The sequence below is a fragment of the Nostoc sp. genome (genome assembly GCF_036919575.1).
Taxonomy (GTDB): Bacteria; Cyanobacteriota; Cyanobacteriia; order Cyanobacteriales; family Nostocaceae; genus Nostoc.
Map to the genome: position 1 here is coordinate 1 of NZ_JBALBY010000063.1, position 55,637 is coordinate 55,637.

Annotated in this window: 65 protein-coding genes and 1 pseudogene (1 of these 66 running past the window's edge); 29 read left to right on the top strand and 37 right to left on the bottom strand. The window is 41.2% G+C overall.

The window, feature by feature from the left end; translation table 11 throughout:
• The first annotated feature begins 348 nt into the window (after window positions 1–348).
• From V7K27_RS16635 to V7K27_RS16650, 4 genes are all read left to right on the top strand, one after another.
• The gene (locus V7K27_RS16635) at window positions 349–2,241 is read left to right on the top strand and encodes a lipoxygenase family protein (RefSeq protein ID WP_334949054.1); all 1,893 of its coding nucleotides are present in this window, start codon (window positions 349–351) and stop codon (window positions 2,239–2,241) included.
• Between the two features lie 83 nt (window positions 2,242–2,324).
• Window positions 2,325–3,674: a cytochrome P450 gene (locus V7K27_RS16640; RefSeq protein WP_334949056.1), complete on the top strand. Its 1,350-nt coding sequence runs from the start codon at window positions 2,325–2,327 to the stop codon at window positions 3,672–3,674.
• A gap of 227 nt (window positions 3,675–3,901) precedes the next feature.
• On the top strand, window positions 3,902–4,504 hold the full coding sequence (locus V7K27_RS16645; RefSeq protein ID WP_334949058.1) for a hypothetical protein: 603 nt from the start codon (window positions 3,902–3,904) through the stop codon (window positions 4,502–4,504).
• Between the two features lie 210 nt (window positions 4,505–4,714).
• Entirely contained in the window at window positions 4,715–6,394 is a 1,680-nt protein-coding gene (locus V7K27_RS16650; protein ID WP_334949060.1) for an alpha/beta hydrolase, read from the top strand.
• Window positions 6,395–6,534: 140 nt separating this feature from the next.
• Here V7K27_RS16650 and V7K27_RS16655 read toward each other — a convergent pair whose 3' ends face one another.
• Complete coding sequence (locus V7K27_RS16655) at window positions 6,535–6,678, bottom strand: hypothetical protein (RefSeq protein WP_334949062.1); 144 nt, start codon at window positions 6,676–6,678, stop codon at window positions 6,535–6,537.
• Window positions 6,679–7,173: 495 nt separating this feature from the next.
• Between V7K27_RS16655 and V7K27_RS16660 the strand changes: the two genes are divergently transcribed.
• Window positions 7,174–7,401, top strand: coding sequence for a hypothetical protein (locus tag V7K27_RS16660; RefSeq protein WP_334949275.1), 228 nt, complete (start codon window positions 7,174–7,176; stop codon window positions 7,399–7,401).
• A 120-nt stretch (window positions 7,402–7,521) separates the two neighbouring features.
• Window positions 7,522–8,463 (top strand): extracellular catalytic domain type 1 short-chain-length polyhydroxyalkanoate depolymerase, encoded by a 942-nt coding sequence (locus tag V7K27_RS16665; RefSeq protein WP_334949064.1) that lies wholly within the window; start codon window positions 7,522–7,524, stop codon window positions 8,461–8,463.
• Between the two features lie 103 nt (window positions 8,464–8,566).
• Here V7K27_RS16665 and V7K27_RS16670 read toward each other — a convergent pair whose 3' ends face one another.
• The 6 genes from V7K27_RS16670 to V7K27_RS16695 form a co-directional block, all read right to left on the bottom strand.
• The gene (locus tag V7K27_RS16670) at window positions 8,567–9,169 is read right to left on the bottom strand and encodes a Uma2 family endonuclease (protein WP_334949066.1); all 603 of its coding nucleotides are present in this window, start codon (window positions 9,167–9,169) and stop codon (window positions 8,567–8,569) included.
• 67 nt (window positions 9,170–9,236) lie between these two features.
• Window positions 9,237–9,632 (bottom strand): type II toxin-antitoxin system VapC family toxin, encoded by a 396-nt coding sequence (locus V7K27_RS16675; protein ID WP_334949277.1) that lies wholly within the window; start codon window positions 9,630–9,632, stop codon window positions 9,237–9,239.
• Entirely contained in the window at window positions 9,620–9,850 is a 231-nt protein-coding gene (gene vapB / locus V7K27_RS16680; protein ID WP_334949068.1) for a type II toxin-antitoxin system VapB family antitoxin, read from the bottom strand. Before vapB ends, V7K27_RS16675 begins: the two co-directional genes overlap by 13 nt.
• Before the next feature lie 131 nt (window positions 9,851–9,981).
• Window positions 9,982–10,158: a hypothetical protein gene (locus V7K27_RS16685; RefSeq protein ID WP_334949070.1), complete on the bottom strand. Its 177-nt coding sequence runs from the start codon at window positions 10,156–10,158 to the stop codon at window positions 9,982–9,984.
• 121 nt (window positions 10,159–10,279) lie between these two features.
• Window positions 10,280–10,840 carry a Uma2 family endonuclease gene (locus tag V7K27_RS16690; RefSeq protein WP_334949072.1) on the bottom strand — a complete coding sequence of 187 codons (561 nt, stop codon included), beginning with the start codon at window positions 10,838–10,840 and terminating at the stop codon, window positions 10,280–10,282.
• A gap of 10 nt (window positions 10,841–10,850) precedes the next feature.
• Window positions 10,851–10,973 (bottom strand): hypothetical protein, encoded by a 123-nt coding sequence (locus V7K27_RS16695; protein WP_334949074.1) that lies wholly within the window; start codon window positions 10,971–10,973, stop codon window positions 10,851–10,853.
• Window positions 10,974–10,980: 7 nt separating this feature from the next.
• On the opposite strand from V7K27_RS16695, the gene V7K27_RS16700 reads away from it, so the two are divergent.
• Window positions 10,981–11,106 (top strand): hypothetical protein, encoded by a 126-nt coding sequence (locus V7K27_RS16700; protein WP_334949076.1) that lies wholly within the window; start codon window positions 10,981–10,983, stop codon window positions 11,104–11,106.
• A gap of 60 nt (window positions 11,107–11,166) precedes the next feature.
• Here the strand turns inward: V7K27_RS16700 and V7K27_RS16705 are convergent, their stop codons facing one another.
• The 7 genes from V7K27_RS16705 to uvrB form a co-directional block, all read right to left on the bottom strand.
• The gene (locus tag V7K27_RS16705; protein ID WP_334949078.1) at window positions 11,167–11,346 is read right to left on the bottom strand and encodes a hypothetical protein; all 180 of its coding nucleotides are present in this window, start codon (window positions 11,344–11,346) and stop codon (window positions 11,167–11,169) included.
• Window positions 11,343–11,573, bottom strand: coding sequence for a hypothetical protein (locus V7K27_RS16710; RefSeq protein WP_334949079.1), 231 nt, complete (start codon window positions 11,571–11,573; stop codon window positions 11,343–11,345). The genes V7K27_RS16705 and V7K27_RS16710 overlap by 4 nt, the downstream gene beginning before the upstream one ends.
• 256 nt (window positions 11,574–11,829) lie before the next feature.
• The gene (locus tag V7K27_RS16715; RefSeq protein WP_334949080.1) at window positions 11,830–12,237 is read right to left on the bottom strand and encodes a PIN domain-containing protein; all 408 of its coding nucleotides are present in this window, start codon (window positions 12,235–12,237) and stop codon (window positions 11,830–11,832) included.
• Window positions 12,224–12,466 (bottom strand): antitoxin family protein, encoded by a 243-nt coding sequence (locus V7K27_RS16720; RefSeq protein ID WP_334949082.1) that lies wholly within the window; start codon window positions 12,464–12,466, stop codon window positions 12,224–12,226. The genes V7K27_RS16715 and V7K27_RS16720 overlap by 14 nt, the downstream gene beginning before the upstream one ends.
• Before the next feature lie 310 nt (window positions 12,467–12,776).
• Window positions 12,777–13,202, bottom strand: a complete 426-nt coding sequence (locus V7K27_RS16725) for a type II toxin-antitoxin system VapC family toxin (protein ID WP_334949084.1) — start codon at window positions 13,200–13,202, stop codon at window positions 12,777–12,779.
• Window positions 13,203–13,219: 17 nt separating this feature from the next.
• Window positions 13,220–13,432: a hypothetical protein gene (locus V7K27_RS16730; RefSeq protein WP_334949086.1), complete on the bottom strand. Its 213-nt coding sequence runs from the start codon at window positions 13,430–13,432 to the stop codon at window positions 13,220–13,222.
• Between the two features lie 264 nt (window positions 13,433–13,696).
• A complete protein-coding gene (gene uvrB / locus V7K27_RS16735; RefSeq protein ID WP_334949088.1) occupies window positions 13,697–15,694 on the bottom strand; it encodes an excinuclease ABC subunit UvrB in 1,998 nt (665 codons plus the stop codon).
• 367 nt (window positions 15,695–16,061) lie between these two features.
• Here uvrB and V7K27_RS16740 point away from each other — a divergent pair, with 367 nt between their 5' ends.
• The 3 genes from V7K27_RS16740 to V7K27_RS16750 all read left to right on the top strand — a co-directional run bounded on the left by V7K27_RS16740 (window position 16,062) and on the right by V7K27_RS16750 (window position 18,437).
• A complete protein-coding gene (locus tag V7K27_RS16740; protein ID WP_334949090.1) occupies window positions 16,062–16,529 on the top strand; it encodes a hypothetical protein in 468 nt (155 codons plus the stop codon).
• Window positions 16,530–16,883: 354 nt separating this feature from the next.
• Window positions 16,884–17,063: a CsbD family protein gene (locus V7K27_RS16745; RefSeq protein WP_334949092.1), complete on the top strand. Its 180-nt coding sequence runs from the start codon at window positions 16,884–16,886 to the stop codon at window positions 17,061–17,063.
• Window positions 17,064–17,798: 735 nt separating this feature from the next.
• A complete protein-coding gene (locus tag V7K27_RS16750; RefSeq protein WP_334949094.1) occupies window positions 17,799–18,437 on the top strand; it encodes a histidine phosphatase family protein in 639 nt (212 codons plus the stop codon).
• Between the two features lie 84 nt (window positions 18,438–18,521).
• Here V7K27_RS16750 and trxA read toward each other — a convergent pair whose 3' ends face one another.
• Complete coding sequence (trxA, locus tag V7K27_RS16755) at window positions 18,522–18,860, bottom strand: thioredoxin (protein ID WP_334949096.1); 339 nt, start codon at window positions 18,858–18,860, stop codon at window positions 18,522–18,524.
• A 476-nt stretch (window positions 18,861–19,336) separates the two neighbouring features.
• Between trxA and V7K27_RS16760 the strand changes: the two genes are divergently transcribed.
• Window positions 19,337–20,467 carry a hypothetical protein gene (locus V7K27_RS16760; RefSeq protein ID WP_334949098.1) on the top strand — a complete coding sequence of 377 codons (1,131 nt, stop codon included), beginning with the start codon at window positions 19,337–19,339 and terminating at the stop codon, window positions 20,465–20,467.
• 235 nt (window positions 20,468–20,702) lie between these two features.
• Here the strand turns inward: V7K27_RS16760 and V7K27_RS16765 are convergent, their stop codons facing one another.
• Window positions 20,703–21,014 (bottom strand): hypothetical protein, encoded by a 312-nt coding sequence (locus tag V7K27_RS16765; protein WP_334949100.1) that lies wholly within the window; start codon window positions 21,012–21,014, stop codon window positions 20,703–20,705.
• Window positions 21,015–21,808: 794 nt separating this feature from the next.
• On the opposite strand from V7K27_RS16765, the gene V7K27_RS16770 reads away from it, so the two are divergent.
• Window positions 21,809–22,024 carry a hypothetical protein gene (locus V7K27_RS16770; RefSeq protein ID WP_334949102.1) on the top strand — a complete coding sequence of 72 codons (216 nt, stop codon included), beginning with the start codon at window positions 21,809–21,811 and terminating at the stop codon, window positions 22,022–22,024.
• 670 nt (window positions 22,025–22,694) lie between these two features.
• Here V7K27_RS16770 and V7K27_RS16775 read toward each other — a convergent pair.
• Entirely contained in the window at window positions 22,695–23,003 is a 309-nt protein-coding gene (locus tag V7K27_RS16775; RefSeq protein ID WP_334949104.1) for a hypothetical protein, read from the bottom strand.
• Window positions 23,004–23,530: 527 nt separating this feature from the next.
• Here V7K27_RS16775 and V7K27_RS16780 point away from each other — a divergent pair.
• On the top strand, window positions 23,531–25,201 hold the full coding sequence (locus V7K27_RS16780; RefSeq protein ID WP_334949106.1) for an ABC transporter ATP-binding protein: 1,671 nt from the start codon (window positions 23,531–23,533) through the stop codon (window positions 25,199–25,201).
• Between the two features lie 285 nt (window positions 25,202–25,486).
• Here the strand turns inward: V7K27_RS16780 and V7K27_RS16785 are convergent, their stop codons facing one another.
• Window positions 25,487–26,434, bottom strand: a complete 948-nt coding sequence (locus V7K27_RS16785; protein ID WP_334949108.1) for a hypothetical protein — start codon at window positions 26,432–26,434, stop codon at window positions 25,487–25,489.
• Between the two features lie 265 nt (window positions 26,435–26,699).
• On the opposite strand from V7K27_RS16785, the gene V7K27_RS16790 reads away from it, so the two are divergent.
• The 3 genes from V7K27_RS16790 (at window position 26,700) to V7K27_RS16800 (ending at window position 29,024) form a co-directional block, all read left to right on the top strand.
• Window positions 26,700–28,553, top strand: coding sequence for an FAD-dependent oxidoreductase (locus V7K27_RS16790; protein WP_334949110.1), 1,854 nt, complete (start codon window positions 26,700–26,702; stop codon window positions 28,551–28,553).
• A gap of 107 nt (window positions 28,554–28,660) precedes the next feature.
• Window positions 28,661–28,858, top strand: coding sequence for a heterocyst-inhibiting protein PatX (gene patX, locus V7K27_RS16795; protein ID WP_334949112.1), 198 nt, complete (start codon window positions 28,661–28,663; stop codon window positions 28,856–28,858).
• Between the two features lie 16 nt (window positions 28,859–28,874).
• Window positions 28,875–29,024 carry a hypothetical protein gene (locus tag V7K27_RS16800; RefSeq protein WP_334949114.1) on the top strand — a complete coding sequence of 50 codons (150 nt, stop codon included), beginning with the start codon at window positions 28,875–28,877 and terminating at the stop codon, window positions 29,022–29,024.
• A 788-nt stretch (window positions 29,025–29,812) separates the two neighbouring features.
• Here V7K27_RS16800 and V7K27_RS16805 read toward each other — a convergent pair.
• A pseudogene (locus V7K27_RS16805) lies at window positions 29,813–30,007 on the bottom strand (SAM-dependent methyltransferase); the annotation flags it as partial.
• A gap of 111 nt (window positions 30,008–30,118) precedes the next feature.
• Here V7K27_RS16805 and V7K27_RS16810 point away from each other — a divergent pair.
• Window positions 30,119–30,319, top strand: coding sequence for a hypothetical protein (locus V7K27_RS16810; RefSeq protein WP_292764189.1), 201 nt, complete (start codon window positions 30,119–30,121; stop codon window positions 30,317–30,319).
• Window positions 30,320–30,542: 223 nt separating this feature from the next.
• On the opposite strand, the gene glnA is transcribed toward V7K27_RS16810, so the two are convergent.
• Window positions 30,543–31,967 (bottom strand): type I glutamate--ammonia ligase, encoded by a 1,425-nt coding sequence (gene glnA, locus V7K27_RS16815; RefSeq protein WP_334949117.1) that lies wholly within the window; start codon window positions 31,965–31,967, stop codon window positions 30,543–30,545.
• A 358-nt stretch (window positions 31,968–32,325) separates the two neighbouring features.
• Between glnA and apcB the strand changes: the two genes are divergently transcribed.
• Together apcB and V7K27_RS16825 are read left to right on the top strand one after the other, a co-directional pair.
• A complete protein-coding gene (gene apcB / locus V7K27_RS16820; RefSeq protein WP_334949119.1) occupies window positions 32,326–32,835 on the top strand; it encodes an allophycocyanin subunit beta in 510 nt (169 codons plus the stop codon).
• Window positions 32,836–33,018: 183 nt separating this feature from the next.
• Window positions 33,019–33,354 carry a XisI protein gene (locus V7K27_RS16825; protein WP_334949121.1) on the top strand — a complete coding sequence of 112 codons (336 nt, stop codon included), beginning with the start codon at window positions 33,019–33,021 and terminating at the stop codon, window positions 33,352–33,354.
• A 150-nt stretch (window positions 33,355–33,504) separates the two neighbouring features.
• Here V7K27_RS16825 and V7K27_RS16830 read toward each other — a convergent pair.
• The 4 genes from V7K27_RS16830 to V7K27_RS16845 all read right to left on the bottom strand — a co-directional run bounded on the left by V7K27_RS16830 (window position 33,505) and on the right by V7K27_RS16845 (window position 35,778).
• A protein-coding gene (locus tag V7K27_RS16830; RefSeq protein ID WP_334949123.1) for an IS630 family transposase occupies window positions 33,505–34,375 on the bottom strand; the annotation gives its coding sequence in 2 pieces (ribosomal slippage) (window positions 33,505–34,065 and window positions 34,067–34,375; 870 coding nt in all).
• Between the two features lie 31 nt (window positions 34,376–34,406).
• Window positions 34,407–34,640: a type II toxin-antitoxin system RelE/ParE family toxin gene (locus V7K27_RS16835; protein WP_334949125.1), complete on the bottom strand. Its 234-nt coding sequence runs from the start codon at window positions 34,638–34,640 to the stop codon at window positions 34,407–34,409.
• Complete coding sequence (locus V7K27_RS16840) at window positions 34,628–34,972, bottom strand: hypothetical protein (RefSeq protein ID WP_334949126.1); 345 nt, start codon at window positions 34,970–34,972, stop codon at window positions 34,628–34,630. The genes V7K27_RS16835 and V7K27_RS16840 overlap by 13 nt, the downstream gene beginning before the upstream one ends.
• A 530-nt stretch (window positions 34,973–35,502) precedes the next feature.
• Entirely contained in the window at window positions 35,503–35,778 is a 276-nt protein-coding gene (locus V7K27_RS16845; protein WP_334949129.1) for a hypothetical protein, read from the bottom strand.
• Between the two features lie 177 nt (window positions 35,779–35,955).
• On the opposite strand from V7K27_RS16845, the gene V7K27_RS16850 reads away from it, so the two are divergent.
• Window positions 35,956–36,390, top strand: a complete 435-nt coding sequence (locus tag V7K27_RS16850) for a DUF29 family protein (protein ID WP_334949130.1) — start codon at window positions 35,956–35,958, stop codon at window positions 36,388–36,390.
• Window positions 36,391–37,209, top strand: a complete 819-nt coding sequence (locus V7K27_RS16855; RefSeq protein WP_334949132.1) for a TlyA family RNA methyltransferase — start codon at window positions 36,391–36,393, stop codon at window positions 37,207–37,209.
• A gap of 18 nt (window positions 37,210–37,227) precedes the next feature.
• Here the strand turns inward: V7K27_RS16855 and V7K27_RS16860 are convergent, their stop codons facing one another.
• From V7K27_RS16860 to V7K27_RS16875, 4 genes are read right to left on the bottom strand one after another with little or no spacing between them, the layout of a single operon-like run.
• Window positions 37,228–37,749 (bottom strand): hypothetical protein, encoded by a 522-nt coding sequence (locus tag V7K27_RS16860; RefSeq protein WP_334949134.1) that lies wholly within the window; start codon window positions 37,747–37,749, stop codon window positions 37,228–37,230.
• 8 nt (window positions 37,750–37,757) lie between these two features.
• Window positions 37,758–38,990: an AAA family ATPase gene (locus V7K27_RS16865; protein ID WP_334949136.1), complete on the bottom strand. Its 1,233-nt coding sequence runs from the start codon at window positions 38,988–38,990 to the stop codon at window positions 37,758–37,760.
• Window positions 38,991–39,007: 17 nt separating this feature from the next.
• On the bottom strand, window positions 39,008–39,202 hold the full coding sequence (locus tag V7K27_RS16870; protein ID WP_334949138.1) for a hypothetical protein: 195 nt from the start codon (window positions 39,200–39,202) through the stop codon (window positions 39,008–39,010).
• Between the two features lie 21 nt (window positions 39,203–39,223).
• Window positions 39,224–40,825 carry an alkaline phosphatase D family protein gene (locus V7K27_RS16875; RefSeq protein WP_334949140.1) on the bottom strand — a complete coding sequence of 534 codons (1,602 nt, stop codon included), beginning with the start codon at window positions 40,823–40,825 and terminating at the stop codon, window positions 39,224–39,226.
• 465 nt (window positions 40,826–41,290) lie between these two features.
• Between V7K27_RS16875 and V7K27_RS16880 the strand changes: the two genes are divergently transcribed.
• On the top strand, window positions 41,291–42,655 hold the full coding sequence (locus V7K27_RS16880) for an ATP-binding protein (protein WP_334949142.1): 1,365 nt from the start codon (window positions 41,291–41,293) through the stop codon (window positions 42,653–42,655).
• Here the strand turns inward: V7K27_RS16880 and V7K27_RS16885 are convergent.
• The 3 genes from V7K27_RS16885 to V7K27_RS16895 form a co-directional block, all read right to left on the bottom strand.
• The gene (locus V7K27_RS16885; RefSeq protein WP_334949144.1) at window positions 42,652–43,755 is read right to left on the bottom strand and encodes an AI-2E family transporter; all 1,104 of its coding nucleotides are present in this window, start codon (window positions 43,753–43,755) and stop codon (window positions 42,652–42,654) included. The two genes, V7K27_RS16880 and V7K27_RS16885, sit on opposite strands and share 4 nt — an antisense overlap.
• A gap of 429 nt (window positions 43,756–44,184) precedes the next feature.
• Window positions 44,185–44,622 carry an NUDIX hydrolase gene (locus tag V7K27_RS16890; RefSeq protein WP_334949145.1) on the bottom strand — a complete coding sequence of 146 codons (438 nt, stop codon included), beginning with the start codon at window positions 44,620–44,622 and terminating at the stop codon, window positions 44,185–44,187.
• 35 nt (window positions 44,623–44,657) lie between these two features.
• On the bottom strand, window positions 44,658–45,107 hold the full coding sequence (locus tag V7K27_RS16895; RefSeq protein WP_334949147.1) for a hypothetical protein: 450 nt from the start codon (window positions 45,105–45,107) through the stop codon (window positions 44,658–44,660).
• A 47-nt stretch (window positions 45,108–45,154) separates the two neighbouring features.
• Between V7K27_RS16895 and V7K27_RS16900 the strand changes: the two genes are divergently transcribed.
• Window positions 45,155–45,334, top strand: coding sequence for a hypothetical protein (locus V7K27_RS16900; RefSeq protein WP_334949149.1), 180 nt, complete (start codon window positions 45,155–45,157; stop codon window positions 45,332–45,334).
• 290 nt (window positions 45,335–45,624) lie between these two features.
• Window positions 45,625–46,314, top strand: coding sequence for a hypothetical protein (locus V7K27_RS16905; RefSeq protein WP_334949151.1), 690 nt, complete (start codon window positions 45,625–45,627; stop codon window positions 46,312–46,314).
• A 144-nt stretch (window positions 46,315–46,458) separates the two neighbouring features.
• Here V7K27_RS16905 and V7K27_RS16910 read toward each other — a convergent pair whose 3' ends face one another.
• The 3 genes from V7K27_RS16910 to folD all read right to left on the bottom strand — a co-directional run bounded on the left by V7K27_RS16910 (window position 46,459) and on the right by folD (window position 49,595).
• Window positions 46,459–46,914, bottom strand: a complete 456-nt coding sequence (locus V7K27_RS16910) for a divergent PAP2 family protein (protein ID WP_334949153.1) — start codon at window positions 46,912–46,914, stop codon at window positions 46,459–46,461.
• 511 nt (window positions 46,915–47,425) lie between these two features.
• The gene (gene crtE, locus V7K27_RS16915) at window positions 47,426–48,358 is read right to left on the bottom strand and encodes a geranylgeranyl diphosphate synthase CrtE (protein WP_334949155.1); all 933 of its coding nucleotides are present in this window, start codon (window positions 48,356–48,358) and stop codon (window positions 47,426–47,428) included.
• Window positions 48,359–48,707: 349 nt separating this feature from the next.
• On the bottom strand, window positions 48,708–49,595 hold the full coding sequence (folD, locus tag V7K27_RS16920; RefSeq protein ID WP_334949157.1) for a bifunctional methylenetetrahydrofolate dehydrogenase/methenyltetrahydrofolate cyclohydrolase FolD: 888 nt from the start codon (window positions 49,593–49,595) through the stop codon (window positions 48,708–48,710).
• A gap of 295 nt (window positions 49,596–49,890) precedes the next feature.
• Here folD and V7K27_RS16925 point away from each other — a divergent pair, with 295 nt between their 5' ends.
• The gene (locus tag V7K27_RS16925; protein ID WP_334949159.1) at window positions 49,891–50,547 is read left to right on the top strand and encodes a pentapeptide repeat-containing protein; all 657 of its coding nucleotides are present in this window, start codon (window positions 49,891–49,893) and stop codon (window positions 50,545–50,547) included.
• A gap of 38 nt (window positions 50,548–50,585) precedes the next feature.
• Here V7K27_RS16925 and V7K27_RS16930 read toward each other — a convergent pair whose 3' ends face one another.
• The 3 genes from V7K27_RS16930 to fraC all read right to left on the bottom strand — a co-directional run bounded on the left by V7K27_RS16930 (window position 50,586) and on the right by fraC (window position 53,114).
• Window positions 50,586–51,365, bottom strand: a complete 780-nt coding sequence (locus V7K27_RS16930; RefSeq protein WP_334949161.1) for an ABC transporter permease — start codon at window positions 51,363–51,365, stop codon at window positions 50,586–50,588.
• Between the two features lie 137 nt (window positions 51,366–51,502).
• Window positions 51,503–52,510 (bottom strand): septal junction protein FraD, encoded by a 1,008-nt coding sequence (gene fraD, locus V7K27_RS16935; protein ID WP_334949163.1) that lies wholly within the window; start codon window positions 52,508–52,510, stop codon window positions 51,503–51,505.
• A gap of 64 nt (window positions 52,511–52,574) precedes the next feature.
• Window positions 52,575–53,114, bottom strand: a complete 540-nt coding sequence (fraC, locus tag V7K27_RS16940) for a filament integrity protein FraC (RefSeq protein WP_334949165.1) — start codon at window positions 53,112–53,114, stop codon at window positions 52,575–52,577.
• Between the two features lie 221 nt (window positions 53,115–53,335).
• On the opposite strand from fraC, the gene V7K27_RS16945 reads away from it, so the two are divergent.
• From V7K27_RS16945 to V7K27_RS16960, 4 genes are all read left to right on the top strand, one after another.
• The gene (locus V7K27_RS16945; protein WP_334949167.1) at window positions 53,336–53,470 is read left to right on the top strand and encodes a hypothetical protein; all 135 of its coding nucleotides are present in this window, start codon (window positions 53,336–53,338) and stop codon (window positions 53,468–53,470) included.
• Between the two features lie 237 nt (window positions 53,471–53,707).
• A complete protein-coding gene (locus tag V7K27_RS16950) occupies window positions 53,708–54,844 on the top strand; it encodes a cob(I)yrinic acid a,c-diamide adenosyltransferase (protein WP_334949169.1) in 1,137 nt (378 codons plus the stop codon).
• A gap of 309 nt (window positions 54,845–55,153) precedes the next feature.
• Window positions 55,154–55,333, top strand: coding sequence for a hypothetical protein (locus V7K27_RS16955; RefSeq protein ID WP_334949171.1), 180 nt, complete (start codon window positions 55,154–55,156; stop codon window positions 55,331–55,333).
• Window positions 55,334–55,450: 117 nt separating this feature from the next.
• A protein-coding gene (locus V7K27_RS16960; protein WP_334949173.1) for a group II intron reverse transcriptase/maturase crosses the window boundary here: on the top strand, window positions 55,451–55,637 show its 5' portion. 1,394 nt of this gene lie beyond the right edge of the window; the window shows 187 of its 1,581 coding nt (coding positions 1–187); it begins with the start codon at window positions 55,451–55,453; the stop codon falls past the right edge of the window.

Consider the following 55,637-nt stretch of genomic DNA (forward strand, 5'->3'; position numbering starts at 1 on the left):
CGTAGTGGGAGCATCTTGCTCCCTGCTCGTAGTGGGAGCATCTTGCTCCCTGCTCGTAGTGGGAGCATCTTGCTCCCTGCTCGTAGTGGGAGCATTTTGCTCCCTGCTCGTAGTAGCGGGCAAGATGCCCGCACTACTCCTCTCTTTCAAAATGGACGAGGTTTCGCTGACTAAAATCTGTTTATTCTAAACTGTTAACAAAGTATGTGTTTTGTTTAATTCCCCAGCAAGACAGGCAGCGCGAATTGAAGCCTAAGCTAAATCCCCGTCACAAAACGTAATTACGAATTACGAATTACGAATTACGAATTATTTTAAAGTTCCCCATACTACAAGCGAGTAGGGTCAATGACTGCTTCATTACCAGATAATTCGATCAGTTCCTCAAGCACTCAAAATCTAGACATAGCTAGGCAAGAGTATCAATATAACTACACCCATATTCCATCTATTGCTATGGTGGATCAGCTTTCTGTTGCGGAAGAGTTCGCCACTAACTGGTATTTTTTATTAGCCCAGCAGTTACGAGTTGTTTTTGTCAATACCCTGATTGTCAACCGAGGCAATCAGGGTTCTAAATCGATTCGTGATGATGTCGAAAGGTTTATTTTAGAAGCCTTGATCAAGGGAGCAATACCACTTCGATTCAGCATTCTGGCGAGAATCCTGCAAATTATACCCCAGTTTTTACTTAAAGGGATATCCAAGGATCTTAGAGAACTCGACGAACTTTTCTTTCATATTCTTAAAGAAAACGGACTTGTGATCCTTAGAGATACTCTAAATCGAGTAATTACGCTTTTATATGAAGGACAGCCCACAGGACACGCAACCAGTCTCAAGGACTACGAAAATTTGTTTCCGGTGATTGGTGTACCAGCGATCGCCAAAACTTACGATAAAGATGAAGTATTTGCCTATATGCGAGTAGCTGGCTACAATCCCGTCATGATCGAGCGAGTCACTACTCTAGGCGATCGCTTCCCAGTCACAGACGAACATTACCAAGCAGTGATGGGAACTGACGATTCATTAGCAGCAGCCGGACTTGAAGGAAGGCTCTACTTAGCTGACTATAAAATTTTATCCGGCGCGATCAACGGTACATACCCACATGAGCAAAAATATGTCTATGCTCCCCTAGCACTATTTGCCTTACCCAGAGGCTCAGACCCCACCCGTCTATTGCGTCCGATCGCCATTCAATGCGGTCAAACCCCAGGATCAGATTACCCCATTATTACCCCTAACTCCGGTAAATACCCTTGGCTATTTGCCAAAACAATTGTCCAAATAGCAGATGCCAACTTCCACGAACCGATTACTCATTTAGGAAGAACTCATCTATTAATTGGTGCTTTTGCGATCGCCACCTATCGACAACTACCACTCACCCATCCCCTAAGAATTCTACTGCGCCCGCATTTTGACAGCACCTTAGCAATTAACGATGCCGCCCAACGGATTCTCATTGCTCCTGGTGGTGGCGTCGATAGATTACTCTCAGCATCAATCGATAACTCTCGCGTTTTAGCAGTGCTAGGACTGCAAAGCTATGGTTTCAATAGTGCCATCTTACCCAAGCAATTCCAACAGCGCGGTGTGGATGATCCCAACCTATTGCCTGTTTATCCTTACCGGGATGATGCACTACTAGTCTGGGATGCCATTAAACAATGGGTTTCAGACTACCTGAACCTTTACTACACCACCGATGAAGACATTCAGAAAGACACAGCCCTGCAAGCGTGGGCAGCCGAAATCTCAGCTTATGATGGTGGTCGCATCCGCGATTTTGGCGAAGATGGTGGCATCAAAACGCTCAATTACTTGATTGATGCCACTACGCTGATTATTTTCACCGCCAGCGCTCAACATGCAGCCGTTAACTTTCCGCAAAAAGATTTGATGAGTTATGCCGCAGCCATACCAACGGCAGGTTATTTACCAGCCTCAACTCTCAAAAGAGAAGTTACTGAGCAAGACTACCTGAATTTGCTCCCCCCTTTAGATCAGGCGCAACGGCAATACAATTTACTCACCTTGTTGGGGTCTGTATATTACAACAAGCTGGGCGAATATCAGCAAGGATACTTTACAGACCAGAAAGTAAAACCATTGTTACAGACATTCCATAGTAATCTTCAGCAGGTAGAAGATACCATCAAGCAACGTAATTTGCACCGTCCAAGTTATGAGTATCTGCTTCCTTCTAAAATTCCTCAGAGCATCAATATCTAAATTGGTGACAAGGGAAACTACTAAGCCTAATGACCAATGACAAATGACAAATGACAAATGACAAATGACAAAAAGTAAATATTATGACACTTAAAGATAAAGTCCTCAAAGGTCACGATCGCCAGCTATGGCTTGCACCTATACTAGCCAAAGTAGGTTATAACACTGCGATCGGCAAGTTTCTACGCTTGATTTTTTATTATACAGATGCATCAATCATGCTCAACGCATGGCGGGATTTTCTCTACATCCGTAAGGACAATATTGGAGACAAGTATTTTGCAGTAGACCAAGCAATTATGCATTCCTCTCACACCCAGGTGAGCGAACTAATGCAAACCCAACCACAACTGCGGGGAAATGATTTAGGCATCATCAGAATATTAGCTCCTAGCTACCTGCTCGATAATCCTCTGAGCTTGGGAACAAACGGTAACGAACACACAGGACTGCGTGCTGTGTTCTTACAAGCCTTACCAGAACCGTCAGGGCAGATAGACTTTTTCGGGTATCTAGTAGAGCAAAGCCTGTTAGAGGCTGCTAGACAGGGCAAATTACACATCGGCAACGATTTGCCAAAGATCATGCTGTCGATTTTGCACCAACTGGTTTTTCAGATATCTTTATCTGAGGAAGAAATCACAGCATCAAGTAGTTACATTAAAGGTTTGGTTCTCGCATCCTTGCCAAATTTTATTAGCAAGTATCTGCTGGCAATATTAACAGCGCCAAAAATTCGGCATCGTCAGTATTTAACCAAGAAATATCAACAATCTACCAAATGGGCATCTTACTTTGAAACAGGCGCTCAGTATCAGTTAAACGAACACCAAATCGCTAATAGCCTTTTCGATATGATTCATATTGCCGGTACTGCTGGCACGAGTGGGCTTTTGGGATCTGTTATTGGTGTTTTATGCTTGGATAATGCCCTCAGAAATAATGTAGTGTCAGAAGTCAATGCAGTTTGGAATGGCAAGGAAAGTTTAAACCCAGAGGCTCTAGAACAGTCAACACTTCTCAATCAAGTAATTCTGGAAACGGCTCGTCTCTATCCACCTGTGCGATTTGTTAGCCAACTTGCCACTGAAGCGGGTGAAGTTGAGATTGGAGAACAAAAATGCCCATTCCAAAAAGGTACTCGACTGCTTGGTTCTATTTTTACAGCTAATCGGGATACCAACAGATACCAAAATCCAGATGATTTTGACATAACACGAAATTTTTCCGATATCTTATCTTGGAACGGCGAAGGGCATGAGCGAGCCTGTCCTGGTAGATCCTTATCAATTGGCTTCATCAAGATTTTCTGTTTACATCTGTTCAAGAACTATCAATGGGACTCAATTACAGAAGTCAAATGGGATTTTGAAAAAGTGACTGCCGTTACTCCTAATAATTTAGTGCTACAAGGTTTTGCTCAACGACTGTGAGTACTAAGTTGGTAATTGTTATGGCTTTTTGAGTTTGTCTTAGTACAACATTTCATTAATTCGTAGCGAATTCTCTGCGTGCCTCTGCGCTTCCCTCTGCGCGACGGCAGTCGCTACAACGGGGGGAACCCCCGCAACGCGCTGCCTCTCCTTTGCGTTTAAATTTCAACCCTCAATTCGCCACGATTTTACGCAAGACTGTACTTAGTTACGAATTACAAATTAGTATGACTGAATTAATCGAGAAAAAGCAACTCAATAATATTGCAACCTGGATGATTCCAATCAAACAAACAAACTTACCATCTGTCCTTAAAGGTGTGTTTTTTTTGGATGGCAATCCACTGCCAGATACTTGCATCACTATGTACAATTTAGAATGGGATACACACAACAGAGCTTTGCTATTACCAGTCTTTGCACCGTTGCAGTGGACTTTTCATAACTCGATTCCTGGGTGGATATTACTACGTTTAGTTCAATGGTTTGAGGTAACTTACAAAATTCAGTTTGAAGATGAAACTTTGCAGCAAGCTCAAGTCATACCTATTTTGCTGGGAATACCAATTTCAACATCGATTGTAAATTTTACAATGTTCCAAGACAAAAATTCTCTCAATGGAGATATTTGGCACAGAAACAACCTTTGGTTCGGCGGACTTTCTCGGGCTGGTGAGTATACTCTCCGTAGGGTTGTTGATGAAGATGGTCGTTATACTCCTGCTTTTAACGATATGCTTCCCAGAGTTCCAAATGAGTGTTTAGTGATTGCAATAAACTCAAAAGATAACGCCTCTAGTAATATTAGTAATAGCCAGTTTGTCAGGTAAAAGAGTGAAGTAATAATCCTGAGAAAAATTGTGTTTACGACGACAGCAAAAAAATTGTAGGTTGGGTGGAGGCTTTGCGTAACCCAACATCCTGATAATCAGTTGGGTTGCGCTCCGCTCCACCCAACCTACGTCTACTTACCTTCGGAATGTGAGCAGATGCAGTCCCTAAGCGATATAGTTAACCATTCGTTGTAAAGGAAAATAGACATGACGAACTCTCCTGATAACAAGAATCTGGCAGACAATCAACCGTATCAAATTTACGAATTTAACAAAAATAACCAAGAAAAAATCTCTGGTTATTTCGTAGTTAGTACTGCCAAACTCAATGTTGAGACAGAAGAAAATAATCCTAACAACTATTTATCAACAGTTGTTAATCAAAACTTTTTTAATATCAATGATAGACAAGCTGAACCTTCAGCCAAAGAGATGATTGATAAAATTGCTGAAAGTTTACAATCAAGCCCAGAACCAGAAATTATTATAAATATTCATGGATATAGTTCTACACCATCTGATACAGAGACAGGCTGCAAAAAGATTTATGAATATGTTAATACACATATTCAGGAACCAAATAAGTATATTTTTATCGGATATAGATGGCCTTCTGAAAATCCTACAAAAACAGATGAGTCTGGTTCTTTTGGGCAAAAGCTAATCAACGCACTGTATTCTCTACCAACTTTACTAGCTATCAATTTAGTTGTGGGACTAACAATTAGTATATGGTCTGCCATAGCTTTGTTGTTCCTAGATATTTTGAGTAATAGCGCTGTCCACTTTTTCACGGTGTTGTTAATTTTATCTGGCATTGTATCTTCAGTTATTTTTACATTAATTGTTCTCAGAATATCTACTTATTTTCGTGATACTTATAGAGCGATTAATTATGGTGTCACAGACTTAGTTGAATTGATCAGACAGCTTGATGTTACAGTAAAGTTACCTCATAAAAAACGCATTAAATTGTCATTTATTAGTCATAGTATGGGTTGTTTTGTCGTTACAGATGTAATTCGTATCCTCTCTGATATTTTTGACGTTAAATCTATTAATAAAGAACCTGATTCAGATATAGGCAATGTATTTCGTTTAGGCAGACTTGTGCTAGTTGCACCTGATGTTCCTGTAGAAACTATCTTGCCAGGACGAGCTAATTTTCTTCGTTCTTCTTTACGTCGGTGCGAAGAAGCTTATATCTTTTGTAATGAGGGAGACTTAGCGTTACGACTTACCTCCACTGCTGCAAATTACTTTAGTTTCCCCGCACGAACTCGTATTAGTGGCTACAGGCTTGGTAATATAACAGTTAAGCATTTCAACAACAAAAATGATACAGTTGGTCACACACCCAGATATGGAGTTGTTAATTTACACAAACAAGACTATGATAAAGATTATACACTCGATAAACCTTATAACTATTTAGAAATTCGCTCTTCTAATAGCGAACATAGAAAACTTGAAGAGATAACTGAAATTTCGGAAAATGAGGTTCAGCCCGCAGATTTATTTACATATTTTGACTGTACAGATTATAAAGATGATCGGAGTGCCCAGATCGGAATTGTTAGTTCTGCCTTAGAAAAGCCAGCGATAAATTTTGGGAATTATATTTTACTAACTTTGGCATTTATTCGGAAGTCTATTAATAATAGAGATCCTCAAGGTGTTGATACTCACACTGGCTATTTTCAAGGTGTTTTTAGTCAAAAAGCTATCTACGAATTAGCTTTTTTAGGATTTCAGGGATTTTTGAAATCTTTGTCAATTGAGGGAGATGAGGAAGCTCAAATTCGCGCTTTTTCTCAAAAATGCCAGGAAAAGCAAATTCAAGTCATTCTTGCACCGCAAATTTATCAACAAAAGACTCAAGATTGAATGGCACTAAGAAAAGCCCAAAGGCTTGTGTCGCCTCGTTAAGAGCCTCTAGGCTGGGAATGTATTCTCATAGGCTCTGCCTCTGGTCAAGAAAGAGGAGGCGGCAGCCCTCACAGAATCGGTTAAGAGCCTGGAGGCTCTTAACCAGTCAGGGCAAGGGCTATATATTTTCTTAGTGCCATTCGACTCAAGATTAGACTGAGCAGCGATCGCACCTGATAACGTGAGAATGTTGGGTTTCGTTCCTCAACCGAACAAATTAAGCTTGCCACGCTACTACACATTTTTATTTTTTAGGCAAAACCTACGCAGTATTGGTCTGCTACCCCCATTCAACCATAGGCAATCCCCACACCACAAGGGCAGAAAGTAAACTCACGCTGCTCTCAAAACCCCTGGTCAGCGATCGCTGCACAGACTCAGCTAAACTTGCTGTAACTCTTGGGAGACGTGGAGATCATAATTCGGTGGGTATAGATGGGGAAAATAATCAGGTAGAAATACTCAGCTATTCTTGGTGGGATAGGGTGAACATTACGCGCGAACACCTTTTTTTGTCTAAAGTCCAAAATATGACTAAAGTCATACTGAAATTATGACTTTATTCCACTGTGTCTTTTTATTTACTATTTTAAACTGAGAACAATACAGCAAACCAATTAAGGCGTGTAACAGGTAAAACTTCCTATAATACTAAAGATTAGGTAAGAATATATGTTTACAAATTATTGAGGAATGCTGTAGAAAACTCAAGTAAATTAATTGATGGAGATTTGAACATGAAACGTATTTTATTAGGTACATTACTTGCACTACCATTTGTAATTTCCTCCTTACCCTCACAGGCATCGGCAGCAGAAATCATTGCCAGACCCAGTGTCCATAAACCTGTTATTGTTGCTCGAGTTCACCAGAAGTTCATTCCTACATATTACAAAACAGTACGACGCGGTCATAAGTTGGTTAAAGTTCGAGTTCCTGGTCATTATATAACTGTAAGAGGTTAATATTTTTAATAGAGAGTAACAACCCAAGTAGGGTTGTTACTCTCTATTAAGTATAACTTTGCTGGTAAATAAGACTTTTCAAGTGAACGAAAGTATCTTAATCGATTCAATTTAATTACTATGAATATATATCCTAATTCTCGATTTCTTAAAAATATTCTTATATTTATAGTTACAATTACTTTAGTAACAGCCTCCAATTCCATCCAGGCTGAAGAAAAAAATATAACTAAAGAAAAAATCGTCAGTGGTGATAATTATGGAAAGCTATATAACCAAGGAAAGTTACGTACTTACTATTTTTATACTCCAAAATCTTATAATCCAGACCGCCCGATGCCGTTAGTTTTAGTGTTTCATGGGGATGATGGTAGTGGTCGGTCTATAAGTAATGTAACTCGCTTCAATGAATTAGCAGATCAAAAAGGATTTATTGTTGTTTATCCAGATGGAATTGACCAAAAATGGAGCCTTAGAGGTAACGCTCAAGGAAGGGTAGATGATGTTTTATTTGTCAGTGCTTTGATTGATCATCTTCAGCAGCAAATTAATATTGATAGTCATAAAGTTTATGCCACCGGTTTTTCTAGAGGTGGAATACTTACCCAAGCACTGGCTTGTAAGTTACCTAATAAAATTGCTGGTTTTGCATCAGTAGCTGGTTCGCTCCCAGCTAGACTCAAACCTAATTGCCAGCCTCAAACTCCCATATCGATGTTAATGATCAATGGTACAAACGATCATGATGTACTTTATGAAGGTGATGATCACACTCAACGAGGAGCGCTGGTTTCTATCTCAGACATGGTAGATTTTTGGCGATCGCACGATCAATGTACCTCATCGAATGAATCTCCGCAGTTTTCTAAAGTTCAAGTAAAAACCTCTCTCTACAAAGGTTGTAGTGGTAACTCAGAAGTTTGGCAGCTAGCGGTAGTAAACGGTGGACATTTTTGGCCTGGTGGTTCTTCAACTGACGAGAGCCTAAATAAATTCAATGCTAAACTGGGGCTGAACGCCAGTGAAACAATTTGGAACTTTTTTCAACGTCACAGTCAGTAGACCGAAAACTTTTGCAAACACACTAAAGCTGAAGCCAATCTAATCATGAGTAGACGCTGTATACAAGCGGTTACGCGTCTAGGCATCCCGATCGAGGATCTATTCAATTTTCGGTGGCTTCGGTTTCAAACTGCACTTGTTGGTACAAATGGGCGATCGCTATTTCCACATCCACCGATTCCAGTCGCAATATCTCATCCAAATTATACTCCGACAGCACCCATTTTCCCTGTTCGTTGCGTCGAAAGACTTCCACACTCGGTTGAGCTACTTGTACTAAGACATATTCTTGCAAGGTTGGAGATTGGCGATATTTGGCAAACTTTTTTCCCCTATCGACTGCTTCTGTTGAGGGTGATAGGACTTCGATAATTAAGCAGGGAAATTGTATCAATTGTGGATCGCTATCCCGCTCATCGCAAGTCACCACTACATCAGGATAAAAATATTTTTGCCCCGGTTCTACTTGCACCTTCACATCTACAATGTATACTTCACAGGTGCCGCAGCTACGCCCGTCGTAGACATCGGCTAGGGCATCATCTAAGAGCTTCGAGAAATTGAGACAAACCCGATTATGGTTGCGTGTACCACCGCTCATCGCCACAACTTCGCCATCCCAATACTCGTAGCGTTGCTCTTGGGTGGGTTCCCAAACCAGATATTTTTCTGCATTCATCAAAATGCGATCGGGTAAAGCAACCATCGGCGCGATCTCTTAATGATTCACTTTATCTAGGATAGCGAAAAATGGACGTTTTCTTTTGGTATGACTATTCCCACATCCTCTGAACAGAATAAGCATCGAATTTTTTATCCCTGCTAATAATAATTAAGGAGTGATTGATAGCCTGTGCAATCAACATTCGGTCAAATGGATCACCATGATGTAGCGGGAGATTCCGAACTTGAACCGTATCGGCAAAAGATATCGAAAGTATGAGGATATCTGAAGCGTCGATCGCAGAACCTATTGTTGCATAGCTCTGTTGAAGCGATAATTTGCCAAGGTTCAACTTGATCGCAATTTCCCAAAGACTAGCGATACTGAGATAAACGATATCTGCGGTATTGATCATCATCTTCAGATTATCTGGAAGGCTGGAGTCATTTTCAGTTAGCCAGATAAAGGCATGAGTATCTAAAAGGAAAGCACTTATTCCATATATTCCTTAAAAACTTCGAGAGGTTCATCAAAGTCATCAGGCAAAGGTAAAACAAAAGTTCCTTTTAAGATGCCAGAACGATGCTTTTTTTGTAGTAAACTTTCCTGAGAAACAGCCTTTGAATAATTCTCAACTAAATATTTGGCATAATGCAAGAGTTCTTGTTTAAGTGGCTCTGGCATTTGATCTAGTGTTTGTAAAATTTCTGCATCAATAGCCATGATTTCTCCTGATAGTTTCTCCTGCTTGTAATTTTAGGGGAATTTCTGGAAGGGATTTTATTTTTCGGTAGATTCGGTTTCAAACTGCTTGCCAGTCCGCTCCAATCGGGTTGTTAGCTTGCTTCTTCCTACTATAGTTCATGTTGGTTTAAACCCATAGCCAAAGCCAGAGGATATGATATATCAGCCCAGTTAAAGTTCTGGAACATTCTTGAGCCAGAATTTTCTGAGTTCTGAAAAACAATTATTTCCACTCCTCTATCCTTTAAGTCTTGAAGATAAGGATTGTAACCAACATCGTCTGCCACTAAAAACACATACTCTACGTTAATAATACGCTCAAGTTGCTCTACTACCTTAAAAAGTATATTCTTACCAAACAGAAAAACGTTGGCTAGTCCACGAACGTTTTTATAAATTACGAATTATTTAGACTTTTCGCAATAATTCCCGAATACAGATCGCACAATCACCAAAAGCTAAAGGGGAAATTGTCACATCTTCTGCAAGTATGCTCTCACTGTGATATCCGTCTGGACTAGGGAGGCGATACATATACAACTTGCGTCTATTGATATCTAAAATCCAGTACTCAATAATACCTGACTTAGCATAAGCGATCGCTTTTACTTCTCGATCATACTTGAGACTGGAATCAGCTATTTCAATCAGTAAAAACACTTCGGAAGCATCGGGATGGTGATCCTCATAATCTAATGGATTCACCTTCACCACTGAAATATCTGGTTCTGGTTCCGAATAATCGTCAAGTTGCACTGGTGACTGAATTCTTAATAAAACTTTGTCACCCAAACGTTGACGTAATAACCTTTCTGTGCGGGTAATTGCTGATTCGTGAGCAGTTCCTTTTGCTGACATTCTGATGATTTGTCCCGCGATTAATTCTAAGCGTTCTTCAGGATGAAAAATTCCCGTTTCCGCCATTTGGTGATATTCTTGAACACTAATTAGGCGAATATTGGTGAGCATAAGATTCACGTTAACGTCCTAACATTTTATCTCGCAGATGTTTAATGCGATGTCTACGACGGGCGTAGCTGCGGCGCATGGAGAAGCTAACAGTTAGGCTGCTGGCGTTACAACCTCTGAAGCAACTCGTCATACTCTGCATGTCCGCCAATCCAGAACCAGTAAATGTGATCATCCTGCAACAAGCCAAGAACGCGGTAAGTAAGTCGGCGCAATTAAAGCTAACTGGTGAAGGCTGTCATTTGTCCTTTGTCATTGGTCATTAGTAAGGGCTTTAAGCCTATTTACGTTTCGTAACATACTTGGGTTTTTTCGCGCCAACTTACTTAGTCTAAACTAACACGAGCCGAATAGATTGGTTGGCGCTGGCTAACTCGTTTGAACTGAAGACTATTGTGGTAATGGTCTGAACGCCAAAGAGCATAGGATTTGGCAGCTTGCTCTTGAACTGATGGAGGAAGCTCATCAAGTTTCTTGCGAAATACCTTCGTAACACTTGACTTCATTGCTCAGAGGGAAAAACCTCTGCTAAAGGAGTAATGTCGCCAGCAGTAATTTCTTGCCTTACCATATCAGCTAGACGATCCCACTGAGCATCTGTTGTAGATTCAAACTGAGCCTTCCATCTTTGCTCATCCTCCATCTCAGCAAGGAGACGAGCAGCGATCGCATCCTGCTCATCAACAGGTAGAGTTTTCAGTTGGGCGATCGCACGCTCAAGTAACTCAGTCATGGCTACCACACTCTATAAAACGCAAATTGCATCTTATCTATTATCGCTTCTTGGTGGCAAGTTGAACGCTAATTAGGCGAATATTGGTGAGCATAAGATTCACGTTAATGTCCTAGCATTTTATCTCGCAGATGTTTAATTTAATGCGATCGCCGAAGCTTGTGATTAACGGCTCAAATCAACGGCGGCTAGAAGCCTAGAACTCAGCACCAGCGATCGCACTGGGAAGTCATAGGAATCTGCGGCAAGTAAGAGTTCAAGAAGCTTTAAATGGATTAACAATTCCTAGCCCATCAATACTTGAGTATCCAAAATCCTCTGTGTACAGCGTTTGAACGTTTGCTTCTAAACAAGCGGTAATAATCATTGAATCCCAGTGAGATAGACTAAAGCGGCTCATCAGGTTCTCTGCACGATCAATAACGCTCCATGTTGGGAGCGCAGTGTACCAAACCTGCTGTAAATCACGAACGTACTGATAGGCTTGCGCTCTGTTATATCCCAATGATTCCAATTTGCGACTGACTGCCAAATACTCACACGCAACCTGCCACAGCAAAACACTTTCTGTCAGAGCAGATATGAGAGAAACTGCAATTCCTTGTTTAACTGGATCGCGGGGATCATTGACGTAGATTAGAATGTTGGTGTCAACAGCGTTCATGCAGCATTTCCCGTGTGAACCGAGGAGCATTAAGCGGAATCGGATTTTGCTGCATCCGTTCGACTAGCGATCTGAGAAACCGTTGTTTAGCCTCTGTATTAGAAATTGGCGGTGACACAACATAAGGGGACTGAATCAACAATTCAACTTCAGTTCCTTCAGGCAACTCAAAAGCTGTTTGAAGGATGAATGCACCGTTACGATAAATTGCTTTCAGAGCTTGGGTCATGTGGAAGTCTATGCAGGTCGTTATCCCCTCAAGCGAATGGCACTAAGAAAAGCCCAAAGGCTTGTGTAACCTCGTTCCCAGTCTCAAGACTGGGAATGTATTCCCAGAGGCTCTGCCTCTGGTCAAGAAACAGGAGGCGGAGCCTCCCAGAGTGGTTTCCCAGCCTAGAGGCTGGGAACCATTCAGGGTAAGGGCTGTATCATAACTTAGTGCCATTCTCCCCTCAAGCATAGCCCATCGCCTTACCATCACACTCAAAACGTTGCCTCACAGACATCTCACGCTAACTGAATCATTGAATACCAACAGATTAGATTGTTGACCAGTCCTCTGTTCCTAATTCTATGATTTGCCCAAAATCTGACAAGTTACGGGTAAGTAAGATTGCATTGCTGGTTAGAGAAATCGCGGCAATTTTCAGATCCATATTTCCTAAACGAGGATAGGCTTTTCGCAAACGTTGATGTTCTAGAGCTGCTCTACGGCTAAACGGAACAATCACAATCGAACGATAATCTGTTGCGAGTTGCTGTAGCCCTCGATACGCTAAAACTTGCTCATCTGGAGTTTTCGCCTTAGATAGAACACTGAGCCGACCTCTAACTTGTTCTTCGTAGGTAATCACAGTCACGGCAATTTCACCCTCTTCAACGGCTGCCAGCCTTGTCAGGATTCGTTTTCCCTCTTGTCCATTGCGTTGGATGAGACTTAGATGGTCGGTGTCAAGAATATACATCTTGCAGTGTTAGCAACCTACTCAGCAGATTTCCGCCATTCTTCTCCAAAGCGAACTGCTTCCTCAAAAGTAGGATCGTTTTCAAAGCTACCGGCAACTTTTAACCACCAGGGGGTTTGCTTCTGGAGAAACCCAGACAGCATCTGTTTCATTTGTGCCAGTTCTGTCTCTAAAGTTGCGACTCGCGCTTCGAGTTGTTGAGAGCGTTCTTCAAGTTGCTGGGAGGTCATAGGAATCTGCGGCAAGTTAGAGTTCAAGAAGCATTATAGCGAGATATTTAGAGTCGCTGATTTTGAGGCTTCAAAATCAGAATCTTGCCATCAACATTTTAAACATTACGTTCCTGAATCTCCTCACCTCCAGCATCAGAAAAGAAGTAAAGAATAGCGGACTTGATATCACTTAGAAGCATATAATGCTCTACCTGTTCAACTCCACTATAATAGATTTACTCGGTGATGAATAATCGCCTCAGACGATACATATACTTCACGTTAACGTCCTAGCATTTTATCTCGCAGATGCTTAATGCGATCGCGCAATTTTGCCGCCTCTTCAAATTCCAGTTTCTTCGCCGCTTCTTTCATCTGAGTTTCTAACAGAGTAATCAATTGGGGAATCTGTTCTAATGGCAGTTCATCTAGATGTTCATCTACTACTTTCAAGTCAGTTGCATTCAACCGCCGAGATACATCTAAAAAAGACAAAATTGCATTACTTGATTTCTTCACAATCGGTTGTGGTGTAATCCCATGCAGTCGATTATGTGCCATTTGAATCCCCCGCCGCCTGTCTGTTTCATCAATGGCTTTAATCATGCTGCCTGTCATATTATCAGCATACATAATCGCTTGTCCCCGGATGTGACGCGCGGCTCTACCAATAGTTTGAATTAAGGAACGTTCGGTTCGCAAAAAACCTTCTTTATCCGCATCCATAATTGCTACTAGGGAAACTTCCGGTAAATCTAACCCTTCCCGCAGCAAATTCACACCAACCAATACATCAAATGTACCTTCGCGCAAGTTCTGCAAAATCTCAATGCGCTCAATTGAATTAATCTCCGAATGTAAATATCGCACCCGAATACTATGATCTTGCAAATACTCGGTTAAATCTTCCGCCATCCGCTTAGTTAATGTGGTAATTAACACTCGTTCATGGAGGTCGGCTCTATCTTTAATTTCTCCCAACAAATCATCAATTTGTCCTTCTGTAGGACGCACGGAGATTTCTGGATCAACCACCCCAGTTGGTCTAATCACTTGTTCAACTACATGGTCTTCAGAAATTTCTAATTCCCAATTTCCTGGAGTTGCTGAAACAAAAATACACTGATTCATTTTTTCCCAGAATTCCTCTGCTTTCAAAGGACGATTATCAGCAGCACTAGGAAGACGAAATCCATGTTCAATTAAAACTTTTTTTCTAGCTTGATCGCCGTTATACATACCGCGAATTTGGGGCACACTAACGTGAGATTCATCGATAACTAATAGCCAATCTTTAGGAAAATAATCAATTAAACATTCTGGCGATTCTCCGGCTTGTCTTCCTGCTAAGTGACGCGAATAGTTCTCAACGCCATTGCAGTAACCTACCTCGCGCAGCATTTCGAGATCATAGCGTGTACGTTGATCTATGCGTTGCGCTTCTAATAGTTTCCCAGCTTGTTCTAAGTCTAGTTTTTGCTGTTTTAACTCTGCGGCGATGTCGTGACAAGCTACTTCTAATCGTTCTTCTGGGGTGACAAAGTGACGTGCAGGGTAGATATTCACCGCTTCTAAACTTTTGAGAATTTCACCTGTCACCGGGTCAATATACCTAATCGCGTCAATTTCATCACCAAAGAATTCGACGCGAATAATCCGGTCTTCATAAGCTGGGCCAATTTCTAAGACATCACCACGGACGCGAAATTTTCCCCGACCCATTTCTATGTCGTTGCGGCTATATTGAACATTTGCCAAATCTCGTAAAATTTGGCGTTGATTTACTTCCATACCTATCTGAAGGGGGATGGCAGCTTTCAGATATTCTGCTGGCATTCCCAAACCGTAGATGCAGCTGATGGATGCAACGACAATCACATCACGACGTTCAAAAAGCGATCGCGTCGCTGAATGTCGCAACATATCGATCTCATCATTAATCGCTGCCGTTTTTTCAATATAAGTATCGGTAACGGGAATATACGCTTCTGGCTGATAGTAATCGTAGTAGCTGACAAAATACTCAACTGCGTTGTTGGGAAAGAAATCCCGCAACTCGTTACAAAGCTGTGCAGCCAGGGTTTTGTTATGCGCCAGAACTAAAGTAGGCTTGCCAATTTTCTCAATAACTGCTGCTACCGAAAACGTCTTGCCAGTTCCAGTGGCTCCTAGTAAAGTTTGGTAACGATTGCCTGATTGAATACTAGCAGTCAGTTGTGCGATCGCTTCTGGTTGATCGCCTGTAGGACTAAAGGGAGCTTGAAGACAAAATTCTGTCATACAGTTTTGCTGGAAATACCCGATCTCATGGTGACGATTTCACCCTATATTTATTGTAGCTGGCTGAGTTAGACCAAATAAATAGTAATAATTTTTTACAAAACTTAAGAATTTAATAAGTTTAGGGGTTTAAGTCCTAGCCTTTGAAGGGCAGCGCGAATTGAACGCCTAAATCTAAATCCCCGTCACAAAACTGTACCCTTCGACTTCCGACTTCCGACTTCTTTAATTTTACTTATGTATCAGTTTGAAAGATACTTATATCTATATGAGGTTTTTTAAGGTTAAACTCTAAGATATATGGGAAAAAATTTCACCTTTCCTTAATTATTGTAAAATTCAATTAACAAACCAGAGGTATTCGTTTATGACTATTAGCAACGCTGGCAAAGCAACCAGTTCTCGGCAAAACAATGCCAAGTCTCCAGGGGAAACTACAGAGGAAGTTGGAAATCAACTAGACCAGAGCTTGAATGCAGATAAAGTCGAGCAAGTTAGTGAACAGCCAGTGTCGGGATCTTCTGGGCCACTCGCCATTGCTGGAGTTCGTCCCATAGGTCCTAGCGACTTAGAAGTTGCTGAAAAACTTTCAATTGCTGGGGTGCGTCCCATTAGCACCAGTACGTTAGAAGTCGTTGAAACTTATAACGCAATGGGTATTCGTCCAATTGGTGCCAATACATTTGAAGTCGTTGAAAGTATTAATCTCTCTGGGATTCGTCCAATTGCCTCAAGTTCATTGGCAATTTCTGAAAACTATTCATCATTTGGAAACCGTCCGATAGCATCAAATGAGGTTGACAATTCTGAAACCCTGATGGGTTTTCTAGATTAGGCAAAAAATATCCCCATAACTTTATTAACCCAGTTTCTGTACAGAACTGGTTTTTTTTTAGTTAAACAGTCAAAAGTAGAGATTACCATATTTGCACTTGTTCTATGTCTTTTAGCATAGATAACTAAGGTGTAGTTATTTTATTTTGTATTCAAGCAACAGCCAGAACGCTTATTACAACTACCTTTCTTAATTCCGAATTCCGAATTACGAATTACGAATTATTTAATCTGTCTTGTGGTGGAAGGCTTGAACAAAAACCTTAAGCTACTGTGTAAAGGTAATAACAAAAGATTTCAAAGTTAGTTTATAGCTTTGAAATGAACTTACCAGACATAAAAGAAGGAGTTCCAAATGAGCTTAGAAGAACGGGCTAAAGCAACTGCTAAAAATATTGAAGGTAAAGCCCAAGAAGCAGCAGCAGAAATCACTGGAGATCCAAAAGATAAAGCCGAAGGTAAAGCGAAGCAAGCTGAAAGCGAAGTACGTCACGGAATTGAAGACGTAAAAGATAACGTGAAGAAAAATCTGTAATTCATACTTTTTTGCAGAAACTCTAGGGATATAACTTGGGTTTATCCCATTCTTGCCAAAAATATGAGTTGTTTGAGAGCCAAACTCAAGTCTTTCCAGATTATCTGAGCAAGATTAGAGAATAGAAAATCGCTTGATTGGTGGAATTTTTGTTGTAGAGACGTAATTAATTCACGTCTCTACAATTTTCAAGTTTCAACAGGTTAAAAAAAATGAAGCCAGAATTACAAAAGGCGATCGCACAAATTAACAAAAGGCGATCGCCTTTAAAATTGTAAAATTTATTTAATATCTGGCGCTGCGCCAATGTCTACTCTTTGAGTAGCGATATCTACGAGAGGCTGTGACGCTCCTACGTCGCTAACCCTATCGGTGACGCAACTTTACCCAATCTGAAAATTATCGAACAGAATTCAGGAGTCAGGAGTCAGGAGTCAGAATTCATGTTAGGTATTCTGACCGAAAAAGCGGATGAATAACCTCTTTTTAGACCCCCACCAAATCGTAGATTTAGTGGTGCAACAATTCAGTGGCGGGTCTGAATCCCCGACTGATAGCGTAGCGGTAGCGAGTCCGCGAGCGTCTTGATTCTGAATTCTGAATTCTGAATTCTGGATTCTGCATTCTTCTTCAATTAAAATATCATAAAATTGTAGTATTATGGCACGGGCATTAACTATCTTCAACTACATTTGATTGTTATAGCTCTGAAATTGAAAATCTACAAGATATACCGTGAGCCTAACTATTTATTTCCTCCGTCACGGACAGACAGAATGCAGTCGCAATAATTCCTTTTGCGGTTCCATAGACTCAGAACTTACCCCAGAAGGATTGGAGATGGCAAAGGCTTTTGCAGACGCATATAGTTCTACACCTTGGACAGCAATATTTTCTAGTCCAATGCAGCGAACTATATTGACAGCAAAACCCTTATGTGCAGCAATAGAGATAGAACCACAATTCCGAGATGGTTTAAAGGAAATTAACTATGGGAAGTGGGAAGGAAAAACGCCAGAAGTAATTAGCCGTGAATATCACGATGATTATATTCGCTGGTTAGCCGATCCAGCTTGGAATGCGCCAACTGATGGAGAAATGGCAGTTACAATTGCTTCTCGCGCTATGCAGGTAATTGAAGAAATCAAGCGTTTCTACAGCAGTGGCAATGTGTTAGTGGTTTCCCACAAAGCAACTATCAGAATTATTCTGTCTAGTTTGCTGGGGATTGATGTCGGACGCTTCCGTTTTCGTTTGGGATGCCCTGTTGCGTCGGTCAGTATTGTAGAATTTAGTTCACATGGGCCGCTGTTAAAGGTTTTGGCAGACCGGACTCATTTGGATGAGCGTTTGCGAAATTTACCAGGAACGTGACTTTTTGCCGCGCCACGCGTAGCTCATAGCGCCAATATCACCTACAATACTGCCCAACTTGACGTCATGAAACTGGTTTTTTAGCTAAACAAGCTTCTGAACAGCGTCGCTAAACTGCTCGTAAGGAGAAACTCCCACGATGGTTTCTGCTAAAATACCATCTTTGAAAATTAAAACCGCCGGAATACTGCGAAGACCGAATTTTTTGAAAATCGGCTTGTTGCTGTCAACGTCTACCTTAATGACTTTAGCGCGACCTTTGTATTCCTGAGCGAGTTGCTCCATTAACGGACTGATCAGGCGACAGGGGCCACACCAAGTAGCAGTAAAGTCAACAACAACGACTTTCTCTTCACTTCCATTTAAAACAATATCAAATTCATTTTCTTGAACGTAAGCAACTATGTCAGTATCTGTGGACATTTTTTAATTCCTTAGTGTCAAACTAAAATTTCAGTAAAAAGCTAACTATACAAACTATACTCCCTTCTGCCTGTCAGATTTACCTGTAACCGACATCGGGAAACCCCCCGAACTGACTTTTGCTTAGTAGCATAGATGTCATAACATAGAACTTTTTTACGTAGGGTGCGATCGCCTTAATGACCTTTAGTTAATAAGGCTATTTTTAGTTTTCTCATTTTCTGTATTTATTTATCTTTACATAGTTTGGTGTTTTCGTACCTCTCTACTTATATTTGTTGACTATTTTATCAGTAATAATACTTGTTTATAAAAACTTTATTTATTCAACACGCCAGATATATACATTAATACTAAAACACTTGATAACCGTCATACATAGAATTAGAACTCCAATTTTTGTATAAAAAATATCTTCATCAAATTAAAATAATGTTAATATTTGAAACCGAAGCATCTTTATGAGGATATAATTAATGGCTATTGTGAAAGAGTTTCCCGCAAATCATTTAAGATCAGTTTCTAGTCAAGGAAATAAGACGGTCGTTGAATCTTTAGCACAACAATGGGCTAAAAAATATATAGGGAATCTCAAGGTTGATACTGATAGGACAGAAAAAACAGAAATCCCTAATTTATCAGAGATAGTATCACCAGAGGGACGAAAGAGAACTGCTCAAAAAATATTAGAGTCTTTGCGAAGTGTTAGTGCTAGAGCCTGGAATAAAACTGAGGACTTATTATCAAAAGAAATTAAACAACATGGCATAGACTTAAACCTAATTAATCCGTGGGAAATCGCCGGAGATTCTTTTAACATTTACCAAAAAGCTTTGGATGTATATACTCAACAAACAACATCACAACCTCTTTCTTTGGTAAGGAACCTGGTTGACTCAGAGAATCCACTTTATGAACAGGCATTAGATGTTTATACAGAACAAGTGGCTCCTAGCAAGCTGGCTACAGTAATTGGTGCGGATATAGGAAAGCTCAGAAAGAAATATACAAGTAATGACCCTAGAGTTATTGGCTTTGTAAGTATGCAGTTTCATTACACAAGTCAAATGCTCATGCAATCACTTGAGCCAATAGAACAATCACTTATTGGTACATACTTTAAAGTGATTGACGACCATTTGTATATGCCACTGCAACGTGCTTATGAAGCAGCAGCTAACCATGATTCTAATTCTGTAGCATTATCCGCAGTGCAAAAGTTGCTACCAATTAGTACACAAATTGCTAAGAGGATTTCCCAAAGAGTAATTGAACTTTATCCAAATTACAACTCAATGTCTGGTGCATTAAGTAATCCAATAGTTAATACCTCTACTATTCGGGATGTAGAGATGTTTCAAATATACCTGTGGGTATGTGCTTTAGAAACAAGCTGTGGAGCTATCCAACAAGAGTTATTTCCCTTATGTGTAATGCTCTATCCCCGATTAAAAGTGCAGTGGGAAGTAGTTCGTCAAATGCTACATTTGCTAAGACAAGAAATAAACATTAGCTTGACTTCTCAAGAAGCAGAAACTTTAATGCCATATTTCCAGGTATTGTGGGATATGTTCTCTCCAGAGGTGTTTGCTGAACTTGGATTGTAATCGGGGACTAATTACTTAATAAAGAATTCTTCTCTGCGAGATGCTGCGCGTACTCTTGCGGAGAAGCCTTAACAAAATTCGGTGGGTTTAAGTCCCCGCCAACTAACAAGCCGCAAGTTTTGTGGCTCTTGTCTTTATCCCCGTTACAAAACTGCACCCAACTCTTAGAGACGCTGCGCGAACGACAAAGCTCAGGGCAACGCTTCCGACTTCCGACTTCCGACTTCCGACTTCTTTAATAGTCATTCTCTTGAGAGAACAGTTCTAACAACCCAATTGTGCCTACAAAAAAAGTATAAGTAGCATATTTTATTGGCGTCTTTTTTCTTGAAGTTGCATAAAAAGCTGCTATAATGCTTTCGATAAAATGGCTCGTCATGGCAAAACGCTCAATCCAAAAAATTGGATTAAGGCTGCTTGGTAGATTACTATTAGTTATTACTGCATAAATATTCCACGATTCTAATCCAATTGCGCTTGTTATAAGCATTGTAGATAGAATTTTTACAAATGTAAAAATGTTTCTCTTTAGAAACTTTAAGTTCATATTGTTGACAAAAAAATGTTTAACATCTCTAAAAGACTCGGTGAAATAACAAACAAGTTAAAACAAGTCGCAAGTCGCAAGTCGCTCTTTCGCAGTCGCAAGTAAGTTAAGGGAGCGGGGATTTAGCGAGAAACGCGGTCTTGGGCAAAGCCCCAAGAGGAGCGATTTCTCAAGACAGCGCTGCATTGCGGTCTTGGGGTCTCCCCTCTTGTGCAACTTGGTAAGAGAGACCCCGACCCAAAACGGGCTGGCTTTTAAAGCAGGGGACTTAAACCCCTAAACTTAGTTAATGTGTGTCATCTAAAAATTAACACTAAGTCAACCAATCTTATATCATGATTTCCATTTTTATAAAAGCCGATAAAAATATGGACATAGTGTTAGGACTTACGCAAAACTACACAGCGTAGGGGCAATTCATGAATTACCCCTACCGTAAAATCAGGGTTTGGGCTATTGTTTGCGTAAGTCCTGAGCGTATTAAGCCAATATTTCCAAACTATTGAGAATTGAACTGTGGCAAAAACTATGCAGTTTTGTTATTTGAGGATTTATCGTTAAAAGTCTCCTGCTTGTGAAAATAGAGCAAAATGGCATTAAGCGTCCGGTTCAATGCCTAAAAGACCTCGAAAAACAGAAACTATACTATTCTGGCAAGAAGAAACGCCATACCCGTAAACACTACGAGAAATGAAGATTAAATCACCAGATATTTAAAAAATGAGAGAAGTGTGGAATAATACGTAGGTGGTAAATTTAATTGCACTCTATAGATTGATAAGAAATGTAAAGCTATGATTGCTCAACATTACAATTCAATTTCAATTCATGTTGAAAACAACTTGCTTAAACAAATCAAAATTAAAGAAAATCAGCTAAAAATTGCCCAAGAATCTAATATGCTCTATGTAGCAGAAGGATTACAGAATCAATTATTAAAGTTACAAGGTCAATTGTCAGAGCCGCAAGACGTTGAAATTCAGGCGTTGATGAGTTTGCTAGACGATTAACATTGTAAATTTGTGTTGCAAAGTTTATTAAAAACACAAAAACTCTGTTACTAGGTAGCAGAGTTGTTCTGATACCTGTGGGTGTGCTTTAGGCGCTATAGCTCAAGAATTATAGCGGTTCTCGGTTGAATAGGTACTGAACCCCACCCCCCAACCCCCTCCCCACTCTTCGAGAGCAGGGTGGTTTCATACGAAAAAAGAAAAATACATAAGTCGTGATTTCTGGTTTTGTAGCATGGATTTTTACCCCGCTTCCATTCCTCTCCCCCACGGGGGGAGAGGCTTTGAAACCCAGTTTTGGTTTTTCTCTGGTTGTATGAAACCACCTGCCTCCCCGCTCTTCGAGAGGGGGCTATGATGTACCTTGTAAGCTAATGAGCATTTAAGTTGCATAAAAGTAGGGCTGAAGCCCTTATTACAAAGGAATTATTAGGGAAAAATGAATGACGATTAGCTTATGATTAGTAAACGCTATAACAGTATAATAAGTAGCGATCTAAGGTGTCATATAGGACTGGTATTTGATTTTTGAAAAAAATCAGTACACCCCGAAAAGGCTTCTTCCCCACTGCCTACTCCCCACTTCCCACTCCCTGTCTACGCAAATAATTTCAAAAATCAAATATGATTCCTATAGAAGGATGATGATTCTTACTTAGATAATAAGATGTTAGAGTTTTTGCTGGGTATCTGGTCTTTTGATCTGCGGTACTGAATCAATCTTAAGAACAGGTTTAATTGAGCGCAGTTTGCTTTGCCTAAGAATTGGAATTTCTCTCTCAATCGAATCTTTTCCTTGCCTAAAAAAGTCTTGAGAGTTATATGGAACTAAGTCACGGGATAAATGTTGAGCTTGTGCTGGAGTCAAACTAGGAAAGGCTTGTTGAGCATTGGCACAAGTCTGTAAAGCCAGGAAAAAAGCTGTTGAAACTACCAAGGGTTTTATTTTTATACATCCGGTGAATATCAGGTTTAACATAATTGATACATCTGTTGTGTGAATGCTGCTTCCAACCATCTTGTGGTATCTGATATAAGTAAAATATACTTATTCGCTTGCTAATTACCTCGCACAAATGGGTGAATTAATCAGCTAAATCTTTATTAAATATAAAACCGATAATATGAACGGATATAGCAGTTCTCGTTCTGACGCAACAGATGGTAGGGGCACAGCAATGCTCATTGGTGTCAACTTAAGCCAAAACCCTTTTAAAATCTCGTTTCCAGCCTCTTGCTGGAAATGCTCTTCAATTGCGGCTCTGCTGCAAGTCTTGAGGCGGAGCCTCAACGACGGGCATTCCCAGTCGGAGACTGGGAACGAGATAATCTCTAAATGCTGCTTCTAGACTAACTTTCACGTTAAGTTGACACGCATGAGCTTTTTCTGTGACCCTACGCTAAGACAATAAAAGATGTTCGCACAACGGAGGTTTAATACTAATCTGATAGACTATCTTAAATTTGAAATTATAAAAGCTGGTAGCTCAGGGCTGATAACTAAATATGAGTGAAGCCTTATTCTGTATCGAAAATCTGCAAGTTGCCTATCCTCAGAGGAGTGGAGAAGAAGCAAGCTGGGCGGTTGATGATGTATCTTTCACTTTACAACCAGGTGAAAGAATGGGATTGGTGGGAGAGTCGGGTTGTGGGAAGTCAACTATCGGACGGGCAGTAATGCGTTTACTACCAGCGTCTAGTCGTGTTGAGGGACGGGTGATATTTCAAGGACAGTCGGTGTTTGACTTGATGCCTAACCAGTTGCGGAAGTTTCGCGGAGAAGCGATCGCGTTAATTTTTCAAGATCCGATGACACGCCTCGATCCACTGATGACGATTGGTAAGCATTGTATCGAAACCCTTCAGGCACACTCACCAGAATTATCAACGCGTCAAGCCAAAGAAAAAGCACTTGCTACCTTGGCAAAGGTGAATATTCCAGCTAGTCGCTGGAATCAGTATCCTCATGAGTTTAGCGGTGGAATGCGCCAACGGGTGGCGATCGCCTTAGCTTTACTCCTCAATCCCAAGTTGATTGTTGCTGATGAACCCACCACTAGTTTAGATGTCACAGTATCGGCGCAGATATTGCAAGAATTAACTCGCCTGTGCGGTGAAGAAAACATGGGATTGCTGCTGATTTCTCACGATTTAGCGATGGTGGCTGAATATTGCGATCGCATTGGCGTTATGTACAACGGCAAGATGGTCGAAATGGGTTCTACAGAAACCGTATTTAGACACCCTCAACATGAATACACGCGATCGCTCTTAAAAGCAGCTTTACACATTCAAGCAGTAAAAGATAATGGAGAATTAATAATTGTCAATGACGCAGAAAAGCAATTACCGATTATTAATCAGCAATCCCCAATTTTGAGTGTTACAGAACTGAAGCAATACTACACCATAGAACCTAACTTGATCGAACGACTGTTTAACACACAAGCGCAGACAATTAAAGCAGTAGATGGTATCAACTTGGATCTTTATCCAGGAGAAATTCTCGGCTTAGTTGGCGAATCAGGTTGTGGTAAAAGTACGCTATCACGAACAATCTTGCAACTAATTCGTCCCACTAGTGGCAAAGTTGAGTTTTTAGGACAGGATTTAACTAAACTGTCGCGTCAAGAAATTCGCTCTTCACGGCGGCAAATACAAATGGTTTTTCAAGATCCTCATGCTTGTCTCAATCCAGCGATGACAGTGGGAGAAAGTATCGCTGATCCTTTATTTATCCACAATCTTGCCAATCCTGCTAAGGCAAAAGAACAGGTTTTGTGGATGCTAGAGAAAGTTGGGTTAACACCGCCAGAAGTGTATTATGAGCGTTATCCATCAGATTTGTCTGGTGGACAACAGCAACGAGTTGCGATCGCTCGTGCTTTGATTACTCACCCGAAACTTCTGATTTGCGATGAACCCGTGAGTATGTTAGACGCCAGTGTGCAGTCGCAAGTGCTAGATTTGATGTTGCAATTAAAGGAAGAGTTTGAGTTAACTTATCTGTTCATCACTCATGATCTTTGGTTAGCGAGATTTTTGTGCGATCGCATTGCCGTGATGAATGGCGGTAAAATTGTCGAACTCGGTCTGACAAAAACTATTTTTGCTAATCCTCAGCACCCTTATACCAAAACCTTATTAGCTGCTGCTCCATTACTAGCACGAGCCTAACTAAATCAAATCAAGAGTTATGAGTTTAAAATTTCTAACTCCTAATACCATTTCTTTGTGAGGCTGCGCCAAACCCTTTTAACTTCTTTCTTTCTTTCTTTCTTTGTGTCCTTTGCGACGGCAGTCGCTCATGGGGGAGACCCCCAAGACCGCGCTGCCTCTCCTTTGCGGTTCGTTTTTCTTTCTTGTACTTAAATATGGTTTAGCGCATCTTCATACAGAATTGCTATAACTCCAAACTCCTGTACAGACGCGATTAATCGCGTCTCTCCAAACTCCTAACTCCTAACTCTCTTCCTCTTCCCTTCCCTCAAGTAATTTAGTTGCTTCTCCACTCCAACCATATAGCTCAACGAACCTTTTAAATAGCAACGCAGTCTCGTGATTTGAAGTCCTACTTAAGTTGAATAAACGCCCTATATTTTTATCATCTAAAGCTCTGAGATAGGGCAAATCTTCAAAGAGTGTCAAACAAGAAGCAAAATGCAATATTATTTGTAATAATGGCTTTGGCCACTCTAGGTCACTATAAATTTCTATAAATAGGTGATGTTCTGAGTCATTTAAGGGAAAAGCATAAAATATAACAATTATTCTTTTCTGATTGTAGACTGGAATACTCAGTTCAATAGTGTAGGGAGTATGTAATATTAAATCTACCTCCACAGTCGGCTGTCGCCAAATCCTCAGAGGATTAGCTGGCGAATCTAATATTGTTTCAAATCTAATTATTCCACCGATGTTTGTAGTTTGAAAGTGGCTAATATTAAGAATCTTAAGATTATTAAGGCTAAACCTATGAACTGTTTCTAAATGTTTTAAGTTCAATAGATGATAGATTTGGCAAATATAAGGAAACGGTAAAATATACTCCTGACTAATCATGTGAAGCTTTTTTATTTGAAGCTTGTTAGCTTGAGTACGAGCGAGATATTCTTGATATTGGCTGGGGATTAAATCATTTCTATTGAAGCTTTCCTCCGGCTTGAGATATAGCCAACTCACAAAAAAGAAAGAGGCTGTAAATAGCTGAAATATTTCTATAGGAGATAGATAACCATCAGCAAATGCAGCTATGCTTCTATCGGTTATTCCGTAAAGCCAAGATGGAATACCAAATAGCCAGATATTACTTTTGATTTGATCTATAAAAAGTGCTATCTCAACATTTGAGACATTGCTACCTTGATTTACATTTAATTTATCATTATATTTAAAACAATTAATCAACATAATACTTTGATGCTACTTAAATAGTAGCAATCCATAGAATTTAGATTTGTTTAAGTTTAAATACAAAAATATACCACAACCTCTATCTTCAGATGTATATACAACTTGTATTTATTCATATCCACTTAAAATAAGTTCTCCGTTACCTCCTACCAGTTTCGTCTGAGAACCTTTAATGATCAGTATCCGAAAAATAATATAAATTATCTTGTCTGATGCCAAGCTATCTGGAGAGAATATGTCCAAACTCCAGTGAGGTGAAGCAATGGTTAATCAGACATACACAGCTGATGTCTTAGTTGTCGGTGGTGGAACCGGAGGCACTGCGGCTGCTATCCAAGCGGCGCGACGGGGAGCCAAAACCATTCTGGTGAGTGAATTTCCTTGGTTGGGAGGGATGCTGACTTCGGCTGGAGTATCTGCACCCGATGGCAACGAATTAGAAGCCTTTCAAACGGGGTTATGGGGTGCCTTTTTGCAGGAATTGCGACAGCGACAGCCCGGAGGGTTAGATAACAGCTGGGTAAGCTTTTTTAGTTACGATCCTCGGATTGGGGCAGAGATTTTTGCAGATTGGGTGCAGGAATTGCCCAATCTGTACTGGATTTCAGGGGAAGTGCCAATAGATGTTTACCGACAAGGTGATTCTATTACTGGTGTCCGCTTTGCTGATTTTGCTGTCACAGCCAAAATTATTCTCGATGGCACAGAATTAGGAGATTTATTGGCTTTAGCTGAAATACCTTACCGTTGGGGCTGGGAATTGCAATCTGAGTGGGGAGAACCCAGCGCCCCAGTGACTTTTAACTCTTTAACCCAGAGATATCCTGTGCAAGCGCCCACTTCGGTAGTGATTATGCAGGACTTTGGTGAAGCCGTTGCCCCAGAAATTCCGGCTGCCCCTAACTATAATCCATCCCAGTTTACAGGTGCTTGGGATGGCTATGGAGCAGAGACATTTTTGAATTACGGACGCCTGCCCGGTGGTCTATTTATGATTAATTGGCCAATCTGTGGCAATGACTACGCCGAAGGAGTAGGGCGACTGATAGAGTCAGATGTATCCAGAGGTGAATTCATCCAGGAATCTCGCTGGCATAGCCAAAATTTTGCCCATTTTATCCAAAAACAGCTTGGTCGTCGTTATGGTTTAGCAAAAAAAGTATTTCCTCACACCCCTACAGCTTTTGCACTGCATCCATATTATCGGGAAAGCCGCCGCTTAGTGGGGCTAACTACTGTCCGAGAACAGGATATTTTGCCGATCGCTGGAGGTAGAGTTTCATCTATATTTTATGATGCGTTCGCCCTACAGCCCTTCGGGCATCCTACGGCAGGCGTTTGCGTTCGCGTTGGCGGAGCCTCTCGTAGAGAAGCGTCTCCGACAGGAGAAGCGATCGCAGTTGGTAACTACGCCAACGATCATCATTATCCTGGTGTTCAATTCCCACTGCAACCTAAATCTATTCGCTGGGGAGGACGTTGGACTGGGACTCCCTTTACAATTCCCTACAGTTGTCTCATTCCAGCCACAACAGATGGTTTCTTGGTCTGTGAAAAAAATATTTCTGTCTCCCACATTGCCAATGGCGCCACCAGATTACAACCTGTGGTTATGGGCATTGGTCAAGCAGCAGGGATGGCAGCAGCGATGTGTGTTGAGTTAAACTGCCAGCCGAGAGATTTACCTGTTAGGGCGCTGCAAACAGCTTTATTGTCAGATAATCGCTCAAAAACGCTAATTATTCCTTTGTTTAATCTTCCACCCAATCATTCGGATTGGCGGCACTGGCAACTGTATTACTTAAATAACCCCCAAGCCTATCCAATTAGTGGCGATTGCCCTTTCCCATCGGGGAATAAGTACCCTGAATCCAAGGCATTAATTCGGGAAAGTAACTGTTTCAAAGGCATTTTCTACCGCTTGTCACAACAGGAATACAGATTCACTGTCACAGCACCAGCCGCATATCAAGGGCAAAATTGGCAGCTTGTGACTTTGCGATCGCATATCGACCAGCAATTAGGCGCTTATCCCCACGAACAATTAGTCACATTGTGGGGTCGTCAGAATCACTTTGGTAATTGGTTATTAGTCGAACATTTAAACAAAGGATAAGAAGAGTTTATTTTCAGTAAAACAGAATACTTTTTGATGATTTGTCCGGATATTCATTAAAAAGCTAAGTATCAGTGAAGTGGAGAGTTCCAAAATAGACATCTTCTATGCGTGCTGCCATTTCACTTTTAGTATCGAGTCTGGTGTTCGGCCCCTTAGCTTATAACTGCCAAGCAATGGTCAATCACTCATCCTATGGGCTTCCTTCCACGCCTGCTTCGGAACAGTGGCTGTCGGCAGCATCTGAACAAAATCCAGATGATGCGCCACGTCATCGCGGTAGTGGGCGTAGAGAAATAACGTAAAAATTCGGAAATATCTATGCTGTGGTTTAATTACCTTCGGGTAATGCCTCTTTTCCCAAAAGAACCAAAGTATCAGAAAACCGGCTGTTGTGCTAACATCTTTTACACAGCTTTTCTGGTAAAGATATATACAGTTGACACCCGAAAATCTTCAGCGATCGCTTAGTATTTCAGCTGCAAGCTTTGTATATATAGTTAGCGTCAATCCTGGCGATCAAAACGCAAATCAAATTAAGTGCCTTGATCAACAGCATCACCAACTCCGCAAAAGCTAGCTACACAACTGTTGCTTATATTGCTGGGAAGCTCTGCGTCTCAATCCTCAACTGCTCTAGAAATAGATGTTACTTAAGCTATCAGTTAATCTCAAGTACATCTAATTCAGATATTTTGCTTGTTGAGGAAACAGTCTTCAGGCAACTTCACTTTATTCCCCAATCGGTTTTCTTCTCATACATTGAGTAGCTGGTTATCTACATCAGCAACTAATTGATCTTCGCTCCGACACCTGTTTAGCGTCCTTTGCCGAAGCATAAAATCTCTTTCGTTTCATCTGATCTGATCTAGGGCATGGATTCGCACAAGTAGTGTAGCTTTATTGCACTTGGTAATAAATCTTACTATTTCTGACCTACTATTGCACCCCAATACGGTTCGGTTAAGGCAAGAGACGCGATAAATCGCCGTCTCTACAGAGGACTGATTATTGTAAAGACGGCGATTTATCGCGTCTTTGCGATAAGCGGCGTGTCATTAAAAAACCTTATCCGAACCGTATTGTATTGCATCCTGGTTCGTTCTCCTCGCAGATGGCTCCCGACGAAATAAATATTAAGAAGGATCTGCTAGATCATCTTAGTCATTTTTAATCATTGTACACCCAAGACCAGATGCAAAATTTTACATCTGGTCTTTTTAGATGAATTTTAGTTAAAGAAAAGGAAATGGGGGATCTCAAGCTGGCTTATGAGCAATGAAATACTTGCTCATCAAATGGACTTGCGTCTTAATATTCTCAAAGCCGGCTCTGTGCAAGCGTTCTACCAAGTCATCAGTAGTGTAATGCCTGTAGTAGGGTTCATGGTAAGTTTCGGGGAAAGAATCGATCATATGCTCGAACTCAGGTGAATCATTCAACTGATTGGACTCTTGCCCAAATATAAATTTTTGTAAAAAGTAGCTATTGTTACAGAATTTTTGCTATATTTGTTTGTAAGAAAACCAAAAATTATATATTCAGAAAATAGAGAGGCTATGGTTATGTCTATTGCAGATAAATCTCGTGCGTTAATGGTGCGTGAACATCAGCAAGTCAAGAATCGCCAACAATCAATGCTGATGCGGGCTGCACAAGAACTTGGTCTTCCTGAAGAAGCATCCTACTACTGGAACCCGATTCAAGGGAAGGTAGATGCTAGCGCTCGGATGATTTATGGCCCCAGCCATGCTTCCATGAGCTAAGTTTCAATAGTTTTAAGGTTGATTTTTGAGTGCATGTCTCAACTGATAACTTTGGAAAAAAAAGCCACCCTCGACTCTAGGGTGGCAAAACTTATTACTTTTACACGACTTACGCAAACAATAGCCGAAAATAAAGATTTTCAGATACGGACAATTCATGAATTGCCCCTACTACAATGTGTAGTTTTGCGTAAGTCCTATTTTAGTTAGATACGGTACTTAATTAAGCATCGTAGTAGAGGTAAAACTCGTAGGGATGAGGACGTAGCTGTAACTGCTTAACTTCGTTACTTAGCTTATAATCAATCCAATTTCCGATAAAGTCTTCCGTGAAGACGCCTGATTCTGTTAAGAAGGCGTGATCTTTTTCCAGTGCTTGCAACGCCAGTTCTAAAGAACCTGGAGTTGAAGGAACCTTCGCTAGTTCTTCTGGAGAGAGTTCATAGATATTTTTATCTAAGGGTTCACCAGGATGGATTTTGTTCTTAATGCCATCGATACCAGCACAAAGCATTGCAGCAAATGCCAAGTAAGGGTTAGAAGTAGCATCTGGACAACGGAATTCTAAACGCTTGGCTTTGGGGTTAGTGCCAGATAGAGGAATACGGATAGAAGCAGAACGGTTCCCTTGGGAGTAAGCCAAGTTCACAGGAGCTTCATAACCAGGTACTAAGCGCTTGTATGAGTTGGTACTGGGGTTGGTAATTGCTAACAGCGCCGGTGCGTGTTTGAGAAGACCACCAATGTAGTACAACGCCATTTCACTTAAACCAGCATACTTATCACCTGCAAACAGAGGTTTGCCATCTTTCCAGATGGACTGGTGAGTGTGCATCCCCGAACCGTTATCGCCAAACAGTGGTTTGGGCATGAAGGTAACGGTTTTGCCGTATTTCTTAGCAACGTTCTTGATGACATATTTATAAATCATCAACCAGTCAGCCGCTTCGATCAACTTCCCAAAGCGGAAACCCAGTTCGCTTTGACCACCAGTCGCAACTTCGTGGTGGTGCTTTTCAATGGGTACACCTAATTGCGCCATCGTCAATAGCATTTCTGTGCGGATATCTTGGAAAGAATCCGTCGGTGAAACTGGGAAGTAACCTTCTTTGAAGCGTGGTTTGTAACCCAAGTTGGGTTTGTTATCTGTACCGGCTTTACCGGAATTCCAAGCACCTTCTTCGGAGTCTAAGAAGTAGTAGCCTTCGTTGGCAGTTTGGGCAAATCTAGCACTGTCAAAGATAAAGAACTCAGCTTCAGGGCCAAAGAAGGCTGTATCACCAAGTCCAGTGGAAACTAAGTAGTCTACTGCTTTTTGGGCAATAACCCGTGGACAACGGTTGTACCATTCGCCTGTGCGGGGTTCTTTGATACTACAAATGATACTTAGCGTTGGAACTTCCATGAATGGGTCGATCCAAGCAGTGTCGGGGTCGAGTACCATCGTCATGTCCGATTCGTTGATCGCTTTCCAACCTCGGATGCTGGAACCGTCAAAAGGTACGCCATCAGTGAATGCTGTCTCATCGATTTGGTTTTGGTACAGTGTCAGGTGCTGCCAAGTCCCTACTGTATCGATGAATTTGAGATCAATCAGCTGAATTTCTTCATCTTGAATTCTCTTCAAGACTTCTTGTGGTGTTGTCATTGTTACTCCTTCTCTACCAATTTCCTAAAGTAATACCAGAATCTTCCAAAGCATCCTAACCCTGCTGATCTCAATCAAGCCGTGACACACCTGAAATATCTTAAATACTAGACATTGGCCAATTTTGTATTCTATGTTACAGATATCTGGATTCTCAGGTTATATTAACCTTTCAGGGATCATCTGTACAAAACTGGAAAGTTCATCATATAGGGGTCAACTTTGGCATAAAATCCTTATGTAGTGGATAAAGCGTTTTTGTGCCGAATCTATTTTTAATAGCACAAAAATTTACTGGTGCATAAGTGCAGCCAAATAAATATCAAACCATAAATAGCAATGATTGGGAGAAGAAGGAATGCGCGATGCGGTAACAAGTTTAATTAAGAATTATGATCTAGCTGGCCGGTATTTTGACCGGAATGCGATCGATAGCCTGAAATCTTACTTTGACAGTGGTACAGCAAGAGTCCAAGCGGCGGCGGCGATAAATTCTAATGCGGCTGCCCTTGTCAAGCAAGCTGGTTCAAAGTTATATGAAGAACTGCCAGAATTGATTCGTCCTGGTGGAAATTCCTATACGACTCGTCGGTATGCGGCTTGTCTTCGGGATTTAGACTACTACTTGCGCTACGCCACTTATGCGCTGGTTGCTGGCAACACGAATGTGTTGGATGAGCGTGTGCTGCAAGGGCTACGGGAAACTTACAATTCTCTAGGAGTGCCGATTGGTCCGACGGTTCGCGGTGTCCAGATTCTCAAGGATCTGATTAAGGAACAAGTAGCAGCCGCAGGTGTGGTTAATGCTGCTTTTGTGGATGAACCGTTTGATCACATCACACGCGAGTTGAGCGAACAGGATATTTAGTGATTCAAGAACAGGTATAAAATATAGCGATCGCACTTTGATTTTATAGAGCGATCGCTTTTTTATGAACCCTACAGAAGGGCTTTATCCAAGTTTTCGCCGCCAAAGGGCAACATCGCACTTCTGTAAAATAGTTTTGCGAGATTAAATTGTCTTTGACGAGCAACTAGAAAGGATTATTAGATGGATAAGCTAGCTCGGTATCGTGAAATTATTCGTAAGTTGATATTTGACTATGCTAGTCATAAGCCTGCTAACGGTCAAATAGAGACTGAAGCTGTCATTGACTCAGAGCGAGATCACTACGAAGTGTTACATATCGGTTGGGATGGAGTGCGGCGTGTACATGGTTCGGTGGTGCATATAGATATCATTAATGATAAAGTGTGGATTCAATATGATGGTACTTCCCAGCCAGTAGCAGAGGCATTATTGGAAGCGGGTATCTTGCGTGAAGATATTGTTTTGGGTTTCCATCCATCTGAACTACGGCAATACACGGATTTTGCTGTATCTTAATTATCTTTAACTAATCAAGCTTCAGAACCTCAAACATTAAAATATGGGGTTTTAATGAGGGCGATTTTCTCGACCATGATAGACACGTAAAATCAGAACAGTGTCGTCCTCCAAAAAGTAGTGAATCACATATAGCAATCGAAGTATAGATTAGGACGTTAAACGAATAGCTGTATCAACTCTATCCCGAAAATTTTCAATAGTACCAACTGCTTTTCTGACTCGGTTTTTGATGGGAAACCAATAGTGTTCGATATCGTTTAAATCAGGAGAGTAGGGTGGTAAATACTCAAGTTCACACCCGACAGACTCAATTAATTCACGAATTTTCTGAGATTTGTGGAAAGTGGCATTATCTAAGATAACTGTTTGCCCTGATTTCAGTTCAGGTAAAAGTTTTTCTTCAAGCCATTTCTCAAAAACTAACCGATTACAAGAACCTTCAAAGGTCAATGGAGCAACTAGCTTTCCTTGGCATAAAGCACTCATAATACTAACTCTGACGTTTCTTTTTCCTGATTTTAAATCGTGAAATCTTTCTCCTTTGGGGTTCCATCCATAACCATAGTCTTCTCGATTATCTATTCCTGATTCATCAACGTAGACTAGCTCCAAGGACTCTTTTTGGCTGATTTTGTCCTGAAATTCTCGCCTTTTCTCCTCATCCCTTTCTCGATAACCGTAAGTTTTTTTTTCGGGTATAACCAATTTTCTTTAAGGCTTTTCCTATAGTGCGATCGCTAATCTGTTCTGCCCAAGCTTCTGCCATTTCTGCTTGAGTTTTGCTGCCATTTACTTGCACAAATCTCTGAAATTCTTCTAAATCCGCAATCTTCGGATTATATCCTTTTTGATATCCTACTTTCCCTTGATAATCTCCTGTTTCTTCTCTTTTCTTTAACCAAGTGTCTATTGTATTGCGGCTCATTTGAAATATGCGACTTGCTTGAGTTTTTCCCATTCCTCCATCAATCGCATTAATCACTTTAGTTCTTAAATCGTAACTATAGGATGCTGGCATTTGTTTTCATGTAATTTTTTTATATTATGTCCTAATCTATGCTTCCACTGCTATAACCGTATTTGCCAAATGGAACCACCAACTTCCGCCGTCCTGAGCCATCGTCGAAAACAGTTCCTTTGTAAGGTACATTAGCTAGGCTAAAACCTGCCTCTCGAATTGCCTGTGCAGCTTGAAAAGCAGTAGTTTCATTCTTCAATTTCAAAAAATCGAACAGTCGCACAAGATCACTGAGTGCTTCTGGTAGCCAAATTACCTTGGACATGGAGACTCATTATCTGTGCCGATAGTTGCCAACCACGCAGCCACCTGTTCATGTGGGATACCATCACCTGTTTCCCGATATCGCTGCAATCGACGCATATCTTCTTCTCTGGTTGCGTCATTACTGATGAAAGTCAAATCTTGTTTCTGGAGTTGCTGCCAATCCTCGCTGCTGAGGTCGTAATCTTGATCAAGGTGTGTCTCCAGAACTTTTTTTAAAGTATCCAAGCTACCGTCTGAGGTGTTAACCCATTCCCTAACAGCCGCTTTCAGGGCTTCTAAAGTGCTGTAAGCATCCAGTTGTGTGGCAATTTGCTGCCGAATATCTGTCATGGCTGTGCTTTCTTAAGCCTTATATAGGAGCATTATTTGACACTCCCCGACCGTCGCGGACGGGGATTCTTGATTCAACGAGTCCACTTAGATTAGACCCCTTGCGGTATCTAACCCAGAGGTGGTTCTCTCCTCAAGCGTTAACTTTCCGAGTGCCCCTCGGTAGTTGGATGATTCCAAAATTTGTTTGATTGAAATTCTGATCGCCTAGTCCCCATGAAGATTTTACCTATTCCTGGGCAGGAACTAGAACTATGGAATAGAACCCCATATCTTCAATTGTCAAGGTACAGATTGCCGCTAGGCATTTAGGTTTTTATACAGGTTGATTACCGTTCCTGTTAAACCTAATTTTACCAGAACGTGAAGTAAAGCGTAAACACCTCAAACCGTTTTCATCCCTTGCTTAAAGTACGTAATACGGCGCATAGCGCCTGTTGCTCAAGGGTTTTCAACAAGTGTTTTTATAAAAAACTCTGTGCATTTCAAAAGGATAATTGGCTCGTAGTCAGCATTCACACTTCCAATAATCATTTTGTTTTGGGGATGCGACCAGCCCCGAACCGACGGACATAGCGAGAGCCAACACGCACAAACCAGATTTGTGCATCTGGGTAGCGAGTCTCAAGACGCTTTGAGGCATTGATTTCATCAGTATCCATTTCCCAGCCACCTGTCTCGATGTCGATCGCTACAATTTTGCCATAATTATCTGCTTCGACTTGTGGGCGCACTTGAGAGTCATATATCTCATCACCGCGACGGGCAAATTCTTCTTTGCTGTAACGAGGTTGTCGTAATGGCATAATAAATCTTCCGTAGTCTTAAACCACTGGTTAGGAAAGAAAAACTCCTAAGCTCTGTTTATTGAAAGCTGGACAGTTGAATTAGACTGGCTAAGGAATGCGATCGCTCATAGATGAAACGCATTAGCTTATCTTATAGAGCCACAATAGAAGTTGCCGATGTTTGAGGCGCTGATTATGGAAGAATTATTAAGTTTGAAAGACTTGCTTGTTAAGGGCGATGTTCAAGGGGCATTGATTATAGTTGAAGAATTAACAGAAATGAGCCGAAATGACATAATCAAGACGATTCGTAGCTATGCAGTGATTTTGCTGTTGCATCTGATTAAACAACAAGCTGAAAATCGCACGACTCGCTCTTGGGAAGTCTCAATTCGGAATTCGGTTCGGGAAATTCAACGCGAAAATAAGCGGCGTAAAGCTGGGGGCTATTATCTCACGCCAGAAGAATTGTTAGAAATCTTAGCAGAAGCCTATTTAAATGCCATTGATCAGGCAACGCTTGAAGTAGAAGAAGGTCGTTATGAGCCAGAAGAATTAGAAAAGCTGGTTAACCGCGAAGAAATTATCAATCGTGCTTTGGCTTTAATTTTACCAGGAGAGTTTAATTAATTGGCTAAACAGCGACTCGATACACTATTAGTAGAGCTAAATTTATGTTCTTCTCGCGCCTTAGCACAACGGTTAATTCAGGCGGGGGAAGTCACTGTTAATCAGCAGTTAGTTGATAAACCTGGTACAGAAGTTGATATTTCGGCTCAAATAAATATTAAGGTGCGATCGCCTTTTGTTTCTAGAGGCGGTGAAAAACTCTCCAAAGCTTTGTCAGTATTTGCCATTCCCGTAGGAGAGCGTATTTGTTTAGATGGTGGGATTTCTACTGGTGGTTTTACTGATTGTCTCTTGCAAGCTGGAGCCAAACAAGTTTACGGTATTGATGTCGGTTACGGGCAAGTTGACTGGCGGTTGCGAAATGATTCGCGGGTGATTTTGCGGGAACGCACCAATTTACGGCAACTACGACCAGATGAGTTATATAACGAGGATGACCCGATTCCTGATTTAGCGGTGGTCGATGTATCGTTTATTTCTTTAACGAAGATTCTGCCAGCCTTGTGGCAATTAACTCAAGCTAATCGGGAAGCTGTGCTGTTAGTCAAGCCACAGTTTGAAGTCGGTAGATCCCGTGTGGGCAAAAAAGGCGTTGTGCGCGATCCAAATGACCAAGCTGATGCAATTTTCCAGGTGTTGCAAGCAGCCCACGAATTAGGATGGAAATACAAAGGCTTAACTTGGTCGCCAATCACTGGCCCTGCTGGGAATATTGAATATCTTTTGTGGTTGGGAATGGAAAGTGAAACACCACCACTTGATTTAGAGGCAATTAAGCAAATAACTTTAGAAGCAACAACTGATTTACGGAAGAGTTAAACGTTGGTTAAGGATATTTTACTTGGTGCGATCGCTTCGGCGTTTAGGTGCTGGGGTAGCTGGTTCATAAGCCTTCAGTCCCCCATCGCCCGTAAAAATTTCTACTTGGAATGTGCTACTAGTTTTAGCATAATATTCAGCTACAGTTTTAATTGTCGCATCTCCAATAGAAATCTTTCTAGATGCTAGAGTCGGCCATTCCGTAGCTAACTGTTTTAATTGTTCTGAATTCCAAAGTTCACCTACTTGAGTTTCAAAAACCCCCCAAGGTATCAATCCATCCGCTACTTTCACTAAAATATCAGCGAAAGCTTGAGCAATTTCATATCGCCTAGACTTAGCTTGTGCAATGTGATTACCAGTTTCTATAATTGTTGCTATTGGTAGTATAAACTTTGCACCTTGTTTTTCTTCTGCCTTAAAACGGGCTTCAACTCTTTTTTTATCCCATTTATCATTATCAGAGCCACAAGTCTCTTTACCAGGAACACCTAAGTAGACGCAGAGTATTGATGTGTCAATAATCAGAATCTTTCTCATATTTCACTTTACTTGTTATCAGAAAGACTCTTTTCAATTGCGCCTTTAGTTGCTAATCTGCCCAAAGTTCCTGATGCTAGCAAAAGAGGAAGATTTTCAATATCTTCTAAAAGAGTAAGTTTGCTTTCTCCGGTTTCAGAATCGCGGTGTGCAACAACCACAAAAGGAACTATTTCTGGGCCTAAAGCATCAAGTAAAGCTGGATTATGGGTAGTTAGTAAAATATCTATTTTTCTTTGGCTGCCAATCTCTCGCAGTATTCTTACCAACAATTCTGCACGCGAGGGATGAAGACCATTATCTATTTCTTCAATTACCAGTTGACTACCTTTTGGTCGGGTGAGTAGTGCTGTGATAATTGCTAGAAAACGTAAAGTTCCATCTGACATAGTTCTAGCATCAATTTCTGTAATATGACCAGGTTTCCATTCTTCCTGACAGTAAAGCATGGCATCAGTACCAAATCTGCCAACTTTTTCTGCCCATACTTTTTGAATATCGCCTTCTGGGAAATCTTTAATGTAGGCTGATAGAATTGATTCTACTTCGTTTTTTCGTTTATCGGTTAATGCTGCTAGGACACCTGCGATATTAGAAGCATCGCTTTCTAGGGTATCAGACAGTAGTGAATATGATCTCATTTTAGAAGGAATGGGGTTTAAAACAAAGGTTTTTTCTAATGCTTTAATAACTAAATTAGTGATGTTCCTAATTCTTTTAGAAACATCATCAACATTCTTTAACTGATATTTTTTAGCAATTGTAATTACACCTGAACCTGTCGCTGTACCACTTCCTTCTAATGTATTCAATGCACTTCTAATGGAAATAAAACTATCTTTATCTTTGATTGAAAATTCAATTAATGAATCTGAATTTTCCACATCTAGTATTTGTATGAATTCTCTTATGACTATTACAACAGGTTGTGTTTGTATTTTGATTGCATATAGATAATCGGTATGTTCATCATCACCCTGAACCAGAAATTTTAATGTAAACTCAGTTTCTGGTTTAAGTGCTGCCCACTCCACACCACCTCGAATCGAGGAAAGTATTTTATCACCCGCCAAAGCAGCTTCAATATTCTGACCTTGTGTTACTCTTTGTAAAAATTCAAAAGCTTCAACCACATTAGACTTACCACTTGCATTTGTACCAATTAGAACAGTCAACGGGTCAAGTGGAAGCTCTGCATAACGGAAACTTTTCCAATTTTCTAGAATGAGTTGCTTAAGCATGACCAACTCCAAAAATACTAGGATTTTACTTCTACTATAAGGTTTTTGGCATTGCTTAACTGCAAGCTTCTCTCTATGCCTCTGCGTGATTCAATCATACCGTCATCCAGCACAGCAACGCCAAGTTTTTCATCCTTCAAAATCTCAGCAAAAACAACAAAGCCAGCAGACAGAGTAAAAAATTGCCTAATTACTCTATCTAACTGGCTCAATTTCCCTGAGCTTTTAGAGATTTATGCTTCTGGCGGCAAATCTACACTGTAAAGAGTTTTACCTACCAAGTTACGCAGTGTTACCGTCATCACCTTTGTATTAGCATCAATCTTGATTCCTCCAAAGAATTGCAAACCTTCACTTGGCGGGCGATTTGCTTTTGTACCTGGAGGAAGACCTTGAAATATTAATTGTGGTCCAAAGGTATTATCCAATTCGTTTGGCCCAAATGTGCCAGAGTTAAGAGGCCCGGCGACGAATTCCCAAAAAGGCTTAAAGTCGGTAAACTGCGCTTTCGCGGGGTCGTAATAATGCGCTGCTGCGTAATGTACATCAGCAGTTAACCAAACAACATTCTTGATGTTCTTGTTTTTGATAAATCGTAGCAAATCGGCAAGTTCTAGTTCTCTTCCTAAAGTTGGGCCATTTCCGTTAGCCCAAGCTTCAAAGTCCGTGGTACCGTCTGTAACTATCAACCCCAAAGGCATATCACTAGCAATCACTTTCCATGTTGCTTTTGATGATAGCAATTGCTTTTTCAACCATTGCACTTGTTCTTTGCTCAAAAAATCTGTTTTTTTACTTGGTACTGGCTGATTATTGGGGCTATTTGGTCCCCGATAGGTGCGCTCATCCAGCATGAAAATGTCTAGTAATGGCCCATGCTTAAAGGAGCGATAAATTTTCGTTTTGTCTGCATTATCGGTTGTATATCCAATCGGCAGATATTCTAAAAACGCTTGTCTTGACCTTTCGGCTAGCAAGTTAACATCTTTGACTGTATAACGGTCATCGTTGAGGATAATTTGCCCAGGATACCAATTGTTCCTCGTTTCGTGGTCGTCCCACTGTGCCAATATGGGAACTTCAGCGTTGAAACGCTTGATGTTTTCATCTAGCAAATTGTAAATATAGTTGCCACGAAATTCCGTGAGAGTCTCTGCTACTTTGGATTTTTCTGGTGTGGTGATGTTTTTCCAAATAGTGCCGTCGTCTAAAGTTACTTCTGCTTGAATGGGACCATCGGCATAAATATTATCGCCAGAATGGATGAAAAAGTCGGGATTAAGTTGACGCATACTTTCGTAAATTTTCATCCCACCGAACTCAGGATTAATCCCCCATCCCTGACCAGCAGTGTCTCCACCCCAAACAAAGAATACATCTCGCCCAGATTTGGAGGGAGTTCGGAAAGTGCCATAAACAGGAGCGCTGTAGGTGCCTTGATAATCTAAATCTTGGAAGATTACCCGATAAAATAATTTTTGGTCTGGTGGGAGGTTCTTCAGATAAAGTCGGGCTGTAAAGTCGCTGTTTTTTAAAGCATTAGGTCCCACAACTCGCTGCACATTTTTAAAAGATTCGCTGGTAGAATATTCTACGATCATTTTGGCCGGGCGATCGCTCCGACTCCAAATGACAATGCTATCATTGCAGATATCTCCGCTAGCTACACCATAAGGTATACCAGGACGCATTTTATCAGAGGTGATAATTCCAGGTGCTTGAGCAAAAACTGGTGATTTTGATACAATATTTGTGGCAATAATTCCACCTGCTGCGATCGTTGAACGCATCAAAAACTGGCGGCGGTTTAGCTTCAATGAGTGATTAGATTCCATACTAAATAATCGCAAACTAAAGAAGTGTTACAGGATAAGTGTTTAACACATTCTGTTAGAACGATAAGTAAAGAGTAAGTTATCTAACGGTTAATAAAATATTAAAAAAGAATTCAGGAGTCAGAATTCAGGAGTCAGAATACAATTAGTTGGGGATTTAGACCCGCAACTAATTGTAAACCACCAATTTTTCAATTTGGTGGGGGACTTAAACCCGTTTATTCATTTGCTTTTTTGGTTAGAATTCATACTGAATTCTGACTCCTGACTCCTGAATTCTGTTCTATTAAAATATTAGATTCGCTGAAGTACTCTATATTCCCACATCTACACTGTGAATTTTGGGTAGAAATGTGGGAATGATAAGTTTGTAACGATTGATGAGCTTTGAAATTATCGGGACGGATATTCAAGATGTTACCAGAAATATTATCTCAGCACCCAAGGCTTGAGAGTCTGCTGACTATGGATGACATGACAAATAGTAATGAATCCAACCTGCGATTAAAGTCAACTTTAGAAGAATTACCGTTTTGGCAGGTTGACATCGAAGTAGAATGTCCGAGTAATGATTTAGCTATACTCTTTAACCAAGAGCCTTTACTGCCGGGAATTATCCTAAATAATCATCAACAATATGTGGGGATGATTTCGCGGCGGAAATTTTTTGAGCAGATGACCCACCCTTATAGTTTGGCACTATTTTCTAAAAGACCGATTAAAATTCTTTACAAGTTTTTCGAGCCAAATATATTAGCATTTTCTGAGGATACGCTCATTGTAAATGCGACTCAGGCAACTTTGGAACGATCGCCTGAAGTTGCTTATGAGCCGATTTTAGTTAAAACTATGTCTGGAAAATATAAGCTGGTTGATTTTCATCAATTACTCTTAGCCTACTCCAAAATTCATGTTTTAACACTTATTGATCTACAGCAGGTAGAGGAACAATCTAGAGTCGCTAAAGCAGGCTTTAATGATCTTCAACATAACTATACGCGATTAGTTCAGAATGAAAAAATGGCTGCATTAGGACAGCTGGTTGCTGGTATTGCCCATGAAATCAATAACCCCATCAACTTTATTGCTGGCAACCTTGTCCACGCCATCAAATACAGTCAAAATTTACTCGATCTGATTAGATTGTACCAACAATGTTATCCTAAACCAAATGAGGAAATTCAAACTGCGATCGCAGAAATTGAACTAGATTTTTTAAGTACCGATCTCCCCAATCTTCTCACCTCTATGCAGGTTGGTACCAAGCGAATTGAGCAAATCATTCTTTCCTTACGAAATTTTTCTCGTCTTGATGAATCAGAGAATAAATCTGTTGATATCCATGAAGGTATTGATAGCACCTTAATAATTTTACAAAGTCGTCTCAAAAATCACGAAACCAATGGGACTATAAAGATAGTTAAGGAATATGGCGATCTTCCCAAAATTCAGTGCTACGCTGGGTTACTCAATCAGGTATTTATGAATCTTTTGGTAAATGCTATTGATGCTATACAAGATTCATTAGTCATTAGTCATCCGTCATTATTAAGAGATAAAGGACAAATTTGCATTCATACTGAACTTACTGATGACAAGCAAGTAATTATTCGCATTTCCGATAATGGCCCAGGAATTCCAGAGAGTTTCCAAAAGCAGTTGTTTGATCCATTTTTCACCACTAAACCCGTTGGCAAAGGAACTGGATTAGGTCTATCTATCAGCCATCAAATTGTTGTGGAAAAACACGGTGGTCAACTGCAATGTATATCGGCTGTTGGCGAAGGAACTGAGTTTATAATTAAAATTCCAGTTGCACTTAATTCTTAACTATAAGTTCGTGCTGGCTCACTTTTTACCGTAACAGGTTCTGACTCGATATCATCTAGCTTCTTAAACTCTCCAGCCCGCCAGCTATCTGTTATATCCTTGATAAAACTGGCAATAGGGATCGCAATCAACAAACCCAGCACTCCTCCTAACTTTGCCCCCAACAGCAAAGAAATCACCACCCAAACGGGATTTAGACCAGTCAAATTACCAAGAATTCGAGGTGCAACAAAATTAGAATTAACTTGGTCGATCGCAACAGCTACACCTAAGACTTCAACTCCTAACCAAAAGTTTTGTAACGCCACCAATAAACTTACTATGGCGATACCTACTCCTGTACCAAAGGGGAAGAGAGAAAACAAACCAATACCGATGCCAAAAAGTAAAGCCAAGGGAACTTGCAGCGCCAAAAACGCCAGTGTAATTGTTACTCCTAACACAGCTCCCAATGTTGCTTGACCAATGAAGTAATTGTGGAAATCCTCTCGCAATAATTCCCGGACTTTTAACCCAATGTTAGGGGGAAACCACTGAAAAATTCCGTCCCAAAGACGTTCGCCGTTTAATATTAAATAAATCGTCAGTACTACCGTCAGCAACACGTTGAGGACAATACCAATGGTATCAACAGCAAAACCAAGAATTCTACCAGTGAAAGACTGAAGTTGGTTAGATAATCGTTCCAGAACTTGGGTAAATAAACCACTTAAATTAATCGGAAGCTGTTGTTGACTTAACGCCCAATCCTGGAAAGCTTGCAGCTGCACAGTACCAGAATCAATCCAACTGGGCAAAATATTAGCTAGCTCTACGAGCTGTTGGATAATCAAAGGAACCAAGGTGATGCCTAGAGCTACTAAAACTACCACAGTCAAAAGTAACACTCCAGCGATCGCTAGGTTGCGTTTTACCCTTTGTTCCTGGAGAAACTGGATTGGATAGTTCAAGACAAAAGCCAGTAAGATGGCGGCGGCAATAATATTCACCAACGGTTGAAAATACTGTACAACTTGGAGCAATAGCCAGCCGTTGAGAATGGCAATGGGAAATGCCAATCCTATAGTTAACCATCGCGGCAGTTTGTTTGCTGATTCCATTAGTGGTGACTCCACAAGAGTTATAACAATTCAAAATTCAAAATTCAAAACATTTTCAGACGGGGATTTAAACCCTTTAATTTACGATAAAGGTTTGTAGTAAAGGCTTCAGCCCGATCTTCCAGACTGAAGCCCTTACTACGAGCCAATTTAATTAATTTTACATTGCTTAACATAGTTTAATTTATTCTTGCCCAATTACTTACTTCAAACTGGGCAACTAATAGCCGTTTAGGAAACAGTGATTCTCTTTGATTAAGTGAGTTGGGGCGAAAAAACCCAAGTATATTACGAAATGTAAATAGGCTTAAAGCCCTTACTAATGACGCCACTTGCTTTAAGCCGGGGAACCCGTCCAACGCAGTGGCTCACCAATGACAAAGGACAAATGACAGCCTTCACCAGTTAGCTTTAATTGCGCCGACCTACTTAAGCTTGTTGATTTGTTTCGATAAAATCCAAGATAATTCGCTGATGCACACTCCCTAAAGGTCGTACTTCGCCAGCCTTTTGCGAATAACAGTTACCTTGGCGAATATCTTCTGGGGTCAATAACCCCATATCCCAGCCTTCATTCAAAACCAGTTGATTTAATTCCATCAAGAGTGGTGCATGAAAGACATGACGGACAACTCTTTCGCCGGGATAATAGCCAAATTCAACAAAAAATGGTAATGTATAGCCGATTTCTTCTAAAATTTCTCGCTTCACTGCGACCTCTGGCGTTTCACCAGGTTCGATATGACCGCCAAATAGCGCCCAGTAACCAGGGTAGAGAATACCGGGGATGTTGTCGCGCAGTTGCATGAGAAACTTGTTTTTTTGGTAGAGAATTGCGATCGCTACATGCACCGGTTGATTGTTCATATATTCATTTTCATATGTTTATTTTTAATTGCTGATTATTCTTCTTCTAGATAAACTTCCCCCAATTCTTTACCAGCTAAGGGGATACTTCGGTAGCGAACTTTACCCTTAATTACCACTTGCGCTCCCTCGGCGAGATTCTTTTGATGGGTGACAACCCAAATTTTGCCCGTCGAGTCATTAATTTGATAAGCCCACTGCTTCATCAGAGGAGCTTGCTTTTCTACCTGACCTTGGATATAAACTATAGCCTGATTGTCTTGTTTTGGTTTAATTTCTCCAATTGGGGTGACATTGGTGCCAATTTTTAAGTTAACCCCATTCAAGCCAGATGAAGGCAAACTACCACAACTACAAAGTCCCACCACCAATAAAAAAATCAACCCCAGGCGGTAGGGAATAATGCTGTGTCCGTACAAGAACGAAAGGGACAAATTTCTCGCTTGTTCCATGAAAGCCACCGATTGAGCAAATTTTTGAGTCATTGCTTGCTTTGTCCCTAGTTTTATTAAGTCAGTAGAAAATAAACATTATGGATTTACGCATTGACAGACATAACCAAATGTGCATCACCTCTCGTTACAAGGCTCTGCCTTGTAATGCTCTTGTGGGAGGCAGAGCCTCCCAGTTTGACAGGAGGCAGCAGCCCTCCCAGCGATCGCATTCCCAGGCAGCAGCCCAGGAACGAGGCAGGGCAAGACTTTTATCTTAATAAGCTTGATATGCACATGATACTCAATTTGTAAAGTGCGTAAGTCCAAAACATTATGGATTTACTGTGAGAAAAACGCCACGACATCAAACAGAAACACAATAATAGTTAAAAGTCAAGAGTCAATATTTTCATCTCAACGACAAATATTTACGTCTACCTACTTACCCGATTAACTTCTTAAATATATTTTTTAACACTCCTTTAATCCCCATACTGAACTAGCTAGGTTTTCAGCTTTTTTCTTATAAAATCTTCTAGGACACCTTGATTTACATAATCTAACTTTTGTGCATAGATTTCAGACTTTACCAAGTGTTTTAGGATTAGCGATATCTACGACGAGCTTCGCTTACGCTCTTTTGATTGCTGGGATGAGTTCTGTCTTTGCCCAACAAGCCATTCCCCTTTGTCAACCACCAAATACAGGTGAGTATCTTTTATTAGTAGTCAGTCCCACAGCAAATAATCAAAAGCAGTTGCGTAGTGCCTTACCGTCTGAACTTAAGACCATCACCTGTAAATATCTCAACGAAACTGTGACGCGAGTCGGGGGCTTTAATAAAATTGACGATGCCAATCGTTGGGCGAGGTATGTCAGCAATATTGTTGGGTTGTCTGCCATAATTACCACTCGACCAACAACGCCAGATGTGCAACCACAGCTACAGCCACCTCAGCAGACACCTCAACAGACACCTCAGCAGACAGTCAGCTACAATCCTCAAGCCTTGGGAGAGGGTTATGCAGTGCTGGTAGATTATTACAATCGTCCAGAACTAGTAAATAGTGTGCAGCAAGTAGTGGGAGGTAAGGTAGGTTTTGTTTCTTATGGACAACGCCCTTACTTATTGGCAGTTTATACCACTAACCAAACTGAAGCATACAACACATTACAGAAGCTGAACGATCGCGGTTTTATTGCTAGCATAGTAGATAGTCGTAAGGTGATTCTGCTGCGCTCAACTGTGCGATTGTAGTGATATTAAGTTTTCTGGAATACTGATGCGATCTACCAGGGTGGTAATTTGTCAACTAACCGAAGTCAAAAATTCCAAATTGGTTGACAAGTTACCAGTTAGTCATTATTAATAGCCGCTCAAACAAAGATTCATCGCTCTAGCTTAATAAGCAGACCTAGCTAACCAATAGATAGTTATACCCAAAGCCGACCCAGCTATTACCTGAACTGGTGTATGTCCGAGTAATTCCTTCAGACGGTCTTGGCTAAAGTCTGGTTTTTCATCAAATAATTCATCAATCATTTGATTCAGGATACGAGCTTGCTTACCAGCCGCTTGGCGAACTCCGGCTGCATCATACATGACGATGATCGCAAAAATCATCGCTACGGCAAAATCAGGAGATGCCCAACCAAGTTTTTCCCCGACACCAGCCGCTAGAGCTGTAACTAAAGCTGAATGGGCACTGGGCATCCCTCCGGTTGTCACCAAAACACGCACATTCAGTTTGCGATTTTTGATGATCTCGATTACGAGCTTTAGTGCTTGAGCAATTAAACAAGCTAGCAGAGCAACCAGCAGCACCCGGTTGTCTAAAATGTTGCCTATGTCCTGCATGGTATTTTGGTTAGGTTATTGACACTCTCAGCGTCTTTAGACGCTGAAATTCTTAGTTCAACGACATACCTTAAAATTGTCCATCCTTGCGGCAATATTTAAACCTGATACCCGTTCAATAGAACAAAGTGCCGAGTCTAATTTAAACAACCCCAGTGGGCTTATCTCCCTAAGCGTTAGAGAATCATTTCTCTAGTTACCGTATGCCCTACGGTACTTTGTCCAATGAGTAAATATTAGCAGCAGTTGTTGGTTGAGGAAACATTTAGATTCAACCCAAAATCCCAAATTAACTTAGTACATCACGGCGGAAACAGATCAATTATTCAAACAGCCAAAAAGCTTATCAAGTAAGCTTTTTGAATTTTGAATGAGTGAATTACTCTGGGTGGTAGTAGTACAGCATAGCGTCAATAAACCACCCATTCCAAATCAAGACTTCGACAGAGCTACGTAACCATGAAACGCTTGCGGTATAGGAATTACGATTGACGAATTCTGCAAAGCGATACTAGTTATTGCGGCTGGTAATAAAATGAGCGATCGCTTGGAGTGGTTTGGCTCTGTCTCCAAATGGTTCTAATTCCACACAAGCTGCTTTAACTAGCTCTTGGGCAATTGATCGCGATTCCTCAAGCCCCCAAAGGCTGGGATAGGTCACTTTCTTCGCTTTTTGGTCTTTACCAGCTGTTTTGCCTAATTGCTCTTGAGTAGCAGTGATATCCAGAATATCATCGATGATTTGGAATGCTAGCCCAATATTTTGAGCATAACGGGTCAGTCGCTGCACATCTTCAGGTGATGCCCCAGTGATGATCCCGCCAGTAACTACGCAAGCTTCCAAAAGAGCGGCTGTTTTGTGTTTATGAATGAAATTTAGCGTTTCTAGGGAAATATCGGATTTACCTTCCGATTCTAAATCGACAACTTGACCGCCGACCAAACCAGCTGCCCCCAGCGCCCGACCAAGACGGGCAATTACCTGCAAGACTAGCTCTCTCTTAACGCTTTCGGGAGTTTGAATGGCAACAAACTCAAAAGCGAGAGCCAACAAGCCATCCCCAGCCAAAATCGCCACATCTTCGCCATAGACTTTATGATTCGTCAGTTTCCCACGACGGTAATCGTCATTATCCATCGCTGGCAGGTCGTCATGAATCAACGACATTGTGTGGATCATCTCTACAGCACAAGCCGTTGGCATGGCCATTTCGATAGTTCCACCCATCATTTCACAGGTAGCAAGGCAAAGAATCGGACGTACACGCTTGCCTCCAGCTAATAACGAGTAGCGCATCGCCTCATAAATCTTTTCTGGATAAATGATCGGGATAGCCTGATCTAAAGCAGTATCACAAAGCTTTTGTCGCTCTTTCAGATAGACTGCTAAGTTAAATGTGGCTTCCTCTGGTGGTGTCTTTTGAACGTTATCAGTTGCTACCATTCTTTAATTCCTGAAATTTTGGGATTTTTGTCTTATACGTCACAATTTTAAGATGCTGTGGGGCTGAAAAATTAGGAGACGCGATAAATCGCCGTCTGTACAGGAGTTGGGAGTAGAGACGCGATTAATCGCGTCTCTACTGGAGTTAGGAGTTAGGATTAATAATTCTTAATTTTTAACTCATCACTCCTCACTGATCACTCCTCACTCAATACGGTTCGGTTAAGGCAGGAGACGCGATAAATCGCCGTCAAGACAGAGGACTGATTATTGTAAAGACGGCGATTTATCGCGTCTTTGCGATAAGCGGCGTGTCATTAAAAAACCTTATCCGAACCGTATTCACTCCTCACTCTCTTCCTTCTCTTGCCGCCTTGGAATAGCTGGCAAATGTATTTTGCAACAATATGGCGACAGTCATTGGGCCAACACCACCAGGAACGGGGGTGATAAATCCTGCGACATCGGCGGTTGATTCAAAGTGGACATCGCCAATTAAGCGACTTTTACCACTAGCATCGGTGACGCGATTCATCCCTACATCTACCACAACAGCGCCCGGTTTCACCATATCAGCAGTGATCAGTCCGGGACGACCTACTGCTGCAATTAGAATATCAGCATTTTGGGTGATGGTTTTGAGGTCATGCGATCGCGAGTGAGCGATCGTGACTGTGGCATCAGCTTCTAGTAGCATCAGCGCCATTGGTTTACCCACTAAAATACTGCGTCCCACCACTACTGCCTGTTTTCCCTGCAAGGGAATCTCATACTCTTGTAAAAGCCGCATCACACCCGCCGGGGTACAGCTACGTAAACCGGTTTCTCCCCGTACTAGTCGCCCCAAGTTAACTGGGTGCAATCCATCAGCATCTTTATCGGGATCAATTTGATGTAGCAGAGCCACAGCATCCAAGTGGTTAGGTAAGGGCAGCTGCACAAGAATACCATCCACTCGTTCATCGTGGTTGAGTGCAGCGATCGCCTCTTCTAATTCCTCAAGGGTAGTTTGGGCGGGAAAATGCTTACCAAAAGAGGCGATACCAACTTTAGCGCAGGCTTTTTCTTTATTACGTACATAAGCGGCTGACGCTGGATTATCGCCAACCATCAGCACTGCTAAACCCGGAGGTCGTCCAATTTTTGGTTGTAATTGTGTAATGGCAACAGAAAGTTCTTGCTGAATTTTTGCAGCGATCGCTTTACCGTCAAGGAGTTTGGCAGTTTTTGTTTCCATGAGAATTCCCAGCTATATTCGCCTTCTATCAAAACTCAGCCGTTTCTGGTCTAGAATACCAATTTAGTTTTAATAAAACTGACTCCCAACTCCTGTTGTATCAACATTTCCTGACCTATGTCAGCATTTATTGTTTTAAAGATCACTAAAAAAGCGTAGTTTCAGGTGATTGACGATTTTTCCGAAATTAATTTTTGATTATTTACTGAGCTTATATCTATTTGGGGTGTACTCTCAATATACGGTAACTATCACGCTCGACCTTTGAGATAAATTACACCCAGAGGTGAATGCCATGAAAAATTATGCCCAACAGCAGGAATTTATATTAAATCAAATCACAAATAAATATTTTCAGTGCCGAGATTTCAGTGGATATGACTTGAGGGGAATTGACCTAAAAGGAATTGATTTAAGTGGTGTTAACTTCATCGGAGCGGATTTGCGTGGTGCGAATTTGTCTGGCTGTGTTCTGACGCGTGCTAATTTAAGTGGGGCAAATTTGATCGAAGCTAATTTGTATGAAGCTAATTTGTATGAAGCATCTTTGTGTGAAGCCAATTTGATTAATGCTGATTTAACACGAGCAAATTTGTGCGGAAGTTTCTTATGGCGGGTGAAGCTCACAGGTAGTAATCTTTGGGGTGCTTCTTTGTGTGATGTGGATTTGAGAGAAGCAGACTTAAGTGAAGCCAAATTAATTGAAGCATCGCTGATTGAAGCTAACTTAAGTTTTGCAAATCTCGCAGGAGCAAAGCTATGTGGAGCAAAATTATTAGAAGCTAATTTGACTGAGGCTAACTTAACTGGTGCAGACCTGACATGGGCAAATTTAACTAAGGCAAACTTGAATAAGGCAAACCTTTGGAAGACAAACCTGATTTATACTAAGTTTCGGGATACTATCATGCCTGATGGCACAATTGAGCAACCTCAGATAATGATTTATTAGGGGGAGTGGGGAGTGGGAAGTGGGGAGTGGGGGGAGAACTAAAATTCGCGTTGTGAAAAAATAAGACTAGCGATCGCTAACAACATGACGCTATAAAGTAAGCCATAGCCAGCATTTGTAATCAGTGCAGTTGTGTCAGGTAGTGCTTGCAGACCGTAAACGGCATCATTTTTCAAATCTAATCGAGATAAATCTGGCAAGATGAGAAACAAACCTTGAGTTAGATGTTCCATACCAGGGTTGCGGGTAAGACGCCCAAGTTGTACTAAATCTGGAGTAATATTTCCGATTAAATATACCGCAAAGGTTAAAATAGTCGCTAGGAGAGAAGCCGTAAAAACACCGAAGCTAATAGCCACGGCGGTGATTAATGACAACTGCAAAAATAAGAAAATTGCCGCAATTAGAATGCTGACCGTTGGATGAGGAATGTTACTAAATTGCAGAAATACTAGATAAATTACTGTCATCGTGGCCACAAGTACAGCTAGGACTGCGGATAAACCCAAGTATTTGCCGATGATAATTTCGGTGCGGCTGACAGGTTTAGCAATTAACATTAAGATGGTGCGTTTTTCAATTTCTTTATTAACCAGTCCCGTACCAACAAATATTGTCACAATTAACCCGATGGCATTCATCGCCGCCAAGCCAAAGTCTAAAAACATTTTGTCTTCAGTCGTAGCTGCAAATTCAGGAAGGACGCGGAAGGCGGTGGCGAGTATTAGCGCATAAAAACCAATAATATATAGGATGCGATCGCGTACCACTTCCTGAAACACATTCTTTGCCAATACAAAAATTCTGTTAATAGTCATTTGTTATTTGTCATTTGTCATTTGTCATTTGTCATTTGTCATTTGTCATAGTTATTCTCCTTGTCTCCCTCATCCCCCTCATCTCCCTCATCCCCCTCATCTCCCTCATCCCCCTCATCTCCCTCATCTCCCATTCTTCACTGCTGCGGAGGCGGTGATCCAGGAATTAATTTACTGGCGCGATCGCATTCAATTTCTGCAACTGTAATCTTATTACCGGAATTGCTGGTTGCTGCAACTGGTTCAATGCGACAAGATTTTTTCAAGTAATAGCCCCGTGGGTTAGAACTCGGGCCGATCCAAATACTTAATAAATCTAATATATATCCAGACTTAGTATTAGCTACACGCGGCTCAACCCGCCATAGTTCCTTCTCGTCATATTGATCTAGGTTGATTTTAATTACTTCCCTACCCAAAGTTCCTACACGCTGTTTCGCATCTAGCAACCATTTCTCTACTTCCGACCAAGGTCTTTCAGCTATTTCTTCTACTACTATTGGTTGAAGTTTCTCTAGAATTATAACGCCGTTTTGGGGAATTTTTACTGGTTCTATTGTTCTGACAACAAAGGTACTACGTTTAAAACTATCTGCCTGCAAACTAGGATATTCTCGTAACCAATTATCCATCACAAAGTAAAACATAATCCAGCAACTTAGCAGCATACTACTAGCAACTAAAATTATGATTCTTTGGCGGTCTTCTGGCTTAGGAATGCGAGCTTTAGCGTCAGTGTCATTTCCTTCAATAAATTCTGGTATTGCTGTAATTAGTGCTGAAATTGTCGGCCAAAAAACTATTATTCTTGGTGTAATTACCTCCTCTTGACTTCCAAATGCAAAAACACTCACTAAAAATCCAGTGATCACTGCCCCGACTGGCATAAAAGTACCAGGAACCCTCAAAGGATCTTCAGTTGTATACCAAGCTGTGCCCGCAATTAAAAATAACCAGCCAAAAAAGGCAATTATATCTTTGATATAGCCGATAGCAAAATATGAAAGTATCCAAGAAAAAACACTCAGATAAATAAATGTCTGCCAAGAATAAGCTTTGGGTGGAACTAATACCTTTCTAATTCCCGCATAAAGCCCTTCAACAAATTTAAAAGCCCCAAATACATCTTTAAGTAGCGTATTCATATTCTTCCTTTCACCTGATTAATTAATCACTATTTTTCCTCTGAATTCAACAAGTCATTTCTTGCTATTTTGAGCGAAATAATAAAATAATTGTGATCACACTATAACTCAGAGAATTCGCTATTAATATAGTCGTAACTAAACTAGTACTTTGTAATTTAAGATTGCTAAAACTACGCCATCGCCGCCGTTGAGATGTTTGAGGCTCCTCTTCTTTTTTAGCAACTGGTTCATTCAACGATAATAGTAATACCCTGAGAATGAAAAATTTCATCAAAAAAGTAGCAAAGAAAACTATAAAGGCAGTTAATATAATTAAACTTTGGGACTTCGGGGATTTAAAGCTATTAAAAAACATATAGTTAATTAATTCTGATTTTACTTGTATCGGCAACATTGGTTCTGATACAAAAAATATGAACCAGCCAATCACGCTAGAAAACAGATTGATAGAAATGGCATAAAAAGTACTGGTTTTTTTGTCAAATTTTAGTCGAGAGTGCAAAACATAGGCTTCGATGGGGATGGCAATTAGTACAAATAAAAAGTCAAACAGAATTCCACCAATGGGAAAAATCCTGGGAAGCATCCAATTTTCGGGCATAAATGGTCAACGGTAAGGGTTAACTGTAGTGAGTATAACTGGGATAGTGAGGGTGATGGGGGAAATTATTCCATTGTTCTTGTCCTTTATCATGCTGGTGTGCCAGTATTCCTCTATTGATAATTGTTAATACTTGTACGGACGCACTAGAGTGGCAATTTCTCAGATAAAAAACTCCACCCACTCAAGGGAATTGAGTTTTTGGGCATGGGGAACAGGGCATGGGGCATGGGGAAGAAGTTACCTGTTTGGCCTATGCCCTATGCCCAATGCCCCAAGCGACGGGGCGACTATCCCTCTCCACTCACGAGGGGATGGAGTTTCCCGTCGCTTTCAATGAGAATACAAGACGTTAGTTCAGAAGGCAGAAGTACGAAGGCAGAAGGCAGAAGGGAACCCACGTTTAAAAACGTGGGATTGAAGCAATGACGCTTTGTATCTCGCGCTACGCGCCTCGATACAATTCTTTTTTTAAACTGGGCAATAACCCAGAACTAAAGTTTTTATTAATACTCCTTTCCTTCTGCCTTCTGCCTCCTGCCCTCTGCCTTTCTTGTAAGATTAAAGACTGCCACGTTATAGCTTTTCGAGAGATGACAAGGAACGGTATCGGTATTCGCACGGCGCAAGTGCGCTCAGAACGGCTCATTGGTCAAATTCACATCTACGATGGTGTGGGTAAAGGTAAGTCCCAAGCGGCTTTAGGGGTGGTTTTGCGCTCCATTGGTTTGGGGATAAATATGCCTAGCAATTCTAACCGCGTTTTACTGTTGCGGTTTTTAAAAGGGCCGGGACGTGATTATGACGAAGATGGCGCGATCGCAGCTTTACAGCGCGGTTTTCCCCATTTAATTGACCAGGTTCGCACTGGGAGAGCGGAATTTTTTGGCCCAGAAGAAATTACCACCTTTGACCGAGAGGAGGCGGAACGGGGTTGGGATGTAGCCAAAGGTGCGATCGCTAGTGGTTTATATTCAGTTGTGGTCTTGGATGAACTTAACCCCGTTCTGGATTTAGGTTTGCTACCAGTGGATGAAGTGGTGCAGACATTAAAATCCAAACCCCAAGAATTAGAAATCATTGCTACCGGACGCGCCGCACCGCAAAAGTTACTTGATATTGCAGATTTGCACTCAGAAATGAAACCTCATCACCACCCAACAGCCAAAGCCCTCTTCCTTGAAGGGATTGAAATTTATACTGGTGCTGGTAAAGGCAAGTCTACTAGTGCTTTGGGCAAAGCCTTGCAGGCCATTGGTAGGGGAATCAATCATCCAGGGTCTACCCGTGTGTTGATTATGCAGTGGCTTAAAGGTGGTACTGGCTATACAGAAGACGCAGCGATCGCCGCCTTGCAGCAGTCATATCCAGAAGTGGTGGATCATCAGCGCTGCGGTCAAGATGCGATCGTCTGGCGCAATTCCCGGCAAGAATTAGACTACGTAGAAGCCGAACGGGGTTGGGAAATTGCAAAAGTTGCGATCGCCTCTGGTCTGTATAAAACTATTATTCTCGATGAACTAAATCCCACCGTTGACTTAGAACTACTCCCCGTTGAACCCATTGTCCAAGCTTTACTCCGCAAACCCCGCGACACCGAAATCATTATTACTGGTCGCTGCCAAAATCCACCCGCATACTTCGACTTGGCTAGCGTCCACTCAGAGGTTTATTGCCACAAACACTATGCTAATCAAGGTGTAGAACTTAAACGAGGGGTAGATTTTTAAATTGGGCATCGGGCATGGGACAAATAAGAAAGAACAGAGATTGAAGGTGCGATTCGTTGATTAGTGAATCACGGTAGTCAATCCGTAAATAACTAATCCAGCCCGACAGCAGATTACTGTCATTAAAGGCTGAACTCTCGGTCAGATGTAGGTGAAAGCCCTACCATTCAGACTCAGAATTGACTCCTTATCTGCCCACACCGAACAAGCTCGGTTCTTGTAGAGTGAAGCTGGGAACAGGGCGCAATCAGACGACCGTTGCGGGTTGACACTGGCGCTAATAGGGAGTTCCTATGATGAAACAGAGCCTTGAAAAGCGACTTACTCTGTAGCAGGGCGCAACGCAAAATCCCTGACCGCACTGGAGTTCATTCCCGCCGAATTTTCGGTCAAGATAACGGCAAGAGTCCAGGGAATCTAGTGGTTGAATCGGCTACACCTAATGGAACAATCAATCTCTCCGAGGGAACGAATAAAAACGATTTGTGAGTCTTGGGGCAGTCGAACCCCAAGTAGGCTAGACGAGAAGCGGAACTCTCACAAGTCGGGTAGGACAGACCGTAACTGGTCTGAGGTGTTCAGAAAATACAAACTCCAGAAGAGAAAATGATTAGACACAGTAAACATACTAGTGAATCTTGGAAAGCCCTACCGTGGAAGAAATTCCGCCGAAATCTTTTCCGCCTTCAAAAGCGCGTATTTAAAGCGGTTCTTGTTGGAGACAAGCGGAAAGCTAGGTTACTCCAAAAGCTTATTCTAAAATCCACCTCGGCTCGATTTCTTGCAATAAGAC

Coding starts and splice junctions, on each gene's coding strand:
- V7K27_RS16715 (WP_334949080.1), bottom strand. CDS start 12,237: ATGAACGCTGTTGACACCAACATTCTAATCTACGTCAATGATCCCCGC.
- uvrB (WP_334949088.1), bottom strand. CDS start 15,694: ATGACAGAATTTTGTCTTCAAGCTCCCTTTAGTCCTACAGGCGATCAA.
- fraC (WP_334949165.1), bottom strand. CDS start 53,114: ATGCCCGAAAATTGGATGCTTCCCAGGATTTTTCCCATTGGTGGAATT.
- trxA (WP_334949096.1), bottom strand. CDS start 18,860: ATGTCCACAGATACTGACATAGTTGCTTACGTTCAAGAAAATGAATTT.
- V7K27_RS16670 (WP_334949066.1), bottom strand. CDS start 9,169: ATGGTTGCTTTACCCGATCGCATTTTGATGAATGCAGAAAAATATCTG.
- V7K27_RS16720 (WP_334949082.1), bottom strand. CDS start 12,466: ATGACCCAAGCTCTGAAAGCAATTTATCGTAACGGTGCATTCATCCTT.
- V7K27_RS16845 (WP_334949129.1), bottom strand. CDS start 35,778: ATGCCATTACGACAACCTCGTTACAGCAAAGAAGAATTTGCCCGTCGC.
- V7K27_RS16730 (WP_334949086.1), bottom strand. CDS start 13,432: ATGACCTCCCAGCAACTTGAAGAACGCTCTCAACAACTCGAAGCGCGA.
- V7K27_RS16860 (WP_334949134.1), bottom strand. CDS start 37,749: ATGAGAAAGATTCTGATTATTGACACATCAATACTCTGCGTCTACTTA.
- V7K27_RS16865 (WP_334949136.1), bottom strand. CDS start 38,990: ATGCTTAAGCAACTCATTCTAGAAAATTGGAAAAGTTTCCGTTATGCA.
- V7K27_RS16790 (WP_334949110.1), top strand. CDS start 26,700: ATGGTTAATCAGACATACACAGCTGATGTCTTAGTTGTCGGTGGTGGA.
- V7K27_RS16640 (WP_334949056.1), top strand. CDS start 2,325: ATGACACTTAAAGATAAAGTCCTCAAAGGTCACGATCGCCAGCTATGG.
- V7K27_RS16950 (WP_334949169.1), top strand. CDS start 53,708: ATGACAAGGAACGGTATCGGTATTCGCACGGCGCAAGTGCGCTCAGAA.
- V7K27_RS16930 (WP_334949161.1), bottom strand. CDS start 51,365: ATGACTATTAACAGAATTTTTGTATTGGCAAAGAATGTGTTTCAGGAA.
- folD (WP_334949157.1), bottom strand. CDS start 49,595: ATGGAAACAAAAACTGCCAAACTCCTTGACGGTAAAGCGATCGCTGCA.
- V7K27_RS16800 (WP_334949114.1), top strand. CDS start 28,875: ATGCTGTGGTTTAATTACCTTCGGGTAATGCCTCTTTTCCCAAAAGAA.
- V7K27_RS16760 (WP_334949098.1), top strand. CDS start 19,337: ATGGCTATTGTGAAAGAGTTTCCCGCAAATCATTTAAGATCAGTTTCT.
- V7K27_RS16710 (WP_334949079.1), bottom strand. CDS start 11,573: ATGACTGAGTTACTTGAGCGTGCGATCGCCCAACTGAAAACTCTACCT.
- fraD (WP_334949163.1), bottom strand. CDS start 52,510: ATGAATACGCTACTTAAAGATGTATTTGGGGCTTTTAAATTTGTTGAA.
- V7K27_RS16775 (WP_334949104.1), bottom strand. CDS start 23,003: ATGTTAAACCTGATATTCACCGGATGTATAAAAATAAAACCCTTGGTA.
- V7K27_RS16725 (WP_334949084.1), bottom strand. CDS start 13,202: ATGTATATTCTTGACACCGACCATCTAAGTCTCATCCAACGCAATGGA.
- V7K27_RS16705 (WP_334949078.1), bottom strand. CDS start 11,346: ATGAAGTCAAGTGTTACGAAGGTATTTCGCAAGAAACTTGATGAGCTT.
- patX (WP_334949112.1), top strand. CDS start 28,661: ATGCGTGCTGCCATTTCACTTTTAGTATCGAGTCTGGTGTTCGGCCCC.
- glnA (WP_334949117.1), bottom strand. CDS start 31,967: ATGACAACACCACAAGAAGTCTTGAAGAGAATTCAAGATGAAGAAATT.
- V7K27_RS16890 (WP_334949145.1), bottom strand. CDS start 44,622: ATGAACAATCAACCGGTGCATGTAGCGATCGCAATTCTCTACCAAAAA.
- crtE (WP_334949155.1), bottom strand. CDS start 48,358: ATGGTAGCAACTGATAACGTTCAAAAGACACCACCAGAGGAAGCCACA.
- V7K27_RS16835 (WP_334949125.1), bottom strand. CDS start 34,640: ATGTCCAAGGTAATTTGGCTACCAGAAGCACTCAGTGATCTTGTGCGA.
- V7K27_RS16740 (WP_334949090.1), top strand. CDS start 16,062: ATGACTATTAGCAACGCTGGCAAAGCAACCAGTTCTCGGCAAAACAAT.
- V7K27_RS16780 (WP_334949106.1), top strand. CDS start 23,531: ATGAGTGAAGCCTTATTCTGTATCGAAAATCTGCAAGTTGCCTATCCT.
- V7K27_RS16700 (WP_334949076.1), top strand. CDS start 10,981: ATGTCCGCCAATCCAGAACCAGTAAATGTGATCATCCTGCAACAAGCC.
- V7K27_RS16810 (WP_292764189.1), top strand. CDS start 30,119: ATGTCTATTGCAGATAAATCTCGTGCGTTAATGGTGCGTGAACATCAG.
- V7K27_RS16895 (WP_334949147.1), bottom strand. CDS start 45,107: ATGACTCAAAAATTTGCTCAATCGGTGGCTTTCATGGAACAAGCGAGA.
- apcB (WP_334949119.1), top strand. CDS start 32,326: ATGCGCGATGCGGTAACAAGTTTAATTAAGAATTATGATCTAGCTGGC.
- V7K27_RS16690 (WP_334949072.1), bottom strand. CDS start 10,840: ATGCTCACCAATATTCGCCTAATTAGTGTTCAAGAATATCACCAAATG.
- V7K27_RS16785 (WP_334949108.1), bottom strand. CDS start 26,434: ATGTTGATTAATTGTTTTAAATATAATGATAAATTAAATGTAAATCAA.
- V7K27_RS16635 (WP_334949054.1), top strand. CDS start 349: ATGACTGCTTCATTACCAGATAATTCGATCAGTTCCTCAAGCACTCAA.
- vapB (WP_334949068.1), bottom strand. CDS start 9,850: ATGGCTATTGATGCAGAAATTTTACAAACACTAGATCAAATGCCAGAG.
- V7K27_RS16825 (WP_334949121.1), top strand. CDS start 33,019: ATGGATAAGCTAGCTCGGTATCGTGAAATTATTCGTAAGTTGATATTT.
- V7K27_RS16650 (WP_334949060.1), top strand. CDS start 4,715: ATGACGAACTCTCCTGATAACAAGAATCTGGCAGACAATCAACCGTAT.
- V7K27_RS16765 (WP_334949100.1), bottom strand. CDS start 21,014: ATGAACTTAAAGTTTCTAAAGAGAAACATTTTTACATTTGTAAAAATT.
- V7K27_RS16910 (WP_334949153.1), bottom strand. CDS start 46,914: ATGCAGGACATAGGCAACATTTTAGACAACCGGGTGCTGCTGGTTGCT.
- V7K27_RS16945 (WP_334949167.1), top strand. CDS start 53,336: ATGGGGCATGGGGAAGAAGTTACCTGTTTGGCCTATGCCCTATGCCCA.
- V7K27_RS16660 (WP_334949275.1), top strand. CDS start 7,174: ATGAAACGTATTTTATTAGGTACATTACTTGCACTACCATTTGTAATT.
- V7K27_RS16695 (WP_334949074.1), bottom strand. CDS start 10,973: ATGACGAGTTGCTTCAGAGGTTGTAACGCCAGCAGCCTAACTGTTAGC.
- V7K27_RS16840 (WP_334949126.1), bottom strand. CDS start 34,972: ATGACAGATATTCGGCAGCAAATTGCCACACAACTGGATGCTTACAGC.
- V7K27_RS16850 (WP_334949130.1), top strand. CDS start 35,956: ATGGAAGAATTATTAAGTTTGAAAGACTTGCTTGTTAAGGGCGATGTT.
- V7K27_RS16655 (WP_334949062.1), bottom strand. CDS start 6,678: ATGTGTAGTAGCGTGGCAAGCTTAATTTGTTCGGTTGAGGAACGAAAC.
- V7K27_RS16770 (WP_334949102.1), top strand. CDS start 21,809: ATGATTGCTCAACATTACAATTCAATTTCAATTCATGTTGAAAACAAC.
- V7K27_RS16900 (WP_334949149.1), top strand. CDS start 45,155: ATGGATTTACGCATTGACAGACATAACCAAATGTGCATCACCTCTCGT.
- V7K27_RS16885 (WP_334949144.1), bottom strand. CDS start 43,755: ATGGAATCAGCAAACAAACTGCCGCGATGGTTAACTATAGGATTGGCA.
- V7K27_RS16645 (WP_334949058.1), top strand. CDS start 3,902: ATGACTGAATTAATCGAGAAAAAGCAACTCAATAATATTGCAACCTGG.
- V7K27_RS16745 (WP_334949092.1), top strand. CDS start 16,884: ATGAGCTTAGAAGAACGGGCTAAAGCAACTGCTAAAAATATTGAAGGT.
- V7K27_RS16880 (WP_334949142.1), top strand. CDS start 41,291: ATGGATGACATGACAAATAGTAATGAATCCAACCTGCGATTAAAGTCA.
- V7K27_RS16925 (WP_334949159.1), top strand. CDS start 49,891: ATGAAAAATTATGCCCAACAGCAGGAATTTATATTAAATCAAATCACA.
- V7K27_RS16875 (WP_334949140.1), bottom strand. CDS start 40,825: ATGGAATCTAATCACTCATTGAAGCTAAACCGCCGCCAGTTTTTGATG.
- V7K27_RS16665 (WP_334949064.1), top strand. CDS start 7,522: ATGAATATATATCCTAATTCTCGATTTCTTAAAAATATTCTTATATTT.